This is a genomic window from Paenibacillus lautus (assembly GCF_050482385.1).
In the GTDB taxonomy this organism is placed as follows: Bacteria; Bacillota; Bacilli; order Paenibacillales; family Paenibacillaceae; genus Paenibacillus_AQ; species Paenibacillus_AQ lautus_B.
Genome location: NZ_JBCNHV010000016.1, coordinates 230,687 through 288,357 on the forward strand (window position 1 = coordinate 230,687; position 57,671 = coordinate 288,357).

54 protein-coding genes and 4 riboswitches (1 of these 58 cut by a window edge) are annotated in these 57,671 nt (G+C 47.9%); of the genes, 16 read left to right on the forward strand and 38 right to left on the reverse strand.

What is annotated here, in order from left to right:
* Positions 1–102: 102 nt before the first annotated feature.
* The 8 genes from ABEW73_RS21270 to ABEW73_RS21305 form a co-directional block, all read right to left on the reverse strand.
* Positions 103–549, reverse strand: a complete 447-nt coding sequence (locus ABEW73_RS21270; protein ID WP_430167725.1) for a hypothetical protein — start codon at positions 547–549, stop codon at positions 103–105.
* A complete protein-coding gene (locus ABEW73_RS21275; protein WP_430167721.1) occupies positions 549–1,130 on the reverse strand; it encodes a nitroreductase family protein in 582 nt (193 codons plus the stop codon). The genes ABEW73_RS21270 and ABEW73_RS21275 overlap by 1 nt, the downstream gene beginning before the upstream one ends.
* A gap of 76 nt (positions 1,131–1,206) precedes the next feature.
* Positions 1,207–1,680: a MarR family transcriptional regulator gene (locus ABEW73_RS21280; protein ID WP_430167718.1), complete on the reverse strand. Its 474-nt coding sequence runs from the start codon at positions 1,678–1,680 to the stop codon at positions 1,207–1,209.
* 394 nt (positions 1,681–2,074) lie between these two features.
* On the reverse strand, positions 2,075–3,238 hold the full coding sequence (locus ABEW73_RS21285) for an MFS transporter (RefSeq protein ID WP_430167715.1): 1,164 nt from the start codon (positions 3,236–3,238) through the stop codon (positions 2,075–2,077).
* A 69-nt stretch (positions 3,239–3,307) separates the two neighbouring features.
* Positions 3,308–3,407, reverse strand: a riboswitch (purine riboswitch).
* Between the two features lie 34 nt (positions 3,408–3,441).
* Positions 3,442–3,867, reverse strand: coding sequence for a VOC family protein (locus ABEW73_RS21290; protein WP_430167712.1), 426 nt, complete (start codon positions 3,865–3,867; stop codon positions 3,442–3,444).
* Between the two features lie 114 nt (positions 3,868–3,981).
* Positions 3,982–4,803, reverse strand: coding sequence for a DUF6597 domain-containing transcriptional factor (locus tag ABEW73_RS21295; protein ID WP_430167709.1), 822 nt, complete (start codon positions 4,801–4,803; stop codon positions 3,982–3,984).
* 60 nt (positions 4,804–4,863) lie between these two features.
* Positions 4,864–5,304, reverse strand: coding sequence for a hypothetical protein (locus tag ABEW73_RS21300; RefSeq protein ID WP_430167706.1), 441 nt, complete (start codon positions 5,302–5,304; stop codon positions 4,864–4,866).
* Positions 5,304–6,542 carry an aminotransferase class I/II-fold pyridoxal phosphate-dependent enzyme gene (locus ABEW73_RS21305; protein ID WP_430167703.1) on the reverse strand — a complete coding sequence of 413 codons (1,239 nt, stop codon included), beginning with the start codon at positions 6,540–6,542 and terminating at the stop codon, positions 5,304–5,306. The genes ABEW73_RS21300 and ABEW73_RS21305 overlap by 1 nt, the downstream gene beginning before the upstream one ends.
* A gap of 132 nt (positions 6,543–6,674) precedes the next feature.
* Here ABEW73_RS21305 and ABEW73_RS21310 point away from each other — a divergent pair, with 132 nt between their 5' ends.
* Positions 6,675–7,880, forward strand: a complete 1,206-nt coding sequence (locus ABEW73_RS21310) for an MFS transporter (protein WP_430167700.1) — start codon at positions 6,675–6,677, stop codon at positions 7,878–7,880.
* Positions 7,881–9,549: 1,669 nt separating this feature from the next.
* Here ABEW73_RS21310 and ABEW73_RS21315 read toward each other — a convergent pair.
* The 8 genes from ABEW73_RS21315 to ABEW73_RS21350 all read right to left on the reverse strand — a co-directional run bounded on the left by ABEW73_RS21315 (position 9,550) and on the right by ABEW73_RS21350 (position 16,631).
* Complete coding sequence (locus tag ABEW73_RS21315; protein WP_430167697.1) at positions 9,550–9,879, reverse strand: four-helix bundle copper-binding protein; 330 nt, start codon at positions 9,877–9,879, stop codon at positions 9,550–9,552.
* 233 nt (positions 9,880–10,112) lie between these two features.
* Complete coding sequence (catA, locus tag ABEW73_RS21320) at positions 10,113–10,763, reverse strand: type A chloramphenicol O-acetyltransferase (RefSeq protein ID WP_430167695.1); 651 nt, start codon at positions 10,761–10,763, stop codon at positions 10,113–10,115.
* 230 nt (positions 10,764–10,993) lie between these two features.
* Complete coding sequence (locus ABEW73_RS21325) at positions 10,994–13,210, reverse strand: stalk domain-containing protein (RefSeq protein ID WP_430167692.1); 2,217 nt, start codon at positions 13,208–13,210, stop codon at positions 10,994–10,996.
* Positions 13,211–13,387: 177 nt separating this feature from the next.
* Positions 13,388–14,002: a histidine phosphatase family protein gene (locus ABEW73_RS21330; protein ID WP_430167689.1), complete on the reverse strand. Its 615-nt coding sequence runs from the start codon at positions 14,000–14,002 to the stop codon at positions 13,388–13,390.
* Positions 14,003–14,035: 33 nt separating this feature from the next.
* The gene (locus tag ABEW73_RS21335; protein WP_430167686.1) at positions 14,036–14,410 is read right to left on the reverse strand and encodes a VOC family protein; all 375 of its coding nucleotides are present in this window, start codon (positions 14,408–14,410) and stop codon (positions 14,036–14,038) included.
* A 291-nt stretch (positions 14,411–14,701) separates the two neighbouring features.
* Positions 14,702–15,133, reverse strand: a complete 432-nt coding sequence (locus ABEW73_RS21340) for a hypothetical protein (protein ID WP_430167683.1) — start codon at positions 15,131–15,133, stop codon at positions 14,702–14,704.
* A 58-nt stretch (positions 15,134–15,191) separates the two neighbouring features.
* Entirely contained in the window at positions 15,192–15,704 is a 513-nt protein-coding gene (locus ABEW73_RS21345) for a GNAT family N-acetyltransferase (RefSeq protein ID WP_430167681.1), read from the reverse strand.
* A 54-nt stretch (positions 15,705–15,758) separates the two neighbouring features.
* The gene (locus tag ABEW73_RS21350; RefSeq protein WP_430167679.1) at positions 15,759–16,631 is read right to left on the reverse strand and encodes a phosphotransferase family protein; all 873 of its coding nucleotides are present in this window, start codon (positions 16,629–16,631) and stop codon (positions 15,759–15,761) included.
* Between the two features lie 178 nt (positions 16,632–16,809).
* Here ABEW73_RS21350 and ABEW73_RS21355 point away from each other — a divergent pair, with 178 nt between their 5' ends.
* Positions 16,810–17,778: an S-layer homology domain-containing protein gene (locus ABEW73_RS21355; RefSeq protein WP_430167676.1), complete on the forward strand. Its 969-nt coding sequence runs from the start codon at positions 16,810–16,812 to the stop codon at positions 17,776–17,778.
* 103 nt (positions 17,779–17,881) lie between these two features.
* Here ABEW73_RS21355 and ABEW73_RS21360 read toward each other — a convergent pair whose 3' ends face one another.
* A complete protein-coding gene (locus ABEW73_RS21360; protein WP_430167673.1) occupies positions 17,882–18,157 on the reverse strand; it encodes a CD3324 family protein in 276 nt (91 codons plus the stop codon).
* Positions 18,158–18,376: 219 nt separating this feature from the next.
* Positions 18,377–19,837, reverse strand: coding sequence for a serine hydrolase (locus tag ABEW73_RS21365; RefSeq protein ID WP_430167670.1), 1,461 nt, complete (start codon positions 19,835–19,837; stop codon positions 18,377–18,379).
* Positions 19,838–20,072: 235 nt separating this feature from the next.
* Here ABEW73_RS21365 and ABEW73_RS21370 point away from each other — a divergent pair, with 235 nt between their 5' ends.
* A complete protein-coding gene (locus ABEW73_RS21370; protein ID WP_430167667.1) occupies positions 20,073–21,353 on the forward strand; it encodes an XRE family transcriptional regulator in 1,281 nt (426 codons plus the stop codon).
* A 250-nt stretch (positions 21,354–21,603) separates the two neighbouring features.
* Complete coding sequence (locus ABEW73_RS21375) at positions 21,604–22,017, forward strand: hypothetical protein (protein ID WP_430167665.1); 414 nt, start codon at positions 21,604–21,606, stop codon at positions 22,015–22,017.
* 40 nt (positions 22,018–22,057) lie between these two features.
* Here ABEW73_RS21375 and ABEW73_RS21380 read toward each other — a convergent pair whose 3' ends face one another.
* Positions 22,058–23,161 carry a threonine aldolase family protein gene (locus ABEW73_RS21380; RefSeq protein ID WP_430167663.1) on the reverse strand — a complete coding sequence of 368 codons (1,104 nt, stop codon included), beginning with the start codon at positions 23,159–23,161 and terminating at the stop codon, positions 22,058–22,060.
* A 263-nt stretch (positions 23,162–23,424) separates the two neighbouring features.
* On the opposite strand from ABEW73_RS21380, the gene ABEW73_RS21385 reads away from it, so the two are divergent.
* Both ABEW73_RS21385 and ABEW73_RS21390 read left to right on the forward strand, forming a co-directional pair.
* Positions 23,425–24,348, forward strand: a complete 924-nt coding sequence (locus ABEW73_RS21385) for a cation diffusion facilitator family transporter (RefSeq protein ID WP_430167661.1) — start codon at positions 23,425–23,427, stop codon at positions 24,346–24,348.
* Between the two features lie 155 nt (positions 24,349–24,503).
* Positions 24,504–24,710, forward strand: a complete 207-nt coding sequence (locus tag ABEW73_RS21390) for a hypothetical protein (RefSeq protein WP_430167658.1) — start codon at positions 24,504–24,506, stop codon at positions 24,708–24,710.
* 51 nt (positions 24,711–24,761) lie between these two features.
* On the opposite strand, the gene ABEW73_RS21395 is transcribed toward ABEW73_RS21390, so the two are convergent.
* The 4 genes from ABEW73_RS21395 to ABEW73_RS21410 all read right to left on the reverse strand — a co-directional run bounded on the left by ABEW73_RS21395 (position 24,762) and on the right by ABEW73_RS21410 (position 31,996).
* The gene (locus ABEW73_RS21395; RefSeq protein ID WP_430167655.1) at positions 24,762–26,549 is read right to left on the reverse strand and encodes an ABC transporter substrate-binding protein; all 1,788 of its coding nucleotides are present in this window, start codon (positions 26,547–26,549) and stop codon (positions 24,762–24,764) included.
* A 117-nt stretch (positions 26,550–26,666) separates the two neighbouring features.
* Positions 26,667–27,950, reverse strand: a complete 1,284-nt coding sequence (locus tag ABEW73_RS21400) for a histidine--tRNA ligase (RefSeq protein ID WP_430167653.1) — start codon at positions 27,948–27,950, stop codon at positions 26,667–26,669.
* 259 nt (positions 27,951–28,209) lie between these two features.
* Positions 28,210–30,279: a catalase gene (locus ABEW73_RS21405; protein ID WP_430167651.1), complete on the reverse strand. Its 2,070-nt coding sequence runs from the start codon at positions 30,277–30,279 to the stop codon at positions 28,210–28,212.
* A 271-nt stretch (positions 30,280–30,550) separates the two neighbouring features.
* Positions 30,551–31,996 carry a PLP-dependent aminotransferase family protein gene (locus ABEW73_RS21410; protein ID WP_430167649.1) on the reverse strand — a complete coding sequence of 482 codons (1,446 nt, stop codon included), beginning with the start codon at positions 31,994–31,996 and terminating at the stop codon, positions 30,551–30,553.
* Positions 31,997–32,094: 98 nt separating this feature from the next.
* Here ABEW73_RS21410 and ABEW73_RS21415 point away from each other — a divergent pair, with 98 nt between their 5' ends.
* A complete protein-coding gene (locus ABEW73_RS21415) occupies positions 32,095–33,009 on the forward strand; it encodes a DMT family transporter (RefSeq protein ID WP_098746033.1) in 915 nt (304 codons plus the stop codon).
* A gap of 116 nt (positions 33,010–33,125) precedes the next feature.
* Here ABEW73_RS21415 and gcvH read toward each other — a convergent pair whose 3' ends face one another.
* Positions 33,126–33,515: a glycine cleavage system protein GcvH gene (gcvH, locus tag ABEW73_RS21420; RefSeq protein ID WP_430167646.1), complete on the reverse strand. Its 390-nt coding sequence runs from the start codon at positions 33,513–33,515 to the stop codon at positions 33,126–33,128.
* 176 nt (positions 33,516–33,691) lie between these two features.
* Positions 33,692–33,813, reverse strand: a riboswitch (glycine riboswitch).
* Between the two features lie 186 nt (positions 33,814–33,999).
* A riboswitch (glycine riboswitch) is annotated at positions 34,000–34,101 on the forward strand.
* A 3-nt stretch (positions 34,102–34,104) separates the two neighbouring features.
* A riboswitch (glycine riboswitch) is annotated at positions 34,105–34,210 on the forward strand.
* A gap of 109 nt (positions 34,211–34,319) precedes the next feature.
* Between gcvH and gcvT the strand changes: the two genes are divergently transcribed.
* The 4 genes from gcvT (at position 34,320) to ABEW73_RS21440 (ending at position 39,383) form a co-directional block, all read left to right on the forward strand.
* Positions 34,320–35,432 carry a glycine cleavage system aminomethyltransferase GcvT gene (gcvT, locus tag ABEW73_RS21425; RefSeq protein ID WP_430167644.1) on the forward strand — a complete coding sequence of 371 codons (1,113 nt, stop codon included), beginning with the start codon at positions 34,320–34,322 and terminating at the stop codon, positions 35,430–35,432.
* A complete protein-coding gene (gcvPA, locus tag ABEW73_RS21430; protein WP_430167641.1) occupies positions 35,429–36,778 on the forward strand; it encodes an aminomethyl-transferring glycine dehydrogenase subunit GcvPA in 1,350 nt (449 codons plus the stop codon). The genes gcvT and gcvPA overlap by 4 nt, the downstream gene beginning before the upstream one ends.
* Positions 36,775–38,232 carry an aminomethyl-transferring glycine dehydrogenase subunit GcvPB gene (gene gcvPB, locus ABEW73_RS21435; RefSeq protein WP_430167638.1) on the forward strand — a complete coding sequence of 486 codons (1,458 nt, stop codon included), beginning with the start codon at positions 36,775–36,777 and terminating at the stop codon, positions 38,230–38,232. Before gcvPA ends, gcvPB begins: the two co-directional genes overlap by 4 nt.
* A 368-nt stretch (positions 38,233–38,600) precedes the next feature.
* On the forward strand, positions 38,601–39,383 hold the full coding sequence (locus tag ABEW73_RS21440; RefSeq protein ID WP_430167635.1) for an arylamine N-acetyltransferase family protein: 783 nt from the start codon (positions 38,601–38,603) through the stop codon (positions 39,381–39,383).
* Positions 39,384–39,424: 41 nt separating this feature from the next.
* Here the strand turns inward: ABEW73_RS21440 and ABEW73_RS21445 are convergent, their stop codons facing one another.
* A complete protein-coding gene (locus tag ABEW73_RS21445; protein WP_430206396.1) occupies positions 39,425–39,904 on the reverse strand; it encodes a nucleoside deaminase in 480 nt (159 codons plus the stop codon).
* A gap of 225 nt (positions 39,905–40,129) precedes the next feature.
* Between ABEW73_RS21445 and ABEW73_RS21450 the strand changes: the two genes are divergently transcribed.
* The 3 genes from ABEW73_RS21450 to ABEW73_RS21460 all read left to right on the forward strand — a co-directional run bounded on the left by ABEW73_RS21450 (position 40,130) and on the right by ABEW73_RS21460 (position 42,815).
* A complete protein-coding gene (locus tag ABEW73_RS21450) occupies positions 40,130–40,471 on the forward strand; it encodes a hypothetical protein (protein WP_430167633.1) in 342 nt (113 codons plus the stop codon).
* 63 nt (positions 40,472–40,534) lie between these two features.
* Entirely contained in the window at positions 40,535–42,241 is a 1,707-nt protein-coding gene (locus ABEW73_RS21455; protein ID WP_430167630.1) for an ABC transporter ATP-binding protein, read from the forward strand.
* 226 nt (positions 42,242–42,467) lie between these two features.
* Entirely contained in the window at positions 42,468–42,815 is a 348-nt protein-coding gene (locus tag ABEW73_RS21460) for a hypothetical protein (RefSeq protein ID WP_071218526.1), read from the forward strand.
* Positions 42,816–42,906: 91 nt separating this feature from the next.
* Here ABEW73_RS21460 and ABEW73_RS21465 read toward each other — a convergent pair whose 3' ends face one another.
* The gene (locus ABEW73_RS21465; protein ID WP_430167628.1) at positions 42,907–43,560 is read right to left on the reverse strand and encodes a response regulator; all 654 of its coding nucleotides are present in this window, start codon (positions 43,558–43,560) and stop codon (positions 42,907–42,909) included.
* Positions 43,557–44,384: a sensor histidine kinase gene (locus ABEW73_RS21470; RefSeq protein ID WP_430167626.1), complete on the reverse strand. Its 828-nt coding sequence runs from the start codon at positions 44,382–44,384 to the stop codon at positions 43,557–43,559. Before ABEW73_RS21470 ends, ABEW73_RS21465 begins: the two co-directional genes overlap by 4 nt.
* Before the next feature lie 240 nt (positions 44,385–44,624).
* Between ABEW73_RS21470 and ABEW73_RS21475 the strand changes: the two genes are divergently transcribed.
* Entirely contained in the window at positions 44,625–45,470 is an 846-nt protein-coding gene (locus tag ABEW73_RS21475) for a chemotaxis protein (protein ID WP_430167624.1), read from the forward strand.
* Positions 45,471–45,511: 41 nt separating this feature from the next.
* Here the strand turns inward: ABEW73_RS21475 and ABEW73_RS21480 are convergent, their stop codons facing one another.
* The 9 genes from ABEW73_RS21480 to ABEW73_RS21520 all read right to left on the reverse strand — a co-directional run bounded on the left by ABEW73_RS21480 (position 45,512) and on the right by ABEW73_RS21520 (position 54,908).
* Positions 45,512–45,988 (reverse strand): GNAT family N-acetyltransferase, encoded by a 477-nt coding sequence (locus ABEW73_RS21480; protein ID WP_430167621.1) that lies wholly within the window; start codon positions 45,986–45,988, stop codon positions 45,512–45,514.
* A 74-nt stretch (positions 45,989–46,062) separates the two neighbouring features.
* Complete coding sequence (locus ABEW73_RS21485; RefSeq protein ID WP_430167618.1) at positions 46,063–47,859, reverse strand: ABC transporter ATP-binding protein; 1,797 nt, start codon at positions 47,857–47,859, stop codon at positions 46,063–46,065.
* Positions 47,856–49,643 carry an ABC transporter ATP-binding protein gene (locus tag ABEW73_RS21490; protein WP_430167615.1) on the reverse strand — a complete coding sequence of 596 codons (1,788 nt, stop codon included), beginning with the start codon at positions 49,641–49,643 and terminating at the stop codon, positions 47,856–47,858. The genes ABEW73_RS21485 and ABEW73_RS21490 overlap by 4 nt, the downstream gene beginning before the upstream one ends.
* 237 nt (positions 49,644–49,880) lie before the next feature.
* Entirely contained in the window at positions 49,881–50,126 is a 246-nt protein-coding gene (locus tag ABEW73_RS21495) for a hypothetical protein (RefSeq protein ID WP_430167612.1), read from the reverse strand.
* Between the two features lie 217 nt (positions 50,127–50,343).
* Positions 50,344–50,475, reverse strand: coding sequence for a hypothetical protein (locus tag ABEW73_RS21500; RefSeq protein ID WP_430167609.1), 132 nt, complete (start codon positions 50,473–50,475; stop codon positions 50,344–50,346).
* 131 nt (positions 50,476–50,606) lie between these two features.
* Complete coding sequence (locus tag ABEW73_RS21505; RefSeq protein ID WP_430167606.1) at positions 50,607–51,242, reverse strand: nitroreductase family protein; 636 nt, start codon at positions 51,240–51,242, stop codon at positions 50,607–50,609.
* Positions 51,243–51,366: 124 nt separating this feature from the next.
* Positions 51,367–51,816, reverse strand: a complete 450-nt coding sequence (locus tag ABEW73_RS21510; protein WP_430167603.1) for an RrF2 family transcriptional regulator — start codon at positions 51,814–51,816, stop codon at positions 51,367–51,369.
* A gap of 135 nt (positions 51,817–51,951) precedes the next feature.
* Positions 51,952–53,955 (reverse strand): Na+/H+ antiporter, encoded by a 2,004-nt coding sequence (locus ABEW73_RS21515; protein WP_430167600.1) that lies wholly within the window; start codon positions 53,953–53,955, stop codon positions 51,952–51,954.
* A gap of 194 nt (positions 53,956–54,149) precedes the next feature.
* Complete coding sequence (locus tag ABEW73_RS21520) at positions 54,150–54,908, reverse strand: SDR family oxidoreductase (protein WP_430167597.1); 759 nt, start codon at positions 54,906–54,908, stop codon at positions 54,150–54,152.
* A gap of 224 nt (positions 54,909–55,132) precedes the next feature.
* Here ABEW73_RS21520 and ABEW73_RS21525 point away from each other — a divergent pair, with 224 nt between their 5' ends.
* Positions 55,133–55,741: a TetR/AcrR family transcriptional regulator gene (locus ABEW73_RS21525; RefSeq protein WP_430167594.1), complete on the forward strand. Its 609-nt coding sequence runs from the start codon at positions 55,133–55,135 to the stop codon at positions 55,739–55,741.
* A gap of 362 nt (positions 55,742–56,103) precedes the next feature.
* Here the strand turns inward: ABEW73_RS21525 and ABEW73_RS21530 are convergent, their stop codons facing one another.
* Entirely contained in the window at positions 56,104–56,694 is a 591-nt protein-coding gene (locus tag ABEW73_RS21530; RefSeq protein ID WP_430167591.1) for a TetR/AcrR family transcriptional regulator, read from the reverse strand.
* A gap of 64 nt (positions 56,695–56,758) precedes the next feature.
* A protein-coding gene (locus tag ABEW73_RS21535) for a glycoside hydrolase family 2 protein (protein ID WP_430167588.1) crosses the window boundary here: on the reverse strand, positions 56,759–57,671 show its 3' portion. 779 nt of this gene lie beyond the right edge of the window; only the last 913 of its 1,692 coding nucleotides appear in the window; its start codon lies off the right edge, out of view — the gene reads right to left on this strand; the stop codon is at positions 56,759–56,761.

Below are 57,671 nucleotides of genomic sequence, written 5' to 3' on the forward strand. Positions count from 1 at the left end.
TGACTGCCTCCAGACATTGAGTTTACATCAAAAAAAGTCGCCTATTTGGCGACTCTTGTGAGTATAGCATGTGACATTATCGTATGCTTGCACGGCATGCAACTACAACAACTCAAAGGTAAGATCCGGTGTGCTCTCTGCCTTAACAGGCTCCATGGTTTGTTCATCATATCCCATTTCCAGCACGGCAACAATCCGTTCGTCATCATGAACACCAAAACGACGGGTGCAAGCTCTATCATAAATCCAGTCATTCATTGTCATTCGCACATGGAGCATGCTTTCCTGAGCGAGCAGACGGAAATTCTGCATAAGGCAGCTTGCTGCTCCGTAGTCTTCTTCACGTTTATGAGGATCATGCTCTTCCTTAATGACCAATATCAGATAAGCCGAAGCCTGATCCTGCAATTCAGATAGTATGTCTGTATTGCCGGAGCCGATAAATATAAACCGCCAAGGTTCCCGCATTCCGTCATTAGGAGCCCATACAGCAACATTTAATAATTCCAGTATATGATTTTCGGAAACGGGTCTAGCGCTATCGCTCATCAAATGACCCCTCCTCCACTTGATAAAATCGACCATTTCTTTTCTGCCTGTGTTCGTGCTCTGGCTCTTGGGGCCTTGTCGAAGTATCCGAGATGAAAAATACCAACCAGCCTCTCATTAGGCTGCAGCTTCAACAGCTCGAATAATTCTTTGCTCTGCATCATCGGCTCAGTATCCCACAGCGTACCTAGCCGACGTTGCCAGGCAAGAAGCTGAAAATTTTGCATGATCCCGCAGACCGCCGCATAATTCATATCACTTTTCCTTCTGTCCGCATCCGTAGAGGCAATGATGATGAGATGGCCAGGTATATCGGTGACCCTCTTCCGAACGAAATCCCGAACCTTTTCCGGCAGCCATTTGACCAGTTTGTTCTTCACGAGCGGTTCCAGCATACTGACAGCCAAACGTTCCTTCGAATCCGCCGTCCCCGCATACACGCTTCGGAAGGTTACTTCCTCGCTGGACGGATAAAGCTGCCGCGCAGCGTAGAGTAATTCGATCACCAGTTCCTGGTTCACGGGAATGGAGTTAAACTTGCGGATGCTTCTTCGTTCTCTGATCGTCTTCACAAAATTCATGTATTTCAACCCCCAGCCATTTGATCGCTTGAATAACCCTTCAAGATCTTCAAGTATCGTATCGGCGAACATATTCTTAATGATAAAAGTCAACCAAATCTCCAAATAATCGCTTCATAAGCTCAAGCTCGGATTCGCTATATCTATCCAAAAAATCGTTCATCCTCTGCTGCTCCTTGATATGGAGCTCATCATGAATAGCAAAAAGCCTTTTCCCGGCCGCTGTTAGCCGGAAGTACACTTCTTTTTTGTTATCATTGAGCTGGGCCCTGCGAACCCAACCCGCCTTCAATAATTTATTGGTTATCTTGGAGGTGTTCCCTTTGCTCAGGTTCATCGTCTCGGCAATCGAAGTGACATTAATCGGTTCTTGCTCGCCAATACACGCGATGGTGTGTAGTTCCGTTATGTTTAGGGTGGGTTCTATCTCTATTATTTTCCGGAGCTCTTCGATAAAAGTGCTGCTTAACCGGTTCTCATATTGTTCTTTTTGCTGCAGAAATCGAATGAAATTTTCATGGATCGCGTTTTTTATTTTGCTCGTACTCATGATTATGCAAGCTCCTCAACTCATTGTTTTTTTTCATTATAACCAAAATTAGTTTCGCAAGAAACAATATGAGCATACCATAGAAGTTACACCCCGGAAAGTTATGATGATTTCAGTTGCTCAGCCATATCACGTCCCTCCATATCACTTTATTGTTTCTATTGAATAAATAATTAACCAATAAAACAGGACATGATTTGGTATAACAAAAAAATATTTATTCGTATGAAACAATTTTATTTTAATGTTATTTCGATCCGATGTCAATTCGGTCCATTCTCCATATCAGCCTTTAACGCAGCAGTATCTTCTCCTACAGAACGGGTTTATAGTTGAGAAAAAAGACAGCTGCGTGATCGCAGCTGTCTTTTGATAATTAGTTAGCAATAATGGACTATTTGCTTGTCTTCAATGCAAGCGCAGGTCTCGTTAAGGAATAGACGGCGCAGACTAGCGATACCATGACAATTCCTCCGCCTACCCAAGACGTACTGGATACGGTACCTCCCTGCTCTAACACGAGGCCGCCGATAGCGGATCCCAGTGCAATTCCGATTTGCAGCGCGGAATTGTTAAAACTCTGCTGGATATCGGACGAGCCCGGATCCACTTGAATCAAGTAATTCTGCAGCGGAGGGGCCAGACTCCAACTTAATGCACCCCATATCATCATCACGACCAAAAATACGCCGATTGAGAATGTGGAGAACGGCAATAGGAACAGCACCAACATGAATGACGTAATGATGATTACAATGCTCTTATGCGACCCCAGCCGGTCGGCGAGTGCACCTCCAAAGGCCCCACCGCCGACTGCGGATAGTCCGAACAGAAAGTAACAGATGCTGATCCAGTATGGGCTCAGCCCAAGCTCGGATTCAAGAAACGGCGTGAAGTATGCATAAATCGTGTAATGCCCTGCAAGCATGAATAAGGTAGCGAGATGTGCTCCGGCGATTTTCGATTTGCCGAGCGCCTTGATCTGGACGGATAACGGCGTGACATTTTCAGGCTGGATCCGATCCAGGAACATATAAATCAAGATCATGGAGCCAATCGACAAAATGCCGATACCGAGGAACAGTACCCTCCATCCAAAAGCTTCACTAATCAAAATACCGAGCGGCACGCCAAGCACCAATGACGAGCTGATTCCCATATAAATAACGCCTAATGCTTTAGCCCGATGTTCAGGTTCAACCACCTTGGCGGTAATGGTCAAAGATAACACGATAATCAGCGCTGTGCTCATGGCAGTTAATATTCTAGCAGCCAATAGCATCGTAAAATTCGGGCTTACATAAGCCAGCAAGTTACCAATAAAAAAAACAAATAGGGAAATCATATAAAGCCGTTTCCGCTCCACTCTTGCCGTAAGCGCAAGGAGAACCGGTCCTGCTACTGCATAAACCAGGGCGAACACGGTAATCAGCTGACCAGCCGTGCCAAGTGAGATATGCAAGTCATCCGCGATGAGCGGCAATATTCCGCCAACAATAAGTTCAACCAGCCCGACGGATATCGTCGAAATCGCTAGAATTAATACTTTCAGATTCATCTGAAATAGAATCCCCCTTCTTCGATGTCGTATTTGCCTATAATCAACAAAAAAAATCCTGATTACAAAAAATGAGTAAACATTTTCTGTAGTCAGGATTTTTCGGTTCCTGGTAGAGACCCTCAGACCATATTAATGAGGTTATACATTCAAATATTTTTTATTCTGTTGCGCAACAATTGTTGATTAATTTAACACATCTATTACGAAATATCAAGGTCCCAGGCAGGATTCCAGCAAATCTCCCACAAGTGCCCGTCTGGATCGAGAAAATGGCCGGAGTAGCCCCCCCAGAAAGTGTCTTGCGCTGGCACGGTTACCGTAGCGCCCGCCCTGCTGGCTTGCTCCATCACCTCATCCACTTCTTCCTTACTGCCGACGTTGTGACCGATGGTAAACTCCGAGGAACTCGGAGGGGACAGAGGAACATTCGTCTCAACTGACAGATCTTTGCGATTCCATATCGCCAGTTTCACGCCCGCTTGTAAGTCAAAGAATGCTACAGCCCCATGCTCAAATTCCGTCCCAATGATCCCTTCGGTCGGGAGTCCGAGACCATCGCGGTAAAACTTCAATGACCGCTCCAGGTCATCGACGCCGATTGTGAGTACGGATATACGTGCTCTCATTATGGCATTACCTCCTATGCTTATCGTTACCTCTCTTATTTTCGTCGATGACTCTTTTGAAAGATTGTAAAAAACGGACAACTTGCTTCTACACATCAATAATTCCATCATCGATCACTTCAAAGCCTGTATGGGTGACATGCCATATAAACGCCTGAAATTGTTAATAAAATGAGGCTGATCATAGTATCCGTATTGGGCAGCGATATCAGCAAACCGATTCGGCTTGGCCTGATACAGCTCCTGCAGCAAATTTTGAAAACGAATGATCTCCGACATCTCCTTCGGACTGACGCCGAGTTCCTTCTGAAATGCTCTTCTTATGGTTCTCTCGCTATAATTAAGTTTTTCGGCCAAGGCACGAACCGTTATTCTTCCTTTAGCAGCGTACAAATACTGCATGCCATGCTCCAGCAGCGGCTCGGAACTTACGTTATTCTGGCTTAAGACACCCATTAAAAACCTTTCAACCAAATCCATTCGGTGGGCGGAATCCAGAGCCGTGACCATTCCCTCGTTCAGCTGATTCGCATCCAGCCCCCATGCTTCCTCCAAGAATACAGGACCCTCACGGAAATCGGAAGCTGGATAATGTATGAATAGGCGGACGGTTTCCGCAAAAAAACGAATACCGAACAGTGACTGATCCTGCGTTAGTCTCATGGCTTCGTAAGATGACATCAGACCGGCAATGAAGCCGGAGGTTGAAGCTGCCCGTACCTTCAAATTAAATATTATATCAACGCAACCGTCAGGAAGAATGCGATGAAGCGGTTGCTGAAGTGGCGAAGCTGTATAATCCAAGGTCCAATAACATGCCACATAAGGACTTAATGCCGGGCTAGGCAGATATTCGTGATAGGTGTAAGAAGAGTCCGGAGATGGATTCTCTATCGTTGGAGCTTGTATAGGGACATAGTTCCGCAATGTGCTCACCCTTTATTAACGCTGGATAGCGAATGACTCAAATAACTAACAATTGAATTACAGCATTGATTAATGCTGCCCTGCTTGAACCTGGAGGTTCATCACATGACCGTCACGTGTCGTAATGTAAACCTTCCAATCTCCCGTTACTCCGCTCCCGTCATTCATGGCAAATGTTCGGATGCCCTCCCTGCCGGCTATGACATCCATATATCCGAATTCCTCCGTTCCTCGGTAGACATTCAGAATCACTTTGCCCGAGTTGTTCATATTAAGAACTTTAACGGTTAATTTCTTTCCATTATCTGGTACGGTGGTAAACGTATTCTCGTATGCACTGATACTTTGGTAATTATCTAAGTCTATGAATTGTACCTTATATGGAGCATTGCTTGTATCGCCCTCAACTTCCTCAATGTAAGGCGCATGAAGAATAACGTGTTCGCCCGCTGTCTGGGGGAACAATGCCAACGCTAGGAACATGACAAAGGAAACTCCCAGCCATTTCATTACGACTTAAGCCCCCGAATAAACTTCCCTATACGATGTGCCGCTTCGTGCAAAGCTGGCTCTTCCTGGACTAACGCGATTCGCACATAGCCTTCTCCTTCGGAACCGAAAGCATCTCCAGGAATAACCGCAACGCCGGTTTCCAGAAGTAGATCGCGGGCAAAACGGCGCGAGTTCCATGTATCATCACGAAAGGCCTCAGGAAGCCGGGCCCATAGAAACATCGTAGCCTGTGGCTTAGGAACAACCCAGCCCGCTTCGGCAAGTGATACCACGAGGACATCACGCCGGTGTTCATATAGTGAAGCGACACCCCGTTCCTCATGGGCAGATGCCATGGCTTGACGCAGGGCATGAACAGCCGCAATCTGTACAGGCTTGAACACACCGAAATCGATGTTGCTTTTGTACTCCCGCAGCGCGCTCACAGCTTCCCCATTGCCGGCAAGAAAACCGATGCGACAGCCTGCCATGTTAAAGCTCTTAGAGAAGGAGTGGAACTCTACCGCGATGTCGATGGCGCCGGGAACCTGCAGAATACTCATGGGGCGGTAGCCGTCAAAACCCATTTCGGAATAAGCTAGGTCATGTACGATAAGCACGTCCCATTTTTTCGCCAAACCGACCAACTTTTCAAAAAAAGCAAGATCGGCCGGCACGGCTATCGGATTTCCCGGAAAATTCAGCAGAATGAATGTCGCTTTCGCCCATATTTCCTCCGGAATGCTGTCCAGATCGGGCACGAATCCAAACTCCTCCTTCAGCGGAAGATACCAAGGCGTAACGCCCGCAATCGCAAGCGCTCCGGCATAAATCGGGTAACCCGGATTCGGTACAATGGCCACATCTCCCGGATTACATATGGCCTGAGCCAGATGCGATAATCCATCTTGGGATCCCATCAAGGCGAGTATTTCGGTATCGGGATTGACATTTACGCCAAAGCGATACTCCATCCAAGCCGCTGACTGCTCTCGAAACTCTGCGATCCCTCTAGTACCTGGATATGTATAGTTATCTTCTTTCAGCGCTTCTTGGCTAAGCACCTCACGGATATCCACAGAAGGACCACGGTCAGGGCTGCCGATGCTCAAGTCGATAATATGTCTTCCCGCTTGAAGAGCCTCTTGTTTCCACTCGCTGACCTCGGCAAAAATGGAAGAACCGATCTGCGATAGTTTGTCCGCACGCCATGAGCGTTTTGAAGTTTGATTCGGCAAGATTCCCACCCACTCCACTTTTTTTCCTATATTATAGCATGTAGCTTGAGGAGCATCGCCTTAAAATCTTCATTTCAGGCTTGACTTGAAAAGCCTTTCATAACGTAAGATCGAAACATACAAAAAGAGAAATCAGGAGAAGAGACAACCATGACCAGAACACGTGAGACCATCTTTATTATCGCCTTTACGTTTGCCGCCTTTGTACTGGGTACTACCGAATATGTCATCGTTGGATTATTAAAAGACATTAGCGCAAGTCTCAGCATTTCGCTTGCTGCAGCCGGTGTCCTCGTTTCCAGCTTCGCCATTGCTTATGCCCTCGGAACGCCGTTTGCGGTGACGCTGCTCGGACGCATTCCGCGGCATGTTACCATTCTGACAGCGTATATTGCGGTGTTAGTGTTTAATTATTTGACCATCTTTGCCACCACGTACCCCGTCATGTTATTCATTCGCATCATCACCGCGATTCTGTGCGGATTAACTTTATCACTGGCCATTGCCGCAACAAGCGAGCATATGAGCGCTTCCCGCAGGGCTGGTGCGGTTGCCTGGATCATCGGAGGTTTCTCGATTGCCAATGTTCTGGGCGTTCCTGTCGGAACGCAAATCGGCCAGATGGCCGGATGGCAAACGGCTTTCATTGTTACATCATTGGTCGGGATCATCCCGCTAGCTTTGATGATGGTCGTCATGCCCAAGAGCCATACCATTAGCGTAAGCTCCATGAAACAGCAATTTGCCTTGTTCAAGAACAAGCGGATACGACTTGCTTTCTTCATTCCGGTCCTTGGCGTAGGCTCTGTATTTATCGTATACACGTACATAACGCCGCTTTTAGAGAATGTAATGGGAATTCCGCAGCAATGGATCAGTACCGTTCTGCTGGTTTACGGCGCCTTCACTATTCTTAGCAATTGGCTCGGGGCCAAGGTAGCGCAAGGCAATTCAAGGGTAAAATTGAAAGTGATTTTCATCATCCAAGCGATGATTATGATGACGCTTGCCCTTACCCTATCACTCCCGTGGATGGCCTTAGTATCGTTAATGCTGGTCGCCTGCTTCTCCTTTGCGCTCAGTACCGCCGTTCAATTATACCTGATTGACCTTGCGGATGAATCTTCGGCCGGCTCCAAGGACTTCGCTTCCACGCTCATGCCGGTTGCATCCAATGTGGGTATCGCCGTTGGTTCTCTACTGGGCAGCCTTGTCGTGGATAACGTTGGTCTCGAATACCTGCCTTGGGCTGCCGTTGTTTTCGCGATCGGAGCATTTGCCGTTACCTCCCGCTGCCATCAGCTGGATCAAGAGCATACGGGTTTAACGCCTCTGGCATCGGCAAAGGCTTCGTAGAAAGCCCTTTTTCAATCCTTCTCATTCTTCTCCTCTGATCGACAACTAGACCATCGTATCGGAATGGGGAACATTCCAGATCAGCGTTTATGAATCGTTTAATTCAAAAAGCTTACCCGTTATGCAACGGCGTAAGCTTTTTTTTTACTCTTATTCAGTACATCAGGCATGCTTGGACGGATGTCGACCATCTGCCGATTAGCCGTGTACTGATTCCCACATTATGATCCGCCACCCGGCATCGTTAATGTCCATCGAGTTTCGATATTTGAGGACACTGGTTCCGCTATTTCTATGTTTTTACGCTTTCCGTAGCAATATGCGGACAAGAGATCCGTTATTGCAAGATAATTGGGGAATTAACCCGTGATTATGGTGCAATAGCGGATTCTGTGTCCGCGTGAACTCCAAAATGGACCGATTTCGGCGAAATAGCGGATTCTCTGTCCTCATTATCTCCATAACGGGCGAATTCCAGTATATAGCGGAGATTACTCTGTCTGCATCTGCTCAATATAGTCCGATCCTGCGTATAACAGATACTCTGTCCTCATGATCTCCTAATGGGCGAATTCCAGTATATAGCGGAGATTACTCTGTCTGCATCTGCTCAATATAGTCCGATCCCGCGTATAACAGATACTCTGTCCTCATGATTTCTATAATGGGCGATTTTCAGCGTATAGCGGAGACTACTCTGTCTACATGTGCCCCAAAGTTGGCTGATTTCCGCAATATAACAGATCCTCTGTCCTCACGATTTCCATAATGGGCGATTTTCAGCGTGTAGCGGAGATTACTCTGTCTACATGTGCCCCAAAGTAGGCCGACTTCCGCAATATAACAGATCCTCTGTCTGCATCCTCCCTTATTGGGCGAATTCGAGCATATGACGTGCTCTTCTGTCTACATGTGTCCCAAAGTAGGCTGATTTCGCCGAAATAACGAATCCTCTGTCTGCATCTGCCCAATTTGTCCGATTTCTGAGTATAATTGTTATTCAGTTCAGCAGCGATAGCCGTGTACCGAATCCCACATTATGATCCGCCACCCGGCATCGTTAATGTCCATTGAGTTTCGATATTTGAGGACACTGGTTCCGCTATTTCTTTGTTTTTACGCTTTCCGTAGTAATATGCGGACAAGAGATCTGCTATTGCGAAATAATTGGGGGATTAACCCGTGATTATGGTGCAATAACGGATTCTGTGTCCGCGTGAACTCCAAAATGAACCGATTTCGGCGAAATAGCGGATCCACTGTCCCCATGATCTCCATAACGGGCGATTTTCAGCATATATGCGGAGATTATTCTGTCTACATGTGCCCCATAATAGGCCAATTCCCGCATATAGCGGATCCTCTGTCCCCATGATCTCCATAACGGGCGATTTTCAGCATATAGCGGAGATTACTCTGTCTGCATCTGCTCAATATAGTCCGATCCCGCGTATAACAGATACTCTGTCCCCATGTTCTCCATAACGGGCGATTTTCAGCATATATGTGGAGATTACTCTGTCTACATGTGCCCCATAATAGGCCAATTCCCGCATATAACGGATCCTCTGGCCTCGTGATTTCAGCATATACCTGAGCCTCGTCTGTCCACATGTGCCCAAAAATAGGCCGATTCCCGCATCGTCCTACTGTTCGATGGATGCCTTACTTAAGCAACCATCTCCCGGCATACTTTCGCACATCGGAAGCAGGCATCAGCACATTCCTGGCAGTGCTTCATATCATGCTTCTTGCACTCGTTGCCGCATGCTTCACAGACATCGGCGCAGATCCTGCATATTTCACTGGCATACATACTGTTCGTGGACATCGCTTGAGCCGCAAATCCGCAAATATCCGCACACTGCCGGTCCAAGCGAATGCATTCTTTCATCATCGCCACATCATGTTCGTCCAAACATGCGGTGTAACAATGGTTACAGGCTACCATACAGCGCAAGCATTCCTCGATACATTGTTGAACTTGTTCATGTGACATCATTCATTCTCCTTTCGGTCTTAGCGTTCATAGGATTACCTTTTGTCAAGGTTGTATGTAATTAACCAAAACTTGTGAAGATAATATGAGGATATTTGATAGAGTCGAGACGAGATCATTGGTGTGAATAGAAGAGACGACTGCGCAGCAGTCGTCTCTTCTTTTTCATGATTGCCATGAATGAAACCTTACCCGTTAATATACGGTCGAGTTGAGCATTCATAGGGCATGAATTATGTTAGCCAATCTTCACATGAATCCGCCAAACTCTGCAAATCTTGAAAGAACATGCTGGCATGGTAACCATCACACACAGCATGGTGTACCTGCAATGAGACTGGGAGCAGAATACGGCCACCCTGCTCGATATATTTTCCTCCGGTTATGATAGGAAGAAGATAGTCCGCTTCATTGACAATGTTTAGATTAAATCCGCTAAAGCTTGCCCAGGGTATCATGGATATGGGAAACGTGTTCGGCGGTGGATTCTCTTTAACGAAAATCCCTTTTGCATCCCGATAACGCTCCATGTCCAGCTCGTAATCATCGTGGAATCGATTGAAATCATTCGAAAATGCTGTCCATAAACAGGAAAAGGTATGGTCATCGTTATGGAAGAAGGTATAGCTTGGCGTCATCCGATCCCAGTAACCCAATTCCCCTTCGGGACTATAGGACGTTTTGAATTCGACCCGGTTATTGACAACCCTGGTAACCATATAAATAAAAGCAGGATAAAGCTTGAATCCATTGGCTTTTAACGAATACAGCAATCGAGTAATGTCGATATCCACGGTAATGCTGAAGGTACATTTATTCGATCGATAATGTTCGTAATAAGACTTTCTCGTCCACTGTTCAACATTTATAAGATGAAATTTCATCGTTTATGCCCTCCTAAAATAAAATCGTTCTATTTCAGGAGGGAAGATCCACTGATCTAATCACACGCCATCACTCCAAAGTTTCCGTATTAGCAGATTCCTGTTACATCTTCGAATGGATCGGATTCTGCCGAAGCATCCCTATTATAGATGATACAGCTAGAGGCCTTACTCCTCAAGCAGTTGCTTAAGTCGTAAAGCCTCTATGTCATCAAATCTTTATGAAGAATTTAAGGCATTTGGGTAAACAGCAGGTTTACTGGCAAATTGCTTCCCGGCGCAGCCGTCAGCATGATTTCAACCTTTTGTTCGTAATCACCTGTACGGTAGAGGACCGCTTGCTCGCCAGGAGCTACCTGTCCAAGGGAATAGATCGGTACAATCGTTCCATTTATCATGGCATATCCCGAGTACTTACCGCCCCGTGGATTAAACGAGATCAGGGTATCCGGCGCTACGCGATCCAAAGTAATTTTATACAAGACACCAAAGTTACCCGTGTTGTGCGTAATGTCTCCAACCATAGGGTCCATCCCTTCTAGGTTAGGGTCATCCTGATTGTCTCCAAGTACAAGCCGTTCGGAATCTGCACCTACCAGTTCGGAATAACGGATGACCCGCGTCGAATCCGGATAGGTACCACGGTTGTGAACACCATCGCGATTCAGAATCGGCAGCGTGCTCAAAACCTTCAATGGATCGGATTTCTCATCAATCATCACGACATCGAACTGAATCGGCAGGTCGCTGTACATATCCGAGTATAGGGAGATGACATGTCCTTGCTTCATTCTAACATCGCTCAGTTCCGTCATGACCAGCTTCTGTTCACCTGGTGCAAGCGTTACTGAAGTTCGCTTCGAATCGTCCTGCATGGATTGGAAGTAGTTCAGCACAGACTTCTTGCCTGCTGCCGTTGCGATCGGCGACGGGCCTGCAAATCCCAAGTAATCTTGTCTGAGCGTTACCGGAGTGCTATTCTTGTTTGTTGCAATAACGTACATTTTCACATTTTTATTCAAATTGTTCACATGGTGAATCATAAAGCGCATATCGCCAACCGCCGTCTCTCGGTACACAATGCCTTCGGTGTTGACGGTTTCGGGACTGTTACTACGAATCAAGGTGCTTGGCTCGTCGTAAAAATCATAATTGATCTTCGGACGCGAAGTCACATTACCGAGGAACGTGAATTTCTCTCCTTCCGGGATAAAGAGCATATTGAAATCCTCTTCTTTATATAGCGTTTCGTTTGTCACGTTAATCGTCGCCTCGTAGGTGGAGCTAAGTCCCTTCTTATCGGTGGCCGTTAACTTGATCGTATAAACGCCCGGTGTGAAGAAAGCATACTGTTTATTCTCCCACTTGTACGTCAGATCCTCAGGCTTGTCCTGGTCATCAGTACTTAGGTTCGTATAGGTAATCAACTCACCCATTTTATACTCGGACTTATCGGTCTCGAACATGGCAACGGGAGGTAAATTCGGCTGAATGACCGTAATCTTTTGGCTATAAGGCTCGCTCCACGCTCCTGTAGAATCCTGAACCGAGTAAGTGACTATGTATTCGCCTGGTGCATCGAAAATATCCTGTTTGCCTTCCCAGCGCTCGTCGATGATCTCACCTTGTACATTCTCCAGCTGCGGTGTATAAGTCACTGTTGTTTCTCCTGCAAAAATCTCTTTAGGTCCCACCGTAAACTTGGCTACAGGCTTGGTTTCCAGATTCAAGATGACACGTTTGCCTACATTATCCGCTTTATATTTAATATCCAGCGCTTGGGTTATAGCTGTCAGCGGAACCATGAAGGTGCTATTCGTCTGGTAGGAGGTTCCTTTCATCTCTTTCGTTACGCCATTTACGGTATACTTGCTGCTGTCTGTTTTGAAGCGAAGCTCATTGGTTCCTTTGGTAATGACGGTTTCTTTGGTCTTCTTATCGTAAGTGACCTTGAAGCCTACACGGTCCACAAGGGCACGAATGGGAACATAGGATACTCCCTTTTTGACTTGCATCGGCTGCGGTGCATTGTAGGTAACGCCATCTTGTACCATTTTTGTACTATTAAAATATAGAATAAGTTCTTTGCCCGTTACGGTTTGCTGGTTATTCTGGTTGCTCGGCTCTTCCGTAGTTGTTGCCGGATCTTGCACTTCGTCAGTTTCCTCAACCGGTACTTCGGTTGTTCCTGCTTCATTCGGCACTTGAGACCCTTCTGTCACTGTCTCTGTCTGAGTGGTTGTCTCTGTAGTATCGGTTGTTTCCTGAGCAGCGTCTGTACCCCCGGATTTTAATGCTTTGGTTGCCGCAGCATTTTGCTCGTACACTTCTTGGGTGACTGACTGTTGTGGCTTGTCTGCGGTATTTGCATCCGCGCTCGCCGGATAAGCTGCAGCTAATTGGGCAACAGCCAATACGGTTAGCAATGATCGTTTCTTCAGTTTCATTCCATAACTCCTTCTAATCCTTTTTTGATATTTATTGAGGTCATACTATTAGACGCAAATTTTGGTAAAAAAGTTTCTCTGATCTGTTAATAATATTTACGATGATATAGATCATTGTAAAACCTATGAAAAATCCCGCAATAGCACGATGGCCATAGCGGGATTTAAATATATATTTCACGATAGATGCTCCTGAAAATTCGTAGCCGCAATCATCTTTTTCCCGCTCCGATCATATCTCCATAGATGAACGCCTGTATCGCCTGTCGGGATATGAATGTCCGTATGATAAGGAAGATTCAAGAAGCTTCGGAATAACATCGAGATCATCCCGCCATGGGAGACAATGCATACTCTTTTCAAGCCAGGCTCGCTATGGATTGTCGTAAACAGCTTGGATATGAATTGTTCGGCTCTTGCTCTGAACTGCACTTCAGATTCTCCACCTTCAATCGCATCATGCCGCTTTCTCCCTCCAACAGGCAAGGGGTATTTAAGTAAAGCCTCTTCTCTCAACATACCGGCTATGACTCCATTATTTTGCTCCATTAAATCATCGTCATAGGTAACGGGGACTTTTGTCGTTTCAGCTATGGCTGCCGCGGTCTGCTTGGCCCGGATTAACGTGCTGGAGAAAATGACATCCACAGCGTATTCACAATGAATCCACTCCGCTAGGAGCCGCGCCTGCTGCTGGCCAAGATCCGTTAGTTCATAGTCAGCCCGTCCTTCACACCGATTCAAAATATCCGCTTCCGATTGTCCATGCCTGACGACCAGAATCTCAACCATGTCTTACCCCCCCTTTTTTTCACGCTTACGGCTCTATAGCTTATTACCAACCGCGATCCAGCGCCCGTCCACATCCTCAAACACAAACTCGTGATTGTTATAATCCGTCGTCGATAAGGCTCTGACAATCTTCACGTCCAAATCGATAAGATTTTGCTGGATTTCCCGTTGTCCATAAGTAATAAAATAAGCATCATACCCATATCCGTAACGGATTCGATTCGGAACAACCTCAATCTCCGTCTTCGTTAATACAATCTCAACAGAGTCCTTGTAGAGGCACACATGCGGTTCTGCTGCATCAAAATAGTTCACAGCACGGAACCCGATTCGCTCATAAAACTTGCTGGTTTTCTCGAAGTTAGACGTCGGGAAAATTTGCAAGCAATGGGAAAACCCTTTATTCATCGTTTAATCTCCTGTTCGAGCTTATTTATGATCCTTCTCATTTCCACGCTTAAAATTCCCGGTCACTTTAGCCATAATTAGTTGGGCTCAGTCGATTGTGTTTATCCACATTGCCCATCTTTTCATACTCCTCTAGATCGTAACTCTATGGTTTATTTTTTAATTCACGTAGATCTTTGATCATGAGATCGAGTCTCTCAATGATTCTCTCGTCATTATCCAACTTCTTTTTGAGTCTGATCTCAATCACAATGAGTTCAATAATAAGCACCACGATAAGAACGCCGATGATCATAGCCCGCTCCTTTCTGAACCTGATACACCAGTTCCTAACAGATGAACGATCGCCAGGTAGAATGGGTACAACACCAAAACTGCGATGGCAATGAGTCCTGTTACAGGATTTGGTTTGTCTGCCGGATTCATAATCGGAAACCATGCAGCCACAATATAGGTCAAGATAATGAAATAGGGGATCCACAAAACAAGCGAAAAGAAAGACGCTTTACGGCCGCCCAACCAATGCCTGATCAGCTTGGGAAATCCGAAACCCGATAGAAGCAGGCATACAAAGAAGAAAACCAAGATCATAACATTCACGTGATCCAACCCCCACCCTGTCACTCGACTGAGTCGGTAAACGTTAGACATGAGTTCAATCACCGCAAAAGGGAACCATGCATACAAAAAACTCGATATATTTAATCGAATGAAGAAGCTCATGTTCACTCTCCTGAAACTTATATACTGAAGCCGATTGTTGGCATGGTGCTTTAATGTTTTATTTAACCAGCTCTTTAATCAGATACAGATTCAGATCGTCATCCGCACATACCATGTCACCGGGCACCACAGGTTCATTGCTGTACATAATCCCGTTGCCATCAGGAATATAACCGCGACGGACATAGATTCTTTGAGCCGCACCATAGTCTCTGTACAATCCCACCCCGATACCGATACGCGGCATTTTTTGGCGGACGATGTTCTCGAATTCTTCTAGGATTCTGTTAGCTATGCCGTTTCTCTGGTACGCTGGAAACACATTCAGATCATTGATTTCCGGAATGTCCTGATCTCGAAAATATGGATAACTCGATTCGTATTTCAAGTGGGAAACTCCCGCCAGCTCCTCATCAACAAAAGCCAACAAGGTGACACGCTTGCCGATTTGGTTCTCATGTTCGCAATAATCATAATACTCATCCGGGCGCTTTATATTTTGCTGTTGAAACGCTTCTTTCCAGATGCTTTTCAGCTCCGTGTTATCTAACACCTTTAATGTAACGTTCATTGGTTTACCTCGCTGTTATGTATTTTAATGGTAGATTCCAACTCTGATATTGTCTCATCTAAAATCTCGTATGCCAGCCTCAAACGCCTCAGCGTCTTGATGAATAACTCCATGCAGCGCCTCTTGCAAGGCAAATGTGCTTCTATAAAAATGTACACGCTCCGCGATTTGGTCTCCATTCGGATACATGGCGATACACTTTTCGAAGAACTCATGACCGTACCCCGACAGAATTCCCGCTAGATCATAAGCCGGATCTCCAATCCCTGAGCCTCCAAAATCGATAATACCCGTAATTCGACCTTTCTCCGGACTCCAGAGGATGTTGGACGTGCCAAAATCACCATGAATGCAGGTTGGACGAATGTCATGATTCGCAGGGTTGTTCAGAAACCTGGTGAAGTTGCTTGAGATTTCCTCTTGTGCATCAGGCCTGATATAACGAAACAATTGGTCTTGAATTTGAGTGAACAATCCGGACATCTCTTCGTGGACATTTACGATATCCGTATCGTCAGTGATCCATTCATTGATCTCCACAGCATGAAGTTGAACAAGAAATTCGACCATCTGTTCCGCTACCCTATCCTCGATGCTCGAATTCCGGTGTGGAAGCAGATCTTCTGTCCATAACGGTTGACCCTCGATTAACGGATAGCCCATGAACATTTTGCCCACCTGCATATCGTCAAATGAAACATACATCGGATTCGGTATAGGCAGCGTTACCTTGGTCTTGATCCCATTCAATAATTGTGTTTCTCTGATCATGGCTTTGAGACTTGCTGCGTACTTAGGAAATCTGAAGACTAGCGCTTGATTCACAATCAACACATCGTTGTTCTGACCGATGCTGTCAATCTCAACGTCTTGAATATGTAAATGTGGATAAACTTCTTGTATGCGCTGGGTATAGGATGGATTCATGTATAACTCCTTCTACTTGCGAATGTCATTAACCTCTATTTTAATGCTTTTCCTTAACTTGGTAAATCATTACAGAGCAATTTTGGCAATTTCGTTGGAATTATGCTTGCATGACAAGCCCAAAGATGACATTATATTCCACATAATGAATCTGCCGCGATGAGGAGAGAATCCGGATATGAAAAGTTTAGGGAAAGCGCTGGCTGTAACTCTGCTTACGACTTGTTACATAGGGTCGAATAGTGTGTTTGCACTAGCAGAAGAGATTCCATTCAAGGATGTACCATTGAATCATTGGGGTTACTCCCACATTCAATGGGCTGCGGCGCAAGACGTGGTTGATGGGTATCCGGATGGAACCTTCAAGCCGAAACGGACCGTGACACAAAGCGAATTTTTGACGATGCTCATTCGAGCTGCCAACCCGAAGGTTATCCCTGACGACTCCTCAACGATGCCTTGGGAAGAACCCTATATCACGTACGCCCAGAAGTTAGGCTGGAAGGCTACGTCACCGAAAAAGAAGCTTACGCGCGGATTGGCAGCTCAGTTGTTAGCGAACGCCACCGGCAAAAATTACGATCTAAAGGACTCCATCCAATACATGCTTGACCTGGGCCTTGCACAAGGGATATCAGGAAATAACATAGAGGGCTATCAAGCAAATCAAGAAATCACACGTGCAGAGGCCGTGACCCTAATCGAGCGGTTCTCCATGAAATACAATGAGCTGCATAACGTATCATCAAGCTTGGAGATCTACTCTCATGCTGATTTATTCTACAAGTATACAAACAACACCTATCGCTTTCGACTCGAGATTCCCAAGAGCTGGGACACGCGCTATGAAGTCCGTGATCAATTCGTCGGGAACAGCCATCATCTGAATTTCGTCAATACAATGACCCAGGGCACGCTGTTCACCATCTCCGTCTGGTCCAAGAATGACTGGACTGAGCAGGAGGAAGAAATCAAGGGGCAAATACCGGCAGTACAGGTCGGGGAACGAGGCGATCAGGTGTATGTATTCCACACGCCTACCGATGTCCAATACGATCCATCGGATGATATCGCCAAGAAAGACTATCAAGGCATGTTTTTAGACGTACAAAATATCAAAAGTTCGTTCCAAATTTCCGACAAGTAATTTCCCCTTAATTGAAAGCGGCCAGGACAAGTGTCCTAGCCGCTTTTTCCTTCTGATAACAAATGCTATATAACGGTCTTACTAAAATGATCTATGATCTCGCCTATTCTTTCATTCGTTCTGCCCGAATAATTCTACGGATCGATTGCTCCGTTAAATAATATCGTTCGGACAATGTACGGATGGAGTCGCCATGCATATAACATTTGAAAATGTTCTGATTCCGAATATCCAGATCCTTCTTTACCCCGGTTTGCTCTCCCCAGGACTTCCGATTCTCCAACTTTCTCGGAATGTAAATATAACTTCCATCAATATATTGTTGAATGGTTTTGATTACATGTTCAGGCAAAATATCTAGTGCTTTCTCGTATTTCATTCTCCTTACTCCTATCTACATAAAATCGTGTAAATAGTGAGCAAAGCCGACACATGAAATATTGCAGCTCTAATTAATGTTGAAGTAGGCTCCGAACAAAATCTCTGCCCGATATTTCCGTGCTGCTTTGCCCGGAGCCTGATTTAACGACTTGAACGGTTGTGCTTCTAACGTGAGCCATCATGATTTTCACCTCGCCAAATTTGGATGATTCAAAGTTCACTCGCTTCTACTCTCTATTCTAACAAATTCAATTTCCTTTGCACCAGGCTCGAATAACAAAATAACGGATAAGCGATCCACAATCCCGTTCGAGTCCGTATGAAAAGTCGCTTTGGTTTTAATATCAAACTCCGTAACATGGAGTTCAAACTGATTCGCATTTTGATGTGTGAGGGGGAACAGCATTGAATTGAATCCTGCCCGAAGCTCTCCATCTGTAAGTTCAACCATCATTTCTCCATACCCTGCATGAACATACGTCCCCGTTAAACCCTTCAAGGATGCGGACAATGGGACAACGGTTTCTTTCGCGTTTGAAGTTGCCTCACGGTTTGTGGCCGGCTCGCTGGCAACGGTTGCTTCCTTCTTTTGTCCCAACGCTTGCCCACTCCAGTCCTTGACCTCACCACCAAGCATTGAATCGAATATGTAATTGGCTATATATACAGGAAGCGGAGTACCATTGAGATTCGACAAGACCACGACGCCAATCTTCTCGGCAGGAATAAAGGCGACATGTGCGGAGAATCCGTCAATATTGCCTCCGTGACTCACCATCCGTAGGCCTCGATAAGGTTCGATCAGCCAACCGAGACCGTAGCTGCCCATATTCATATTATTTTCATTGACCTCGGTCATCTGGCAAACCATATGGGGCGTATGCAGCGTATCCAGCACTTCGCTAGAAACGAGACGCTGCCCGTTGTGCATTCCATGGTTCATTTGAAACCTTACCCAATTCGCCATATCTTTGATATTGGAATTGATCGATCCCGCCGGGCCAATGGTATCTATATTTCGAAACGGAATGGTATGAGCCTGATCTGCAATTTGCATATAGGGCTTCGCATAATCATGTTGGAGCTGTGTCTTGTCTACAGAGAATTGACTGGATGCCATGTTCAGCGGCTCGAATATTCGCTTCTGAACAACCTCTTCCCAAGATGAACGACTCACATGCCCGATAACATAGCCCGATACCATATACATGATATTTTGATACTGCCATTTCGTCCTGAAATCTACATTTGGTTCCAAGTATTGTAGTCGTTCTATGATTTCTTCTCTAGTCTTTGACGCGTTATACCACATGAGCTCATGCCGCGGTAAGCCTGAACGGTGGCATAACATATCCCTCAGGGTAATCCGCTCCGTTGCAAAAGCATCAAACATTTTGAAATCAGGAAGATACCCCTTCACAGGTGTATCCAAATCCAAGATTTTTTCATCCGCCAGAATTCCGGCTGCCAGTGCAGTAAAAGCTTTGGTGGAGGAACCGATCGCGAACAGCGTCTCACTCGTCACAGGCAGGCTTTGGGCGATATTTCGATACCCGTAACCCTCCATCAAGACGATCTCCTGATCCTTGACCACCGCAATAGACAACCCCGGAACCTTCCATGCCTTCATCTGCTCCTCGATATAGGTATGGATGCCCTTCAACGATTCCATTATCATTAAAATCTCTCCCATATGATCCCCTTTCCTTCAACTATGCAATTTTATGAAACAAACTATATAGATCGAGAACCTATATATCATTTCGACTATCCAAGACAGATTTCCTTGCTAACCGACACTCACTGCTCTCAAGTGACTAGGACCTTGTTCCCCTTTTAATGATCTGTCCGGATTGGACTCGCCCGGCATGGTATACTTTTCCCAAAATCCAGTCATGAAGGAGCATGCTTTCGTGTTAAAAGAACGCATTGATTTCTTGTGCAAGAAAAAAGGGATAGCTCGCAAAGAGCTGGTAGAGGGTTTAGTGACAACCACCCATTTTGCGAACATCCTTGCCGATCGTTATCCCCTAGCCGAAGACCTTGCCGAGCATCTGGCACAGCGTTTGCAAGTGACCCCCTCCTACTTAGTCAATGCAGCTAATTCCGATAAGGATACACTCGAGACCGCGGAACGCATCTTTGAAGAATTATCCCAATCGGTATCTCACGTTACAGAGGATCGCATACACGATCTTCCGGATCGACATGACAGTCTTACGGTAGAACTCACAACGGCCTTAATGAAGGCGGTCTATTATCAACAAGTGAACGATGCGGTGTCCCATGAATATCTGCACCAGAATTACCTCAATTTCTATCTGGAAAAATACGGCCGACCCGATGACGCTGAACTCCCGCTGCCCGCGAAAAAAGCGATGCTGTTCTATAAAATCCAGTTCTATCGATCCAAGAACCGCTACCATGAGGCTTTAAGCCAAGTGAACCGGTTAAGCGAACATGTTCAGATCGGCACCGATTTATGGCTGACCACTCAAAACTTCAAGATGGAGGCCTGTATATTTTTGAAGCAATATGACCAGGCCAAGCAGGTGTTTGAAGGAACGATGAGACGGGTTTATGAAGACCGCTTGTTTCACCGCTTATCCGATCTGTACATCGCGTACAGCGGCTACTGTTATTCCATGGGACTGTATCAGGAGGCGCTGGTTACCCTCTCCATGGCCGAAGCCCATTTGGTCTATGCGGTAAACCAGGGGAACATGGTGTCAACCATCTTGAACAACCGGATCATCATGCTGACGATGCAAGGAGATCATGAAAAAGCGGAAGAAGAAATCAACCGTTTTGAAGAACTTCTCGTGCGGGAAGCGGCGGAAGTACGGCAGCAATTCCGTCCAGTCCTATTGATTTACCGGTGTGAATTGGGATTAGCACAAAAGCAGTGGGGGCTTTTAACCCAGTATATTCAGGAGCTGAAAGCGATAGAGCTAACAACGGATCAAGAGATGTCGGTTGCCTACTACCAATGTCAGCTAGCCTTGGCACATGGTCATCATGATGAATTTATGGGGTATGCCCTGTCTTGTCTACCATACTACGAGTCCAATCAGCTTACATTGCGACTTGAATCCTTATATGAAGCATTGGCTGCGGTATCGGAGGAAATAAGGAGATACAAAGAGTCAGCGTCTTACTACAAAAAGCTGGTCTATCTGCTTCGAAGTAAATAATTCATTAGCTTTAAAATGGTACAAAAGCTTGCTCCACCCGCAAAACTTTTGTCGTTCCCTTCATTTTAATCGCTGTACGACAGGATAAAGAGTGCACAAACCTTTTAATACGGCAAAAGTTTTTGAAGAAGTATCGTGTTGATTTACTCCTAACGCCGGAAGTTTTGTATCCTTGCCAAACCATTGTCTCCTCAGGCCCCCACGGGTAACATGGAATTATAAATAATTCTACTAGTGAGGTGCTGAGCTTATGGGATGGTTTGGAAAAAAGAAAAGTCCGCAGGATGCGCTAGAAAAAGCAGATAAAATGATGAACAAAGGTTTAACCGGCATGATGATGAAAGGTTTTGTTCCGAAGGAGCATCGCAACGCCATCAATCAAAGTTTGGAGCAGGCAAAGCAAGCGCAGATGGCAGCAACCGGGACTCTGGCATTAACGGCCACCGCTAAAGTACGAACCGTTCGGGATACCGGAAAGCTGATCAATTTCGACCCGGTTGTCATCCTGGAATTGGATGTAACCGAGAATGATGGAAGCCAATATACCAAAACACTGGAGACCCTTGTATCGAAACTGCAAATTCCTAGAGCGGGTGATATCATAGGTCTTGCCCAGCATCCGGCCAATTCGTCCGAACTTGTCTATATGGGACCGATTGGATGAATATAGGCAAATTAAAAAGGACCTCATTCAGGTCCTTTTGTCATGTGCTCACAGCTTCCTGCAATTTCTCATTCAACAATTGGAAAGCCTCTTGAATGCTTTCTCTCGGTGTTTTACCGTACCGTTCCCCAATGTGAACTTCCGTATAACATTGAGTTTCCCCCGCTTCATTTAAATAACTGAGCAATCCGACGCCCGTCGTGCGGAAAACCTCGATAAGAATCGGTTCAATCTGTTCTTTATTCAATTCAAAATGTACATGAAACATATTCGATACGGGCACAACAGGTTTCGTATTCACGCCCTCGCATTGATTAAACAGCGCTGCGAGCTCTTTTGCTTCCTCGTAATACCGGCCCATGTTACCTATTCTTTCCGTGTAATAATAATTCGAGCTGATGATATACGGATATAGACTGACCAGATCACCGCCATGACGCCTTTTCCATACTTTAGACTTTGCCACGAAATCGGTGCCGCCAGCCAGAATGGCGCCGGCAATCCCACCAATCCCTTTATAGAAGGACACATATACACTGTCAAATAGAGCACAGATTTCTGCCGCCGTTTTTTGATAATAAGGGGTGATCTCGAACAATCTTGCCCCGTCCAGATGCAGCTTGATGCCTTGCGAACGGCAATACGCCGATATCGCTTCCAACTCTTCGTATTCGGGCAGCTGCCCTCCGATTTCACGCTGCGGCAATTCCAGCAGCAAACATGCAATTTCGCGATCCAGGCTCTTCACGTCTTCAAGCGTAATCAAACGCTCCTTATCGGCAAGAAGAATCGGCTCAATATGATGCAGCTCCTTAAGCCCGTCCTCTTCGTGAATCTCCAGATGGCAAAGGGGATGATAGGCCACTCGTTTCAGCTCCGCATCATCACACCAGATCCGCAAAGCAATCTGCTGCGCCATGGTTCCGCTTGGAAAAAAGACAGCGGATTCCTTGCCCAGAATTTCTGCCATGCGTGCCTGAAACTCCTCAATGATGGCGCCTTTGCCGTATGTATCCCCCATCTGCGACCCATCCACATCCCGAAATGCCTCCAGCAACACCCGGACATTCCTGCGGCTATGTCCAATCAATGGATAGGCTGTTTCGCCATAAGCTTCACTAATCGATTTACGTTGTTCTCCCATGTCGCATATCACTCCTTCTCTTCAACCGAAATTAAGAACCAAAATTATCACATGGAGATCTAATTTCCTTGCTTATCAAGCATACTAGATAAATGAATAAGTGAGAAATCATTTTCACTTCCACAAAACCTTCGGAAAAACTTGACAAAAACAAACGGAGGGATTACATTGTATATGAGCATATGCTCATATTATATATAACACAAAATGTTTTATGAGCTTTGATTACAATCAACAGATGGATCTGAAGGGAGTTTTCGATTATGCATCATCATAACCACCATCATGGACATGACCACAGCCACCATGATCACGCCCGCTCAGGAAACAAAAAAGGACTTGCCATTGCCCTCATCATCACAATTGGCATCATGATTCTAGAGTTTATAGGGGGCTTGCTAACCAACAGTTTAGCTCTGTTATCCGATTCCGGACATATGTTAAGTGATGCCAGCGCATTACTGCTCAGTCTGGTCGCATTATGGTTTGCTACGAGGCCAGCATCGCCGAATAAAACCTACGGCTTTTACCGTTTTGAAATATTGGCAGCACTACTAAATGGCGTCGCCTTGTTTGTCATCGCCGGCTTTATTGTATGGGAAGCGATTCAGCGCTTTGATAACCCGCCGACTGTCGCCAGCGGAAGCATGATGCTCATCGCGGCCATCGGGCTGTTGGCCAACCTTCTCAGTGCCTGGTTCTTGATGCGGACGGGGGATGTGAAGAACAATGTGAATCTCCGCAGCGCATACCTCCATGTAATCGGTGATGCACTCGGCTCTGTTGGCGCCATCATCGCCGGGATCGTGATGATGGCCTTCGGATGGTACATTGCGGACCCGATCATATCCATCCTGGTGTCGATCTTGATTCTGAAGAGCGCCTGGAGAATCATACAGAATACCGTTCATATTCTGATGGAGGGCGCACCGGAAACGATTAACTCTGAAGAGGTAACGAAGTCCCTCCTGTCTATTCCTGGGGTCACCGGCATCCATGATCTTCATATTTGGACGATTACGTCCAATTTCGACTCCTTGAGCTGCCATCTCGTCGTCCAAGATGACGCGAACAGTTATGAGATCCTGCAACAAGCGATTGATCTTCTGGACAGTCGATTCCACATCGAGCATTCAACGATCCAGATTGAGAATTCCACCATCACGCATCGTGATCATAAAATCTAATCTCTTCTCTGCGGTAGTCCTTTAGTTCATGAAAAGGGGAAAAAGGGCTGCCGAGGTTTACACTTTTTACAAATTCGGTTGACCTCCATAATGAGAGTATCAAAACATTCTACTGGCGTTACAGCGAAATCCGAATGTCTGATAGGGAGGTTAACATGAACAACGATGTATATACACTGGAGAAACTGAACGAATACCAGCAAGCAAAATGGGACGAACTTGATCGTCAAGGAAGATTCATTATTCATGACGAGATCGCATGTGAATCGCAGCATACCTCAATCCATATTCGAATTCTCGATAAACTTCATGGCTTCTTTCGAAAGCGGAGATCCCGAAGAAGCCGCACGAAATCCTTATAAGTAAAAAGAGCAAGCGCGGTTATTCGCGCTTGCTCTTTTTATGGGAAGAAATCATTCTCGCCAAATCTGCTTGAAGTCTAGCCATCCCAGATTATTGATGACAACCCCTTTATAAGAAGGATCCAAGCTTGCGTAAAATCTCGTATGAGTTAAGAACGATACATGCGCTTCCTCCCGAAGCCTCTCTTCAATATGGGATAAAATACTCAAACGCTCCTCATACCATTCGCTGGCAAGCGCATCATCTATGCATTCTTTCACCCAATGATGCAGCGAAGGATCCATGAACTCTTTAACTACGCTTCCCTTCTGCACGTAATTCTCGATTAAACATACTTCTTCTCCCGGAAGAACAAGGCCGTGCAAGATACAATCCATGCTGTGCATCACATCCAGCTGGTGCATAGTATCCATCCGCTCCTCTCGGATGATCAATGGAATCCCGATGGAAGCACATTCATTCTGAACCCATTCGGCGTCTTTAATATGCTTAGCGAGCGTAGCCATCGTAATGGGAGAGCCGTCATAGCCCGACTGTTTCAGCAGTGACTTTGCGAGCTCGCGATCATATCGATCTTTACGGTAAGGCGCTTGCTCATCCATGATGAAGCCTTTGGCTGGGTAAAGCCGATTGTCGCCAAGTTCGCGTATCATCTCCATTCGGTTCAGAATCAGGCTGAATGCCCGACGAAATTCGATGGACTGATAGGGCCCGGGCTTTTTCATATTCCATGTAATCAACGTCGTGCAGCCTTCGGAGGATTCGATGACATCAACAGCATGCTTCTCACCGTTATGATCGATATGTTCCGGATTCCGCAGCAGCCGCTCCCAGCTAACCTCGCAATGTTCCGCATCTTCCGGCATCAAGATAATGTGGATGTTGTCCAAATGCGGCCGCCCATGATAATAATGGGGGTTGGCATGAATGGTCAGCCGATCATCGGTCCATTCCTCTACCCGAAAGGGTCCCGTTCCGACAGGCTGCTTCCAGAACTGTTCTTCATGGACGCTTACCAAATGTTTAGGCACGATGGACATGCAGGTGGAGCTAAGAAAACGGATAAAAATTCGATTCGGCTTGTTTAGAATAAAACGAACCTCACGAGGGGACACCACCTCTACCCGTTGCAGTTCACGCACAATCCAAGCATTACGTTTGTCCCGTCCCAGGCGTTCCACCGTGAATCCCACGTCCTCCGCCGATAATTCTTTACCGTCATGGAACCGTATTCCTTTTCGCAGATGAAAAGTCCAAATCGTTCCATCCTCATTGCTCTTCCAATAATGCGCGATAACGGGGAGGTATTGATCGTTGGCATTATCGTATATCACCAGCCGGTCAAATATCTGCTGAATCATGTGAGCTTGAAAACTGTAGTAGCATTCGGCAGGATCCAAGGTTTCAATCAGGCGGTAAACGGGTAGGCGCAGCGAATCCCTTGCTTCTTCTTCCCCTTCGTTCATCTCCTTGCTAAAGCCAAAATGCCCGTTCATCCATTCCACATAAGAATCATTGGTGTGCATACCCTGACCATAGGTACGCAGCAGTTCGAAGGCTTGCTTATATTCCCCTCTTATCGCGAGCTGCTGCGCTGCCTCCTGTAGCAGATTTGCTTGGTCGGCCAGAAAGGTAAGCTTGGAACGGATTCCTCGCCCACGTCCCGCCTTCCATATAATCCAACCCTTCTCTTCCAGCTTGCGTATAACGAGCTTGGCATTCCGCGTTGTGCAATACAGCGCATCGGCAATCTGCTCAAGCGTCACTTCCGTAGCCGTATTCACTGGAGCGTGAACCGCAAGCTTTTGATGCAGCATGAAGAATTGTTCGTACAGCATTGCAATCCGCTCCCCCCTGGTAAAATCTATACGCTTTATTCTACTTGGAGATCGTTTCGAGCGCGAGTACCTTTTCGGTAAAAATCCATTATATTCGAAAAATAACAAAGGCATTCATCATTCACAGGTTTGAATGATAAGCTCAACCGCTTCCTGCAGAGTCAGTGTAAGCTCCGTGCCCTCGGTCATTTTCTTCAATCGGAGTACGCCTGCCGCCGCTTCATCTTCACCAATCAGAATGGCATAAGGGATGCTTTCAGCTGAAGCGGAAGCTAATGTTTTTTTCAATTTGCGGCGGTTGTCCGCCAATCGAGTATGAATCCCGCGATTCCGGAGTGCTGCTGCAGCGTTCAATCCTTCCGGAACGGTTTCTCCTATCGGGATAACCACAACGAGCAGCTTGTTCGTTTCAATCGGCCGGTTCCGGATCATCTCCATAATGGATTCCATGCCAAACGAAAGCCCCACCGTAGGATAGGCAATATCCTCGCGTCCAACGAGCTGCCCGATAATCGCATCATACCTGCCGCCACCGCCCAAGCTTGAACGGAAATCGTGCAATGCGTCAAAAATTTCGTATACGGTTCCCGTGTAAAATGACAAACCTCTTGATAGAAACGGATCAAATACGCAGATGTCTTGCAGCCCGACGCGCTGCAGCATATTTTGCAGGATCTGTACTTCTTGTGCGCCGCGCTCGTTGTCCACGTTGTATTTGCTCGTTATCTGCTCCAGTGTCGGCTCCTTGAGATCAACAAAATCCAGAATTTGACGACAAATCTCCGGAGCGAGTACCTTGCCCGCAAGCTCTTGCCGAACGCCCTCTTTGCCAATCTTATCGAGCTTATCCAGCGTCAGCATGACGGATGGTTTCATCTCTTCCGGTACGCCCATAGCGCCAAGAACTTCACCCAGAAAGCTTCGATTGTTCCACCTGAGAATGATCGGAATGTCAAGTCTCCGAAACACTTCGACTGCTAGCTGCATTAGCTCAACTTCCGCTTCGGGTCCCGAGATTCCCACCACATCAACGTCGCATTGCAGGAACTCCCGCAATCTGCCCCGTTTCACGGGACCATCCCGGAATACCTTCCCCATCTCATAACGCTTGAATGGCTGGCTGATGGCAGGATTCAGCGCGATCACCTTGGCGAATGGAATCGTCAGGTCGTATCGGAGCCCCAGACGTCGCGTGCCTTGATCTGTCAGCTGGTACATCTCCTTCAGAATCTCTTCCCCTCCTGCGTATTTGGAAGACAATAGCTCCGCTTCATTCAGAATGGTTGTCTCCATCTCAGCATAGTCATAACATTCAAACACTTCACGCAGCGTCGATTGCACCTTTCTTCGGATCGCCTGTTCTTGGCCAAAATAATCATACGTTCCTTTTACATTCTGCATCGCTTACTCATCCTTTCGTTCTCATGAAAATAAAAAACGCGCCGGACCTCATGGTCCCGCGCGCTTGATATGCGGCAGGGAGGCCAACGCGAACAGCGTTAGCCCACCCTGTAGAATGACAGGCGTGCTAACGCTGCTTGTGATGATGAAGTTGATTGAATTTAATGTTTATCATATTAGTATCCCCTTCACCTTTTTTAGCCAGTGATTAAGGGGGATTATAGCGCAATCCATTTATTAATTCAAGGGCAATCCATTCTTAGATCGTGCGCGACCAATGGCGATGCGCCCCGATCGCCTCAATGAAGGCTTCGCCAAACGGCTTCAGATCCTCATTCTCCTGAGCAACCACGATTCCTTCGCCGCTGGACGAAGGAAGCAAATTAGCCCCTTCGGCGATGGCTGCGATCGGTTTGAAATGCTGATACGCTTCCTTGACGAAATCCAGCACTTTCTGCTCTGCCAAGAGCTCGGATACACTTAACGCGCCGCCTGCGACAAGCACCGCATCGAACAAGACTGAATCCGCCCCCAGCAGCGAATGGTTCACTTCCAATTCCCCGCCGGCTTTACCTTGAATTACGCCGAGCTTCGCGCTAACCACTTCGGTGATGATGCCCGCTTGTTGGAGCTGCGCAAGCACAAACGGTAGTTCATCCGTGAATCCGTTGCCTGCCAGTACCGCCACTTTACGGGTTAACGGGAGCTTCACGGTATTCATCATGCTCAGTGCCGGAGAAGACTCGCTGGAAGCGGAGCCTCTGGTTTGCGGAGGCATGGTTCCAATGCCCTCCGATATCCGGGTGGCAAGTTCGCTATCAACGTTCGCAAACAGGTCGACGACTTGCTGACGAATTTCCTTTCGCTGCACTTTACCAAGCTCGAACTGGAATGCGGCTACGATATGCTGCTTCTCGACCTCAGACATACTGTTCCAGAACAGGGCTGCTTGGCTGAAATGATCCTTAAAGCTGTCACTTCGTGCCTGCACCTTACGCCCTTCCACCTTCTCGGTGTAATGCTCGTAACCGCCGCGCTCCACCGGAACCGGCTTCGGCGTGTTACCGGCAATACCGTTCTTATGATAGCTGACTGGTCCCTTATTGATGGTCATGCGGTGCATCCCGTCACGCTGGTTGTTATGAACCGGTGCGATCGGTCGATTGATCGGAATTTCGTGGAAATTGGGTCCGCCGAGCCGTGAAAGCTGGGTGTCAGTATACGAGAACAAGCGGCCTTGCAGAAGCGGATCGTTGGTAAAATCGATTCCCGGTACAACATGTCCCGGATGGAATGCAATCTGTTCCGTCTCCGCAAAGAAATTATCCGTATTGCGATTGAGTGTCATCTTACCGATGATTTTGACGGGAATGCGTTCTTCGGGCCAAATCTTGGTCGGATCAAGGATATCAAAACCAAAATTGAATTCCTCATCCTCCCGAATCATTTGAACGCCAAACTCAAATTCCGGATAATTCCCTGATTCGATCGCATCCCACAGATCGCGGCGGTTAAAGTCGGGATCCTTGCCTGCCAGCTTCTGCGTTTCATCCCATACGAGGGAATGCGTGCCGAGCACGGGCTTCCAGTGAAACTTCACGAAATGCGCCTTTCCTTCTTCGTTCACGAAACGGAAGGTATGGACGCCGAAGCCCTCCATCATTCGGAAGCTTCGCGGAAGCGAGCGGTCGGACATCGCCCACATGATCATGTGCGCGCTTTCCGAATTGTTAGCGACAAAATCCCAGAACGTATCATGGGCGGATTGCGCCTGCGGAATCTCGTTATGTGGCTCAGGCTTGACAGCATGAATGAAATCGGGAAACTTCATGGCATCCTGTATGAAAAAGACCGGCATGTTGTTGCCAACCAGATCATAGTTCCCTTCTTCCGTATAAAACTTGGTTGCGAAACCGCGTACGTCCCTGACGGTGTCGGCAGATCCCCTGGAGCCCGCAACCGTGGAAAACCGGACAAACACCGGGGTGACGACGGAAGGGTCCTGCAGAAATTTGGCTTTTGTATAATCTTTCATGGATTCATATAACTGAAAATAACCGTGAGCCCCAAAACCGCGGGCATGCACGATCCGTTCCGGAATCCGCTCATGGTCGAAATGCGTCATCTTCTCTCTGAAATGGAAGTCCTCCATCAAGGTCGGACCGCGCTCGCCTGCTTTAAGCGAATGTTCATCCTCAGAGACCTTAAGTCCCTGATTGGTTGTCAATTCCTTAGCGTCATTGTCTACCGTGAATTGTTCCAGCTGTTGGTCCTTGCTCGTCTTGTTGTAGCTGCTGTTAGCATTCGAATTGGCGTTTGAATTGTCCATTTGTCGGAACCTCCTAGTATGTAGGTAGTAGATGAGTGTCTGACGAAGTTACATTGGGTAATAGATCCGCTTGCGAACCCGAAATGTAATTACCCTGCAAAATGGAATACGAATCCAGCTTCAAACTTCCTTCATGAAAAGCTCATCTATCCGTTCGATTGGATTTCGCGCCTGCATCTCCTATCTCCAGCAAAAAAACAGCCCCTCCCTAGAGGTGGGCTGCTCTGATTGTACTTCAACGAATTTCCAAACATAGGCTGCGATTGTACATTTAACACACCCGCTCCGATATCTCGATGAGACGACGTATCCCTTCTTCCAGCTGAATCTCGCTGATATACGAATAACTCAGCCTGATCCACGATTCCATCTGATCCAGCGGGTCGCAGATACGCCCCGGCACAAACGCTACTGATTCCGCCAGGCATTGCTGTAATAACACATCCACGTTGACGTTTTCCGGCAGCTGTATCCACAAATTCAAGCCGCCGCCGGGGCTGTTCCATCGCCATTCTGTAGGCTCAAGCAGCTTCTCCATCCTCGCTTTACGGAGCTCCAGCGCAATCCGCAGCTTGGCCACATGCTCCTGAAGTCTGCTCGAGAAGAAATAATGCTGGAAAATCTTTTGCGTCAGCAGCGGCGTCCCGTTGTCCGACAGCGCCTTGATCGGAAGGATGACCTTCATCAGCTCCGGACGGGCAGCCAGCACCGATATCCGCAAACCGGGGGCCACATATTTGCTGAAGCTGCGAATGTGAATAACATAGCCTTCGGTATCGTAATAAAAAAAGGGCAGCGGCGGCGGATCTCCAAAATAAATGTCGTGATACACCTCATCCTCCACCAGAATGCACTGATATCGCTCCGCCAGTTCAACCAGCGCCTTGCGCTGTGCGATCGGAACCGTGTATCCCGTCGGATTCTGAAACGTTGGGTTCATATAGAACAGCTTCGGTTTCTCCACTCGCATAAAACCTTCAATTCGTTCAAGGTCATACCCTTCCGGCGTAATCTCAATGGGAAGCAGCTTGACATTTTGCTGCACAAAAACATCGATCGCCGGACTATACGTCGGCCGTTCGATCAATACAGAGTCTCCGCTTTTGACGAGCGAACGCGAGATCAGGTCGATCGCTTGCTGGGATCCCGTCGTAATGAGCAGCTCTTCCGGATGGACCGTAATGCCTTGTTTGTCCATAAAATACCGGGCCATTTCCTCACGCAGCTCCAAATCTCCGGACACGGAAGAATACGTGCTTAATACCTTCGGATACATGTCAAACACTTGTTTCACGTGATTGGACAAGAATGCATTCGGCAGCAGCGCGGGATCGATTAATGCTTCCGACATCTGGTAATCGACCTGATGCCTGTGAATGTCGGACAAGCGGCTGCGATTGACGTACAGCGATCTGGCCTGATACTCCCAAGGCGGGCTAGATGCAAGGGATTCCGCCAATGCGTCTTCTGCCTTACCCGCTACGAAGTATCCTGATTTATATTTCACTTCCACAATCCCGTCCTCAAGAAGCTGCTGATAAGCCTTCAGAACCGTTAATCGATGAATGTTCAAACGCTCGGCCATCGCCCTCACGGACGGGATTTTGTCAGTCTCCTTCCACTCTCCCTGAGCGATTCCTTCCAGAATGGTGTCATAGACTGACTGCTGCAATGTTCGCTTCCCTTGATGTTTGTCGTCCCGCGTTGATAATTCCATCTGTTCTTCCCCCGATCCCATTAAAACATATCTGTTCTACCTATCGCCAATCTGTTCTATTAACTACCTATTATAGTATAGAAAAAGGAGGATGCTACATGATTATTTTTAACTACTTGCTGATGTGCGCCATTTTCAGTACAACGTTTCTCGCCATCAAGATTGGCGTTGAAGCAGGACTGCCGCCGTTTCTCTCAGCGGGGCTTCGATTTCTTCTGGCGGGCGCCTTCATCTTCCTATGGATGATATTGCAGCGGAAGGCAAAACCGAGCCTTCTCCTGCGAAAGGAATTCCTTCTAATCGGGATGACCAGCACATTCTTGACGTTTGCAACGCTGTATTGGGCCGAGCAGCATGTGTCCTCAGGGATCGCCGCCATCCTATCGGCAACAGGCCCCATGATGATTCTGATGATCCAATCGGTCGTGATGCGGAAAAATGCCCGGCGCAGTGATTATTGGGGGTGCGCGGTCGGTTTTGCGGGGGTATGTTTGCTCATTATGCCCGAGCTAGCGATGGGGAGCGATCTCATCTGGATTCTGAGCTGTATCGCAATTCTTATAGGCGAAATCGGTTATAGTGTGGGCTCCCTGGCTACCCGGAAATTGTCCTTTGACATGCCGAATGTCTCACCGATTACGATCAATGCGGTGCAGATGATGTACGGTGGCGCAGCCCTATTGCTGTTATCCCTGTTCAGTGAACAGGTACAATGGAATGGTATTCTAACGTTGCCAGCCATCGGATCTGTCTTGTATTTGACGATGGTTGGCTCGATGCTGGGCCATAGTCTATATGCCTGGCTGCTAAAAGCAACGAATGCCTTTTTCCCGTCCACCTGGCTCTTTGTTTCTCCAATCATCGCGTTGGGACTGGGCGCATTTCTGTACGACGAAGCAATTTCTTCCTATTCCATCATTGGCAGCATGCTCATCATCGGCGGGATTCTGATCGTGAATCTGCCTGAGCTTCGAGCACGCCGGATCGCGCGCCGTGTGGCTTCGAGCACTTGATATCGAACCTGCAAGGTTCCAAGAATTAATGCCAAAAATTAAAACGGCTGCTACTCGTAAACCTTATTACGAGTAGCAGCCGTTATGTTTCATTATTCAATGTTATGATTCAATACTTAATCCACTTTAGCCCGATAAGCATCCGCAGTCAGAAGTTTTCCGAGTGCTTCCTCCAGCTCGCCTTCCACCTCTACCTCAATGATCCATCCACCTTCGTACGGCTCTCCGTTCACAAGCTCCGGCTGATCTTCCAGGGAAGTATTCACTTTCGTGATGGTACCGGATACAGGGGAATACAGTTCCGATACGGTTTTGACCGACTCAATGGTACCGATGCTGTCACCTGCGGCAACGACAGCGCCCGCCTCGGGTAGTTCTACGAATACGATATCGCCCAGCTGGCATTGCGCATGATCAGAAATACCGACGCGCACCACATTTCCATCTACCTTCAACGCCCATTCATGATCGTCGCTGTACACCAAATTCTCTCTGATTTCACTCATTTACGGATACTCCTCTTTTCTTAAAGAAATGAAATTAAGGTGAATAAATGAAAAAAAGGACGCGAAAAAAGGCATTCGCCTTCTCTCTGTCCTCGGTACCTGAGAGTTTATGATCGACCCACATTATTTTCGGTTCGACCTTTCCCCTTGGGTGGCTTGCGCACTCTCCAGAGCTGCGTCAGATGGCGGTTCGTTTACCTGAGAGATTACTCGTCAGCCTGGCAGGCATAACGGTTTGCTCCTTCGGTGCCGCCAAGGTTTGAACCTTTGCGTGGCGGTCTCTCCCATCCATCATCATCCGCATATTCGGTTGGCTTATTCTCCCACAGAATAAAACAGGGATGCAGTGATGTTAAGATATCTGACAAAAATTTTAAGAATGAAAATATTTTGGTGAAATAAAGGTTGACACTTTATGGAGGGGCACGTTTATAATAATCAGAAGAACGTAGAAAGATCTGACAACTCAATAATTTTCACGCGGATGATGGTAGCGGGAGAGATTACCGACAGGATTGACAGGTAGCGCCGAAGGAGTAAGCCGTAACACGGTGAATCTCTCAGGCAAAAGGACCTTTACCGGACGCACCTCTGGAGAGAATTCTGAATGTAGAATCACCCACGGGGAAACTCACACACGCTTGACATTATACTTACATGACATGTGGGGTAACTCTCAGGTACAAAGGACAGAGCAGAAGGATTACGCAACGAGCGGGCTTTTTCAGCACAGCTTGTTATCCTTCTGTCTGTCCTTTTTTGGTGTTTCCCCGATTGATCATGCCAATTAGAAGAGGTGAAGAGATGAGTTCATTACAACGTACACCGCTTTACCCGCTTTATTCCGAATTTCCTTCTGCCCGCTGCATCGACTTCGGCGGCTGGGAACTGCCCGTGCAATTTTCCGGCATTGTGCAAGAGCATGAAGCCGTACGAAAGCACGCCGGCCTGTTCGACGTCTCCCATATGGGTGAATTTATCGTCACCGGACAAGACGCTGAAGCTTTTATCCAGAAGATGACCACCAATGATGTAACCCGCATATCGATTGGCCAGGCCCAATACACGTTAATGTGTTACGACAATGGCGGTACGGTAGATGACCTGCTTGTGTATAAACTGTCGGCAGATCGATTCATGCTGGTTGTAAACGCATCCAACATCGACAAAGACCTCCAGTGGCTTCAAGATCATCTTGCAGGTGATGTCGCCATCCGTAATGTGTCCGCTGAGACGGCTCTAATTGCACTTCAGGGACCTGCCGCTGTGAACATCATGTCACAGGCAACCAATGAGGCGCTAAGCGAACTCCCTTCCTTCCATTTTATTCAGAACGCACAGGTATGCGGCTGTACCGCCCTACTCTCCCGCACCGGTTATACCGGAGAAGACGGCTTTGAAATCTATTGCTCCGTTGGGGATGCCCCCGCAATTTGGAGAGAACTATTAGCTGCCGGAGAACCACATGGTCTTGTTCCAACCGGACTCGGCGCACGGGATACACTCCGTTTCGAAGCGAAACTGCCATTGTACGGGCAAGAGCTTTCGAGCACGATTTCTCCGCTTGAAGCCAGTCTCGGTTTCTTCGTGAAGCTGGACAGCGGCGATTTCATCGGTCGGGAAGCGCTTCAACAGCAGAAGCAAGACGGCGTACCACGTAAGCTCGTCGGCATTGAACTCATCGAGCGCGGAATTCCGCGCTCCCACTATCCCGTATACAACCATGAAGGAGAACCAATCGGTGAAGTGACCAGCGGCACCCAATCCCCTTCACTCAAGCGAAATCTCGGATTGGCCCTGATCGAAACCCCATATACGGGCCTCGATTCCGAGGTATGGGTCGAGATCCGCGGTAAGAAGTTACAAGCCAAAGTGGTAAAGACACCATTCTACAAAAGAGGAGCTGCCTTAACATGAAGCATCGTTACTTGCCTATGACGGAACAGGATCAAGCCGATATGCTTGCTGCGGTCGGCGCGGAAACGATCGAAGATCTGTTTGCCGATATTCCCCAAGCGGTCCGTTACAACGGCGTCCTTCCCATGTCAAAACGGCTGGGTGAGCCTGAACTTTTGAAGCATATGCGCCGCCTATCGGACCGTAATGCCGATTTCGACCGTTATACAAGCTTTCTGGGGGCTGGTTTGTACGACCACCATATTCCGGTCGTGCTCAATCATGTGATTTCCCGCTCTGAATTCTACACGGCCTATACGCCATACCAACCCGAGATCAGCCAAGGTGAGCTGCAAGCGATTTTTGAATTTCAATCCTATATCTGTGAACTGACCGGCATGAAAGTGGCCAATGCCAGCATGTATGACGGTTCCACGGCACTTGCCGAGGCTGCGGCGCTCGCCAGCGGCGCAACCAAACGGAAGAAAATCGTCATTTCGCGTGCTGTCCATCCCGAAGCCCGTGAAATCGTTCTGACTTCGGCTCGCGGACTCGATCTGGACGTCGTGGAAGTCGGCATCGTCAATGGCGTTACCGACCAGGATGCACTCGCTGCTGCTATAACGGATGATACCGCCGCCGTTCTGCTGCAATCACCGAATTTCTTCGGCTGCATCGAAGACGTGAAATCAATCGAGCCGCTGGTTCATGAGAAAAAAGCACTGCTTGTACTGAGCGTTAACCCGCTGTCCCTCGGTTTATTGGAATCCCCTGGCGTGCTCGGAGCTGACATCGTTGTTGGCGATGCCCAGCCGCTTGGCATTCCAGCTTCTCTCGGTGGACCAACCTGCGGATTCTTCGCCGTATCCGAGCCGCTGATGCGCCGCATTCCCGGTCGTATCGTGGGCCAAACCGTCGATCAGGACGGCAAACGCGGATTTGTACTGACGCTGCAGGCACGGGAACAACATATTCGCCGCGAAAAAGCAACGTCGAACATCTGCTCTAACCAGGCGCTGCTCGCGTTGTGCGCGTCCGTATATATGTCCACGCTAGGTAAAGCAGGCATGCAGGAAGTAGCGCTTCTGAATGCGCGCACATCCCATTACGCTGCCGACCTTGTCGCCAAAGGCTCCCTCTCCCTCCCGTTCAGCTCGCCGTTCTTTAATGAATTTGTGGTAAAGCTGCCTGAAGGAACGAACGTGAAGGAGGTCAACTCGAAGCTTCTGGGTGCAGGTTATATCGGAGGTTACGATCTTGGTGCAGCTTATCCAGAGCTTCAAGGATGCATGCTGATCGCCGTGACCGAACGGCGGACGAAGGAAGAAATCGACCAATTTATTGGTGAATTGGAGGCGATCGTATGAAACCGGAAAAAGCATTGATATTTGAACTCAGTAAGCCCGGCCGTATCGCCTATTCCCTGCCTGAATGCGACGTTCCGGAGACCGACGCCGCTTCATTGATTCCGGAAAGCCTGCTTCGCAGCAAACCGGCCGAACTGCCGGAAGTATATGAAGTGGATGTCATCCGTCACTATACGGAGCTGTCGCGGCGTAATTTCGGCATCGATAACGGCTTCTATCCGCTCGGCTCATGCACGATGAAATACAACCCGAAGATCAACGAGGATGTTGCCCGTTTTGCCGGCTTTGCCAAGATCCATCCGTACCAGCCCGAAGAAAGCATTCAAGGCGCTCTGGAGCTGCTCTATACCCTGCAGAATGATCTCGCAGCACTGACCGGCATGGATCAAGTAACGCTGCAGCCGGCTGCGGGAGCGCATGGGGAATGGACAGGACTGATGCTGATCCGTGCTTACCATGAAAGCCGTGGCGAGAAGCGCACCAAGGTGATTGTTCCCGACTCCTCGCACGGCACCAACCCTGCCAGCGCAACGGTAGCCGGTTACGACACGATCACAATTAAGTCCAATGAGCGCGGCATGGTGGATCTGGATGCCCTTCGCGCAGTCGTGGGTGACGATACGGCGGCTTTAATGCTGACGAACCCTAGCACATTGGGTCTGTTCGAAGAGCAGATCGTGGAAATTGCGGAAATCGTGCACGAAGCCGGCGGCCTGCTGTACTATGATGGAGCCAATTCCAACGCTATCATGGGCATCACCCGTCCAGGCGACATGGGCTTCGACGTGGTCCATCTCAACCTGCACAAAACGATGAGTACGCCGCATGGCGGCGGTGGTCCCGGTGCAGGCCCTGTCGGCGTGAAGAGCCTGTTGATCCCGTTCCTGCCCAAACCGATCGTGTCCAAACGCGAGGACGGCACCTTCTATTGGGATTACGACCGTCCACAGTCAATCGGCCGCGTGAAGGCGTTCTATGGCAACTTTGGCATCCTGGTCCGCGCCTACACGTATATTCGCACCTATGGACCGGAAGGACTGCGCCGCGTCTCGGAGCTCGCCGTGCTGAATGCCAACTACATGATGCATCGTCTGGCTCCATACTACGAAGTAGCCTACCCGGGGCTGTGCAAGCACGAATTCGTGCTGTCCGGCAAAAAACTGAAGGAGTACGGCGTGCGCACCCTCGATGTTGCCAAGCGGCTGCTTGATTTTGGTTATCATCCGCCAACCATCTACTTCCCGCTCAACGTGGAGGAATGCATCATGATTGAGCCGACCGAGACGGAGAGCAAAGAAACGCTAGACGGTTTCATCGACACGATGATTCAAATCGCCAAGGAAGCCGAAACCACACCGGAGGTTGTCATAGGTGCACCTTATACCACGGTCGTGAAGCGACTCGACGAAACCACAGCGGCACGTAAACCGGTTCTGAACTGCACCTGCGGTTAATATTGAGTTGATCTATACTCCTTAAGAAAGGGTGTCCCTCGCCAATAGGATCGGCGGTAGGGACACCCTTTTTTTGTGCTGGACAACATAGGGATTTAGTCACCTGTTTAATGACTGTTTCAACAGCAGCCAATTTACCCTCATACGATGGGACTAACTCCCCGGATAAAATTGAGTGGTCATTCCCATTCCAGCCCAATAAACCTACGGTCATTCCACAAACTATCCATGCTATCCATTGGCATCATCCCTCTTCCGCCTCCTTCTTGTTCTCTATTAGAAAGCCCAAATATATGATATAAAGTATATAATTATATACACGGCTTACTTCTACCAAGCTGATCAAAGACGAAAGATGCGGTGATCGAATGAGTAACCCGATACATGGCCTGGACGTAAACCAATATCTTGAGCGTATTGGATACACGGGCCCGATTGTAAACAGCGCTTATATGCTCGCCAGATTGCAGGAACAGCATGTGCATACTGTACCCTATGAAAATCTCGATATCCTTGATCGAATTCCACTTTCCCTGGATATCCCCGATCTTTACGATAAAATCGTAACCCGGCATCGCGGCGGCTACTGCTTCGAGCTCAATGCGCTATTTGGCTGGCTGCTGCAGGAGCTGGGATTTAAGGTCACTCATTATTTCGGACGCTTCTGGCGGGATGAAACCGATACGCCTGCCAAGCGTCGGCATCATATTCTGCAGGTGGATATCGAAGAACAGCGATATATTGCCGATGTCGGCGTCGGAGGAGCCGGGCCGCGCCACCCTCTGGAATTGGTTGATGGCCTTGTGCAGACCCAGGGGAACGAGACCTACCGGCTCGTTCAAACCGAAGCGTATGGCTGGATGCTGGAAGAGTGGAAAAAAGAAGCCTGGGATCCTGTCTTCTCCTTTACGGAGGAACCTAACTTACCGAGAGATTTCATCACCACTTCATTCTGGTGCGAGTATGCCACCGATTCGCCCTTTAATAAAACGGCTCGAGTATCCATACGTACGGCAGAAGGCAGAAACACCGTGGATGATGACGAATTCAGAATTTACAAAGCCGGCGGCGTCCACACCTTTAAACCGGGCAATGCCCAGGAATATGCCGAAGCGCTCTATACATATTTCGGCATCCCCATCCATAAATAAGAATAAACCGGGTTTCCCATGTTGGGAGCCCGGTTTTATTATTAGTATTCGATTTTACGCTCCGCGGAGCTCCACGCTTGAAATGGCAGCAAATAATCCGCTGTTTGAACCTGCTTCATAGGGATGGAGCGCTGGTCCATCGGCATCGCGATTTCATCGTATATGAAATGATCATCGAATCCGATCTCAGCCGCGTCCTTCTTCGTGCTTGCATAATAAACGGCATCGGGCCTGGACCAGTAGATGGCCCCCAGACACATCGGACAAGGCTCGCAGCTGGTATAAATCGTACAGCCTTTTAATTGGAAATCCTCCAGATGCAGACATGCTTCCCTTATAGCTTGCACCTCCGCATGAGCCGTCGGGTCGTTCAGCGCGGTAACCAGATTCCGGCCCCTGCCAATCACTTGACCATCCTTCACCACAATCGCTCCAAAAGGCCCCCCCTCCACATGTTGAACGTTTCGATGGGCCTCTGCAATCGCTTGACGCATCCAGTACTCATGATGATGTTCACTCACTGTGTACAGCTCCCTTCCCATGTTCATTCTGATCCCGGTGTGCGTATTCATCCATGACAATATCCTGGGACAGCTAATTATCATCATAGCATATCTTCCATTGATCTCCTCAATTTTTCCAATCTAATGAAGAAAAATAGATTGACGAACTGTATACAAATGTATACAATCACTTTAAGTGGTATACAAACGTATACGTTAGTTATCGTTGAGGAGGTTGATATTATGCGCCAAGAGGAACAGGATACATCGAGTCAAGAACGGTCGGAGCCTCGCGACCGGGATAACCACCGGCACGGCGGGAGACACGGAAGACGGCGTGATGAAGGCCACGCCGGCAGGGAAGGCGGCAAGATGGCGCAGACGTTCCGCCGGGGACGCGCGCTTTCTTTTCTGGACAATTTGGTTGTGAAACGAGAGACCTTGAAGAAGCAAGTCAATGACCCGGACTTTGAAGCCATCAGAGAAGTGGTCAGCGGAGAATTAAAAGCAGTGGACCAGATCATTCAGGAGTACATTCAGGCTTTTGAGCTGTATGATACGAAACCATCGCAAGACAGCCCCTAATGGCTGTCAGCTAATCTTAAACCAATAACCCTGACAGAGGTAGAACCTGGAGTGTGATAATTCTTGATCAGAAAGTTTTTTTCGTACTATCGGCCGTACAAGGGATTGTTTATTTTAGATTTTACATGTGCCGTTATTGCTGGACTGCTGGAGCTTGCTTTCCCGCTTGCCGTCAGCAAATTCATTGACGATCTGCTGCCAAGCCAGGATTGGCCGCTTATCCTGATTGCCTGCATCGTCCTTCTCTCCATCTATGCGCTGAATACCGCGCTGCAATACATCGTGACTTACTGGGGGCATATGCTCGGCATTAATATCGAGACGGATATGCGGGAAAAAATGTTCTCCCACATTCAGAAGTTATCCTTCCGTTTCTTTGATAACAACAAAACTGGACATCTTATGGGGCGCATCACGAATGATCTTAATGATGTCGGAGAAGTAGCCCACCATGGACCGGAAGATGTGTTCATCGCCGTTATGACACTGCTCGGTTCCTTCTCCTTAATGGCTTACATCAACCTGGAGCTAGCGCTGCTCACCTTTATCATCGTGCCGCTGATGGCATGGCTGATCATTAAGTTCGGCAGCAGAATGACCACGACCTATCGTCAACTGTTCCGGAATGTTGGGAATTTCAATGCCCGCATCGAAGACAATGTTGGCGGTATCCGTGTGGTCCAATCGTTTGCGAACGAAGAGCATGAGAATAAACTGTTTCAGGAAGAGAACAAGCAATTCCGGGCCACCAAACTGCTGGCTTATAAAACGATGGCAAAGAGCTCGTCCATCAGCTACATGCTGATGCGTTTGATCACGGTATTCGTCATGATCTGCGGCGCGTGGTTCTTCATTCAAGGCAAAATTGAAATGGGTGAATTCATGGCCTTCCTGCTGCTCTCCAACATCTTCTTCCGGCCGATCGAGAAGATCAATGCCGTCATTGAGAGCTATCCCAAAGGCATTGCTGGCTTTAAACGCTACCTGGAGATTATGGATACCGATCCGGAGATCGCCGATGTGTCTGACGCCGTATCCCTGTCCTCCGTGCGGGGAGATATCCGCTTTGAAGGCGTTACCTTCGGATACGAACCATCCCGGACGATACTGAATAACATACATCTCACGATCCGTGCTGGAGAAACGGTCGCGTTTGTCGGACCGTCCGGTGCGGGAAAGACAACCATCTGCAGCCTTCTCCCACGCTTCTATGATGTGGATCAGGGCAAGATCACGGTGGATGGAATCGATATCCGGAATATCAAATTGCAAAACCTCCGCAAGCATATCGGGATCGTGCAGCAGGATGTGTTCCTGTTCTCCGGTACGATCCGCGACAACATCGCTTATGGCGACTTACATGCAACGGACCAGCAAATCTGGGAAGCTGCACGGCGTGCTTCGCTGGATGAACTGATCCGAAGCCTGCCGGACGGTATGGAAACGGTCATCGGGGAACGCGGGGTTAAGCTGTCTGGCGGTCAGAAGCAGCGCTTGTCCATCGCGAGAATGTTCCTTAAGAATCCACCGATCCTGATCCTGGACGAGGCCACGTCGGCACTCGACACAGAGACGGAAGCGCAAATCCAGAAGTCCCTGGCTGAGCTGTCCGTCGGTAGAACAACGCTGGTGATTGCTCACCGACTGACCACCATTCAGAGCGCGGACCGAATTATCGTCGTCAATTCCGATGGTATTGCCGAGCAGGGAACGCACCAGGAATTGATACATTCCGGCGGTGTGTACAGCAGACTTCATCAAGCTAACTAACGAAGCCAACGATCCAATGTTGAAATTCCGCAACAATTATTTAAAGGATGACTCCGCACGGAAGGGAGTCATCCTTTTTTCAATAATACTTTTAAATGTAATCGTCCATGCCAGGCTGTCCTGATATAACACGAGAGAAATTCTGTCGCATTGTCCTTGGATAAAAAAGTTTCCGTGCGGAAACATTAATGGCGTACTACAACGACATCGTTACAGGAGGCGCATTATGTTTTATATCTACAGTGTCGGTCTACTCTTCGGCGGGCTGTCGATCATCAACCTTGTCTTCTCGTACCAAACCAAGCATATCCAGCATTTGTTCTGGCCGACGCTGCAGTTTCAGTTATTCATGCTTCCTCTGTTTCTCATAGCCAACATGTGCATCGGATACGGAATCCGTTATGGATATAAAGCCACCGACCAGTTAGGTTATACGCTGATCTTCTCCAAATGCCTCGAAATCCTGATTTCGTTAGGAGTGGCTTACTTGTTCCTGAAGGAAGTTCCAACATGGAAAAATTGGGCCGGCATCGGGATCATTGCGCTGGGCATATTCCTTGTTAAACAAAAATGAACACGTGCGTACACTCCCCGGACGTCTCTCTCGCTCGCTTAAAGTCATGCTTTGATATGACCTTATCGGTTAATTGACACAGGCCTGACCGTTATCTCTTCCCCATCCACCCTTGTTCAAAAGCATAACGGGTCAGTTGTACCCGATTTTCCAAATGGAGCTTTTGTAAAATGTTCTTCAGATGGTTCTTGACCGTATTCTCGGATATACACAAGGCAACCGAAATATCGCGGTTGGACAATCCCTCGGCTACGAGTCCCAAAATTTCTTTTTCCCGCACTGTTAATGGACTATTGCTTGGATTCGGCTTCTCATGCTGCGAAAACTCCTTCAGGATACGGAAAGCAAGCTCCCTGCTCATCGGTGCTTCGTCCACGGCAATGGCTTTGAGGTACTCGTGCCATGATTCGGGATTCAGATTCTTCAGCAGATAGCCTTGCGCTCCACGTTTCAGGGCGTCAAACAAATGAGCGATATCGTCGGATACCGTAACCATGACAATTTTAACGTAAGGAAACTTGTCCTTCACTCGCTTGGTCGCTTCCAATCCATCCATCCCAGGCATCTGAATATCCATCAGGATAATATCAGGCATCCATATTTCGGTCAGCTCCAGCGCTTCCTCGCCGCTTTGTCCTTCGGCCACGACCTCAAAGGTCGGGTCGCTGCTTAGAATGGTGCGAATTCCTTCTCTCGCAAGATCGCTGTCATCAATGATTAACACGCGAAAAGGCTGCTCGTTCATGCGATATTCTCCTTCCGAATGCTGATGATCGTTTTGTTGTTATGTCTTTCCACCATGAACTTCCAGCCCATGGCCTCGGCCCGGTCCTTCATGATTTTGATCCCATACCGGTTGCTGCCGAGCGGCTTGTCCAAATCAAAACCTTTGCCATCATCGCTGACGGAGCAGTGCCAGCTTGAATCCGCTGCTGTCGCGGTTATCTTCACATGGTTCGCTTCGGCATGCTTATGAATATTCAACAAGGATTCCCTGATTGAAGCCAACAGTTCCACCTTTTCTTTGGCGGACAGCATGGCATCCGGGATTTCCCATTGAACGTCGAAATGCAGATTGGTCTCCTGCTTGATTTCCTCAATTAAGCTGTTCATGCTATGCATCCACGGAATGGCCTGCGGATCTGCCGGATATCGGAGATTAGCAATGGCTTCTCTAACGTAGGCATTGGTCCGGTGGACACTTTCCTTAATTTCCTGGTATGGAATTTCTCCAGTTACTCCCGATTTCTCAATCCGATCAATTTGCGCGTTCAGCAAAAACAAGGATTGGGCGATTCCGTCATGAAGCTCCCGGCCAATCTTCTCCCGTTCATGCATCGCGGCTTGCAATGCCCTGGATTGGTTCAGTTCCTCCTGGTTTCGTTCAATCAATGCAAACAACTGGGTAAGAAACAGTATGGAAACCAAGAACACGATAACAGGCGCCAGCAGATTGCCAAGATCCATCGATATATAAGGCAGCAGGAACTCATGCCGAACATATTCCCAAATGCCAATCGTCAAAGTAGGAATGATCAGAATCAACCATTTCATTTGTTTATAGGACATACCTTTCCTCCTATTTCAATCTAGAACATGAATGTACCCGCCTCTTTATCTATCATGTTACCACTAGATATCCCTTCATTGTAATCAAATTTGGCCATGAACGGAATGACTCTAAAGAGCTACTGACCTTACCGGTGTCATCCGTACTGTAATAACCTATTTACAATTCGAGTATAAATCGCGTATAAAGAGTAAAAGATATCCATTCATTCCATTTCCGATGAAGGGAGCTGCAGTTGGATGAAGCAAAAAATTGCAGTGATCATTGTACACGGATTGGGAACACAAAAGAAAGACTATGCGGATAAATTCATGAAAAAATTAAGAGAGACTTTCTCTCAAACCTCCGGTATTCCGCATGAGCAACTGGCCATGGAGGCTGTGCATTGGGCCGATGTATTCGCGGCACGCGAGTCTGAGTTAATCAGCAGCAGCATTAAACCTTACCGTTTACGTTATCAGCACCTTCGGCAGTACGTGATCCACAATCTGGCGGATGCCGTGGCTTATCAGCCCGTGGAAACCGAAGATCAGAACTATGAGGCCGTTCATCGGACGATCAGTGAGGCGCTGCACCGACTTGCCCTCTCTGCCGGTCCCGAGGCTCCATTATGCGTGATCTCTCATAGCCTGGGATCTGTAATCGCCAGCAATTTCTTCTATGATCTGCAATTCTCCTCCCGTGGGCATCGTCTGGTCGTTGACCCTCAAGCACCGCTGGAGCGCGGAGAACTCCTGACCTTATTCTATACGCTGGGAACCACTTTACCTTTGTGGAGCATGCGGTACCGCGATTTTGACAAACCGATCGACGTCCCTTCCGGGCAGCTGAAGCACTATCATGATCAGCTGCTGGGGGAATGGGTCAATTTCTATGATAAAGACGATATCCTTGCCTATCCCCTTAAAAGTATAAATGAAGTGTATGACCGCACGGTGCGTAACGATATATCCGTTAATGTGGGAAACTGGTTAACCAGCTGGAATCCCTTGTCCCACAGCGGTTATTTCTACAGCAAACCGATCCTGGAGTATATTGCTTCAGGTTTGGAAGCTGCCTGGCGGAGCGTCAACCAAGTTAAATAAAGCAATGCCGCAAAGACCAGGCGTCTTTGCGGCATTGTTAATTATATGGTTATATTCATAACCCATTGTTCTCCGGTAGGCCCGATCCTTCTCCTGCCCGTATCTTCGAAACCAACCCGTTCATACAGCTGCTGAGCTGGAACATTCTTATGGTTCACGACCAACACCACTTCATCGCAGGAAGGAAACTTACTTCGAATGAACGATGGCAGCGCAAGCATCCCTCTTCTGGCATACCCTTTACGCTGCTGACGATGGTCAATGGATAAGGCAGTAAGCAGCATGGCATGAGAATTGCTCGTATACTCCTTGACGCGCTCCGTGGCGTGCAGAATAAAGAAGCCGACAGGATGATCATCAGCTAAAATGACGATGGGAAACTGACCTTCCACTAGGTTTAATGCTTCTTTCGGATGAGCGGTAAATTGGACTTGATCATCCGGAAGCTCGAATTCATTCAAGATAGGCAGGTGTCCTGTCGAACGGAATTCCAGCTGAATTTGTTCCGCTTTTTGCATGGGGGATATCTCCTCTGTCTATGGTGAGATGGATACATCTTTTACTCTATCGATTGCAATCATGATCTTACTTATTATCCTGTTTCTTCGCCATACCACAGCTGCCGGAAGCTTTCGCTTGAAGCCAGCAGCTGTTCCGCCGTGCCTTCCGCCTCAATCTCTCCGCCATTTAACACGATGATATGGTCCGCATGGTTAAGTGCTGCTTTTCGATGAGATACCACAAGGCAAGTCGCCCCGCCGCGCTCGCTGAATAGCCGCTCCCATAACTTACGCTCGGTCTCAACATCCAACGCGCTGGATAAATCGTCAAATACATACAACTCCGCGTCCCTTACCAGCATCCGTGCGGCCGCAGTCCGCTGAGCTTGACCACCGGACAGCTTGACTCCGCGTGGACCTACCATCGTCTCCAGGCCATGCTGCAGATGCTTGATATCTTCTTCCATTACGGCCGCATGTAGTGCACGGTCCAGACTGCCAGGCTCCTCCGTTATGCCTAGCAGGATGTTGTTTCGCAGTTTATCGCTGTACAGCCTAGGGATCTGCGCAGTATACGCACTCTGAGGAGGTATAAAGAAATCAGCAGGATCTGTCACCCTCTCGCCGTTCCACCGGATTTCGCCCTTTTCGGCAGGCAGCAAGCCCAGCAATGTGCGAACCAGCGTTGTTTTACCGCTCCCAATCATCCCTGTAACGACAGTAAAGGTACCGCGTGAAAGCGTCAGATTAATATTCGAGATGCCGCGTCCGGTTTCGGGATATTGATACGACAGTCCTTGCGCTTCCAGCAGCGAGAGCGGAGGTGCCTCAATATAAGCCGTTTCTACGCCGTCTTCGGCGGCGGAAATGGTAGAAGGAGTCTGTTTGTTCTTAACCTTACCGATACCGATATAATTGGCTGCTGTAAGCAGCGAAGCCGGTGCCCCTTGCAGCATGGATTTGATGCGCTGAAAGCTGACGCCCATCTGCTTGTAGTAGGTCATGAAGTTGCCTACGTTCGATATAAGCTGTGTGACAAAAGTTAAATAATACACAAAGAGCGACAAGTCCCCAACCGTAAAATCGCCATTTCGCATCTTAAGACTCGCAAGCACGAGGATCAATCCTGTGCCGAGGTTGACGGAGTTGGTGAATACGGAAGATAAAGTTTCCGTTAACAGCTTATCCTTCACCATGGATTGGCGCCGTTTCTCACTAAGACTTACAAACCGTTCCACTACGCGTTTCTCAGCCCCTGCGACTTGAATGGCTTGCACGTTGGCAAACATTTCGCTAATCGCACCCGTTACCTTTGCCGTCGATTCCCGACTCGCCGCCCTGTATTTCTGGATGCGTGTGGTTGCGATCTGGGCTGCAGTAACCACCAGTATCAAAGGAACGAACACAAGAATTGTCAGCTGCAGATCAATGGATATAAGAATCCAGCTGGCAACGATAACGAATCCGACCAGTCCTAAAGTATCCACGGACCAGCTTGTCGCTTCTTCCGCCTGATCGACGTCATCCCGGAAATTGCTGATGGCTTCTCCCGGCGAGCAGGGTATTGCCCGTGCTCCAGGCTCTTTCATGACATGGGACAGCATATTGCGGCGAAGCAAGGTGCTGATGCGGAAGCGGAAATGCACGTCTGTCATGAAACCGCCGAAGATCAGCGCAATCCGGGCTAATGCAGCTCCAATGAGCAGCACGGCAATCGCCCAAACGCCGTAGGGAAAAGCATATGTACCTTCCAAATGGTCAAAAAAAGCCTTGGTTAACAGTCCGGGGATCAGTGGAGCCATATGGATAAGGGACCATGCCAACAGGTTGATCAGATATAAACCCGGCCGGTACAGAATCAACCGCCAGAAAAAATGTCTTGTTTTCATGCCAGCACCTCCTCCATTCCAACAGCCAGCATGCGGCTAAACCGTGATTGCGGGTCTGAGGCAAGCTCTTCCCGGCGACCGCTTTCGAGCATTCGGCCATTCTCCAGAATAAGAATCCGGTCGGCACGCTGAACCGTAGCCAAGCGGTGGGCAATAATAATACATGTCTTCTCCTGCAGCAGACGCGTAATGGCTGCTTCAATCCGGTATTCCGTTAACGGATCGAGGCGGGACGATGCCTCGTCAAGGATGACGAGACCCGGATCCGTCAGAAAGACACGGGCAAATGCCAGCAGCTGGGCCTCACCAGCCGACAGGCTCCCCCCGCCTGAGGCCAGGCTCGTATCGAGTCCTTCGGGAAGCGAAGCATACCAGTCCCCAAGCCCAAGCTCCTCAAGCACCGATATGATTCGGCTATCCGCGATGCCTTCATCAAACAAGGTCAGATTATCACGAACAGTCCCCTCCAAAATCTCAATATTCTGCGTAACCATGGCGACCTTGCGCCTCAGTTCATGAAGCTTGAAGGCCCGGATATCCTTTCCTGCCAGCTCGACGCTTCCCTCTTGAGGATCATAGAAACGCAGCAGCAAGCGGGCGATCGTCGTTTTGCCGCTGCCTGTACGCCCAAGCAGCCCTAGAGTCTGGCCTGGCTCGAGCCGCAGCTGCAGATTATTAAGCGTAGCCTGCCCGCCTTCTTCATAGGAGAAGTTCAGGTTACGGAATTCCACCGACAACGGACCTGACGGAAGCGGGGCTCCAGGTCCATCTTTGATCTGGGGCTCGGTTGCCAGCAATTCCCGGACCCGCAGCAAGCTGGCATCTGCCTTTTGTAAGTCCTCCAATTGGGTACGGATCTTCTCAATCGGCTTGGCTAACAGCTCGGTATAATAAAATACCAAATAGATGGAGCCGATCGTCAAACCACCCTGTCCGTTCTTCCACAGTATAGCGCAGACGATAAATGCGGCCGCATTGCCCAGCGCAAACACCAATATGGTTGTGCTCCACATAAGGAAAAATCCGATGAATGCACGAACTCGAACCGGCAGCATGCGTCTGGCCATCTCGTAGAATCGATTCATGACATATCCAGCCGCCCCGTTGGCACGCGTATCTTCAGTGCCTTCAAGGTGTTCGCCAATGAATCCGTAGAAATCCGCATTCAGCTCGCGCCATCGCTTCCATACCGGTATCGCAAATCGCCGGATATGCTGAATGACATAGATGCTCCCGACAACAAACACCGTCATAACAAGACCAATCCAGAAGTTCTCTCGATACAGAAGAGCCAGGATCCCGATCATAAGGAGCAGATTGCCGAACAGATGGATTATAAAGCTGGAGAAGAAATTGGCAAGCGCATTCACATCCCCATCGACCCGTTCGATTAAAGAGCCGGACGTGTGGGTTTTGTGGAAGCTCATATCCAGCGACAGGCAGTGCTCCGCCAATTCAGTACGAAGCTTGTTGGTTGTCGTCCAGCCCAGATTCTCGCTATAGTAAGCAGCCGCAATGGAAACGCCTTGTTGGAGCAATGAAAATACGATAAAAAAACCTGCCGCATAATAGAGGGATGTCAAACTCCCCTCTCCTTGAGCCGTATCGATAAAATACCGAATGATCTGCGGATTAATCAGTTGCAGCCCGATTGAAAATAACAGCAGCACCGTTAGGGCTGCCAGCAGTTTCTTATGCGGGAATACGTATCGGAATAGCATCTCCCGGTACATGCCAATCCCCGTGGTCCTTCGCTTGCTGTTTAATGTGTGATCGCTTTGCATTCGTCTGTAATCCCCCCGCTTCAGGTTAACCCTCTTGATAATAATAAGCTTCCTGGGAAGATATGACAAGAACATGGGTTCCTGTTTTTAAAATAATTTACAGCCGATTGATTAGCGACACATCTGTCAGTAAAATTGCTCTGAGTAAGAACTCTTTAGAGCCCACGCTAAAAAGACCAGCCCCAGAGTATGGGACTGGTCTTCAAAACCGTTTACGTATAGAGAATCAACGTTAACTTATGTCTCTGCTACTAATTTTAAGAATTGATTAATCATTTCGGGGGTAATTTCCTGGTTCTCGGGCATTTTGACTGCCGAGTTCTTATTAACGGATTGAATAGCCACATTGGATCTAGCTGCACTTGAAGCGATACCGGATCGGGCTTGTCCATCATGCACATTGTCATGGTTAGCTAACATCATCATCAGAAAAGCACTTCCAAGTCCTATCGACCACATACTCATTTTGTTTTTCTTGTTCATCTGCGTTGCTCCTTCCATCACTTGTAGTGACATACTTAGTATAAGGTCCAAACCTTAACGAGAGATGAAGGCAACCTAAAATCCAGTTAAGTAAAGTGAGGATATGATTATATCCATGATATTCCATCACCTTTGTAAAACAACCCATATTTTTTTATTATTAGTAGACGCCAATTATCGGTTAACATAATATAAATTATGAAATATTCAATGCAGATTACTTCCAAATTTGATCGAGCTTATCCGAATAAAAAACAATCGCCTTCTGATAGCTTTTGATTCCCTCGTCATTACTGGTTTCGCCTACTTCTTTCAGCAGAAGCGCCATCGCTTTATCGTATTGTCCCAAATCCCCTATTCCTTATATTACCAGACTCCGTTCAAGCTCGTCAAAATCGGCAACAACCACCCTCATCTCTTACATAGCCTCAAGATGAGGCGGTTGTCACAAGAATTCCTTTTTTAGCTACGATTTAGGTTTTAGATTTCGTTCCAGAAAGCAACGTCTTCAAGCGGCAATCTTACCGTTGGCCGACCTGGAGCGGCTGCTTTGCCGATGGCAATCAACATGACGCTGCGGTAATGGGAAGGAATATTGAACTCTTCCACGAACTGAACTTTGTTATATCCGCCCATCGGTACGGTATCATACCCTCTGGCACGTGCACTCAGCATCAGCTGCATGGACATCAATCCGGCATCCACATCCACGATGCTTTCTTTTACGGATTGATCCATATTCGCATAAAGATTTTCGGCCGTATAGATAAAGCGCTGCTTGATCTCTTCGGTCATATACCCCGCTTCTTCAGACATGGTATAAATCTTCTCGCCCTTCTCATACCACTTCATATCTCCCAGAACAGCAATGACGGCCGAGGCTTGAAGTACCTGCTCCTGGTTATTGGCAATGGGATGCAGCTTCTTCAAGAGCTCAGCATCATCGATGACAAGAAAGCGCCATGGCTGCAGGTTGCTTGAGGAAGGTGCCAGTGTAGCGTCCATCAGGATCGCTTCCATCTCTTCTCTTGGAATCTTTACCGACGGATCGTATTGACGAACCGAGTGGCGTTCCTGAATCACGGTTTGAAAATCGGGTTTTGTTATTGTAGACATGGTTTTTTTCCTCCAAGATTATATTGTGCATTTTTTTGCACAGTTTAGATCGCAAGTTAACTGTGTTATTTAATGCACAGTATATAGCAGACTGAAATTCATTGTCAACAACATTTTGAAAGGTTCACTGAGCGATCTCCGCAATCGTGCGTGACTCCAGTATTTTCAAGGTGCTGTCCTCAATCTCGGATAAAATGCCAACAAAGGATTCCTTGATTTCCTCAGCAAAACAATGACCGGAAGCTGCGTCCAGCATACTGTCGCTAATTGAGCTGTGGACCTGAAGAATCGAGTACACTTCAGCCAATGTAATATCGCAGGCGTTCTTCTTCAGCCGGTATCCACCATCTCTTCCTTCACGCGATTCAATCATATCGGCTTGCGCGAGTGTTTTCAGCACGCGTCGAATCAATGTCGATTCCGAATGCAGATACGAGGCGATATCACCGCTTGAGCATTTGCCGGAGTGACGTTCAAGCGTCACAAGCGCCTGCACGGCGAGACTGAAGGTTTTATAGGTGGACGGGCAGGCCATTGCCGATTTCTTTGAGGATATTTCTTTATTTACGCTCATGTTCCTACCCCCTCTTTAAGCATGAGATTGCCTTTAATAGGTGTTCTGCAGATGAAGCAGATGTATGTTCACCCTTAGCTTTTCATTATTGTAACGTAAACCTGACACTCCATCAAGCACAACAAGGACCATCATCTAATGGCCCTCGTCTTCAACCAGTGCTTGAGACTCATACAAATTCGCCTCTCGGTAATTCACATCCATTCTCAGATGGCTCGCAAGTGCCCGGTCAATATCGCCATGTTCGAACATGCTTTGAATCTCGTTACGCTCTGACTGAATGGCTTTAAGTTCCAGTTCCCTGCGTTCACTGCTAAGCTTCTGCTTTCTTCGGCTCCATACACGATCATTCTGAAGAAAATGCTCCATTGCACGATAGTCTGCAATAACCGCTTGCAGAATTTCCTGCCTCTGTGCCGGCTTCACCGTTTGGATCTCATGGATTGCTGCACGAATAGCCTCAAGCTTCAATGCCTTATACATCTCCCAATCCGGGTGATCCGGAGACATGGGCATTTCTTTGGACTCGTTTTTTTTCAGCAAGCCCTTTAAATTCCGCCATAAATTTTTCGTGAGCAGCTTGAACTTATATCGGCTGGTAAGCAGCATCTCAACCTTGTTCAGCGAGGACAGCAACTGCTCCGCGACCCTTGCAGAAGCTTTATGTTCCTTAAGCCATGTTTCCGTAACGTTCCGTTCCGCAGTAAGTCCGATTTTTCTAACAGTGATCGTGGCTTCCCAGAACTCTCGCATGTCGCTCTTATCCGTTATTTGAGATTGCTGAAGCCGCTTGGTATACGCATAAATAAGCTGAACCGCCTCCTCCCTGTTTTCATCCGTCATTTCTTCCCGCACGGTACGTATTCCCGCTTGCAGCATATGAAGTCGTGCTTCTTTCTCACGATCAATCACCGCTGCCGTATTCACATGTTTCTCACGTGTCAGCAGCGGAAGCAGCGCACTTGCGATGACCAGAGTCAACAGGATGACACCCGCGCAGATGAATAACATTAAGCTTCGCTCTGGAAATGGACGATGGTCCGCAAGGGTGAGCGGGATGGAGAAAGCCGCAGCCAGCGTCAACGCCCCCCGTACGCCCGACAGTGCAGTCAGCAGGGAAGATTTGAACTGGCGGTTCGTTGAAGCCCATACCCATACGAAACGCAGTAAGATCAGAACAGCCGTTATCAGGAATATATAACCGAGCACTTGACCATTGTTATAGGCAGGGTCACTCCATATTTGAGTGACGACCCCCGGGATTTCATGCCCGAGCAGAATGAATACCAGCCCGTTTAACGTGAACAGAATGACAGACCAGGTGCTGTCCGATACAACTCTAAGTTTAATGGATGCGGATCGCATACGATCCCTCTCCACGGCGTGGGTGACACCCGCCGCAACGACAGCCAGAATCCCGGATAGATGAAATTCCTCGGCTATGAGGTAGATGATGAATGGCGTCAGAATGATGATCAGCATATGAAGCGTGACGTCCTCCATACCGAGCCGGCGCAGCAGCATTCTGAACCAGATCACAAGAAATCCTAGAAGCGCCCCGACAACGATGCCTCCAATGGCAATGACAAAAAAACTGCCGATGGCATTCGTTAAAGAAAAATAACCCGTCACTGTTGCCGCAATCGCAAAATTAAAAGCTACGAGACCAGACGCATCATTCATAAGCGCCTCGCCTTCAAGTAAATGCATGATTTTTCCCGGCAGCTTCACCCTGCCTGACAAAGAGCCCACCGCAACCGCATCGGTAGGCGACAGTATCGCCGCCAACGCAAAGGCAGCTGATAACGGTATGGCCGGAATAAGCCAATGAATGAAAGGTCCCGCAATCAGAACAGTTGCAAATACGAGACCTAGCGCCAGCAGCAGAATATTGGACCTGAGCTTCCATAACTCGCTCCGTGGGGTCAGCTTCCCATCATTAAACAAAAGCGGTGCGATAAACAGGACCATGAACAATTCCGGATTCAGTGGCACGTGATGGAACCCGCGGATATAGGCGGCCCCGATCCCTAGCGCAATCTGGATCAACGGAACCGGAATGAATGGCAGAAATCGATTGATGATGTTGGAAATACCGACAAGAACCAGAAAAATAAGTACCATAAGAAATATTTCCACAGTGCATCTGCTCCTTCCTCGAGAAGAGTAACTTATGTAACATGGGCATGTCTGTCAATAGACTGATTTAGGTTGTGTAGAATAGCAAAGGTTTATTTATAAGCTGGGAAAGTTTCAACCTTCATGCCGCCCCAAAAAACAAGGCTTCCTAAAGGAGGTGTCCTTTAGAAAGCCCTAGCGCTTGCAAATGCTTATTAATAGGCAGTCCAGCCTGCATCGGCTGTAACAACAGTACCGTTTACAAAGCTGGCTTCATCTGAAGCCAGGAACAATACTACTTTTGCGATCTCTTCCGGTTCCCCTGCCCGTGGGTTCAGGTTTATACCAGCCATAGCTCTTTCCATGCCAAACGAATTCGGCGCGTTAAGGGTGGTGCCGATATTCGTGCTGACGCCACCTGGAGCAACCGCATTACAACGGATTCCCTGCGTTGCATATTGGAAACCGACATTTTTGGTTAATCCGACAACGGCATGCTTAGCAGCCGTATACGCTGCACCTGCTCTGGACCCCATAAGCCCTCCAGCAGAGGCAATGTTGACAATGACCCCGCTCTTTTTCTCCAGGAAGATGGGCAATGATTTACGAATGGTTCTCATCGGTCCCGTTGTATTGATGGCAAATACGCGATCCCACAACTCATCCGTTAGATCAGCAGCCGGTACAAAGTTGTCCATAATGCCAGCATTGTTGATCAAAATATCCAGCGTTCCATATTCATTGACAGTAGCATCTACCAGCTGCTGCACATCTTCTTCCTTGGCCACATTCGCTACCAAGGCGAGGGCTGTGCCGCCTTTTGCCGTAATTTCGTCAACAACGGCTTGCGCCGCCTCAAGACGCAGGTCAGACACGACAACTTTTGCGCCTTCGGCAGCAAACAGTTCCGCTGTCGCTTTTCCCATACCGGAAGCAGCACCTGTAACAATCGCAACTTTACCAGATAATCTCATGTTCCATACCCCCATAATTGGTTGTGATATCATTTTGGAAATCAGGGACAACCATCAACAACTGTACAATACACGACATGTGTCAATTCTAGTATAATCGTAGTATGATTTAGGTCACAATCATTAAAAAGCGTGGAATTGTACGATACCGAACAAAAAGCGTAATTTTGTTTAGATTTTAACTATTAAATTCGTTATATTTTTAACCGAAAGGACACGACTCTATGCAATCGAGCAATAAAATGACCGATCGTCGCATCGTCCGCAGCAAAGAAGCTTTAAAGCAAGCGCTTCTATCACTCCTCTCACAGAAGAGCTTCTCCAACATATCCATTACGGAAATCGTAGAGTTAGCCAATTACAATCGAGGAACCTTCTATACCCACTACGACAACAAAGAGGCTCTTCTGGATGATATCCTGACTCCTTTAATGGAGGAACTGATCGCATCCTTCAGGGCTCCTTACGGGGAAGTCGACGTGTTTCATATCGATGAGTTGCCTGCCAATGCCGTAAAAATATTTGATCAAATTCATCAAAATGCAGACGTATATACGGCCTTATTCAAAAGCGATGTTCTACCGCTGGTCCGGGATAAAATGTTCTCAGCCTTAAAGCAAATCGCCATGGAAGATTTAGACTATCCTAGGGGAGAACTCAACCATGAACTTCTGATCATCTACAACATGCACGCCTTGATCGGCCTGGTATTCCACTGGATCGAGAACAATTTCCATTATTCCGTCCCTTATATGAGAGATCAGCTGGTTCTCATGATCAACTGGAGGCCGAGAAGCGTAAAAACACAGATCAAGCGCACGGACCATACTTGAAATCGTTGAGCAATAAACGTAAAACAACCCGTTCAAATAACAAATTGAACGGGTGATGGTTTTTGGACGTCGATCCTATATTGATCACCTAAGGAGCTTTTTTTCTTCAGATGCGAGGAACAGGATGAATCGAGTAAGTGGTTCATCGCCCTTCCCCATTTGTTAGGTGTAAGAACCGCACGATACCTCGTAATATGCAAATTTCGGTGAAAAAAGTTCCTAGCTTAATGGCCTAATGCCTCCGTCGCAAGTGACATATTCGTTTACTTCCACACTTCAATAGAAAAGCCGTATCCAAAGGTAGGTTTGAACCACCCTTGGATACGGCCTTTTCTTTAATACCCCTCAATTTCATCTATAATCTAGAAAATAGCATCGAGTGTACTTTCGACGATTCGATCGGCCAACTCACGATTCATCGTGGCGGAGTTCATCACTCGCAGTCCATAGTAGCTGCTTAAGAATAAGCTGGCCAGCTGCTTCGCAGAGCGTTCAGCCAGAATCTCCCCCGATTGAATCGCCTCTTCCATCACGCTGTTCAAGTCTTCCTCAAGATCATAAATATATTGCCCGAATATCCGTTCAACCATCGGGTCCCGCCCAGCTCGTTCCATACTGATATTAACCGCCATGCAGCCGCGGTGATTCGGGTCCGAAAAATCCATGCCGATCGCCCATTCAAACAAGGCGCGCAGCCTTTCCTTAACCGGGATGGAACGGCCCAGAATCTCTCTGGATATCTCCAGGCCTTCATCATTGTAGCGTTGAAGCACCTGCTCGAATAACTCATTCTTGCTGCCGAACGCATTGTATAAGCTCCCTTTACCCAGCCCTGTCTTCTCGCACAGCTCTTGTGTGGAACTCGCTTCATAACCCTTGGACCAGAATACGTCCGTGGCAGCATCAATGACAGCTTCCTTCTTGAACTCTCGCGGTCTTCCGTTCGTGGTCATTTCCCTCATCCCTTTTGAACATGATCTTTGTTACCTAAAAGTATAGGGTTTATGTACCACTCAGTCAAATATTATCGGGTTCTCCCGAAAAGATTCGTCGAACGGTTTCATACGCCAGCTTCGGACGACGATATTCATCCACAATGCCTTTGCTGTTCCGCGTGCATGAACGATTCAGGAGCCAGCCAAGCCCTTCCGTCACTCGGCAATCGCTAAATTGCCATATAAACATCCCGGAAATGTATTCGCGCTCCATGTATGCTTTTAGATTACTCGCAATAATATCGGCCTGACGCTCCTCGGAGCCTTTCTCCCGATTCGGACTGCGGAATCCGTAGAACCCGTCCCCTCCGAATTCACTCATGATCATGGGTTTTCCTTCTCCGCCAAGCTCATCTGCCCAACCCCTAGCCAGATCCGCCAGTTCCCCCGGATTTTCGTCGGTATACCAGCCTGGATAGAGATTGAACGACACGATCTCCGCCAAGTCAAAACATTTCTCCTGATCCCGGTGATGGGAAGCGAAGGACCGGGGCCTGCTTGGATCAAGCTGCCGAATGATGGTTAGCTGCTTCTCGTAGTGAGCTCTCCCCTCCTCGGTGTGACTGGCGCATTCATTCAGAATGGCCCATATAAGGATGGACGGATGGTTATAATGCTGAAGCACCATTTCACGAGTCACCTGTTCGCTCTGCCAACCGAAATTCGGGTGCTGCATCTGCTCCAAACTCAAGCCGCGAGCGTGATTTTCTTCCCATACCGCAATACCACGTTCATCGCATAGATCGAGAAATCGCTCATCGTTCGGATAATGGCTTGTGCGAACGGAGTTACATCCAAGCTCTGTAATCAGGTCCAAATCTTTTACCATGAGGGGCAGCGGAAGCGCGGAACCAGCCATGGGATGGTCCTCATGCCGGTTAACGCCTTTGAATAACAGCTCCTGACCGTTCAATTGGATTTTTCCGTTATGCGTT

Coding starts and splice junctions, on each gene's coding strand:
- ABEW73_RS21270 (WP_430167725.1), bottom strand. CDS start 549: ATGAGCGATAGCGCTAGACCCGTTTCCGAAAATCATATACTGGAATTA.
- ABEW73_RS21275 (WP_430167721.1), bottom strand. CDS start 1,130: ATGAATTTTGTGAAGACGATCAGAGAACGAAGAAGCATCCGCAAGTTT.
- ABEW73_RS21280 (WP_430167718.1), bottom strand. CDS start 1,680: ATGAGTACGAGCAAAATAAAAAACGCGATCCATGAAAATTTCATTCGA.
- ABEW73_RS21285 (WP_430167715.1), bottom strand. CDS start 3,238: ATGAATCTGAAAGTATTAATTCTAGCGATTTCGACGATATCCGTCGGG.
- ABEW73_RS21290 (WP_430167712.1), bottom strand. CDS start 3,867: ATGAGAGCACGTATATCCGTACTCACAATCGGCGTCGATGACCTGGAG.
- ABEW73_RS21300 (WP_430167706.1), bottom strand. CDS start 5,304: ATGAAATGGCTGGGAGTTTCCTTTGTCATGTTCCTAGCGTTGGCATTG.
- ABEW73_RS21310 (WP_430167700.1), top strand. CDS start 6,675: ATGACCAGAACACGTGAGACCATCTTTATTATCGCCTTTACGTTTGCC.
- ABEW73_RS21315 (WP_430167697.1), bottom strand. CDS start 9,879: ATGTCACATGAACAAGTTCAACAATGTATCGAGGAATGCTTGCGCTGT.
- catA (WP_430167695.1), bottom strand. CDS start 10,763: ATGAAATTTCATCTTATAAATGTTGAACAGTGGACGAGAAAGTCTTAT.
- ABEW73_RS21325 (WP_430167692.1), bottom strand. CDS start 13,210: ATGAAACTGAAGAAACGATCATTGCTAACCGTATTGGCTGTTGCCCAA.
- ABEW73_RS21330 (WP_430167689.1), bottom strand. CDS start 14,002: ATGGTTGAGATTCTGGTCGTCAGGCATGGACAATCGGAAGCGGATATT.
- ABEW73_RS21335 (WP_430167686.1), bottom strand. CDS start 14,410: ATGAATAAAGGGTTTTCCCATTGCTTGCAAATTTTCCCGACGTCTAAC.
- ABEW73_RS21340 (WP_430167683.1), bottom strand. CDS start 15,133: ATGAGCTTCTTCATTCGATTAAATATATCGAGTTTTTTGTATGCATGG.
- ABEW73_RS21345 (WP_430167681.1), bottom strand. CDS start 15,704: ATGAACGTTACATTAAAGGTGTTAGATAACACGGAGCTGAAAAGCATC.
- ABEW73_RS21350 (WP_430167679.1), bottom strand. CDS start 16,631: ATGAATCCATCCTATACCCAGCGCATACAAGAAGTTTATCCACATTTA.
- ABEW73_RS21355 (WP_430167676.1), top strand. CDS start 16,810: ATGAAAAGTTTAGGGAAAGCGCTGGCTGTAACTCTGCTTACGACTTGT.
- ABEW73_RS21360 (WP_430167673.1), bottom strand. CDS start 18,157: ATGAAATACGAGAAAGCACTAGATATTTTGCCTGAACATGTAATCAAA.
- ABEW73_RS21365 (WP_430167670.1), bottom strand. CDS start 19,837: ATGATAATGGAATCGTTGAAGGGCATCCATACCTATATCGAGGAGCAG.
- ABEW73_RS21375 (WP_430167665.1), top strand. CDS start 21,604: ATGGGATGGTTTGGAAAAAAGAAAAGTCCGCAGGATGCGCTAGAAAAA.
- ABEW73_RS21380 (WP_430167663.1), bottom strand. CDS start 23,161: ATGGGAGAACAACGTAAATCGATTAGTGAAGCTTATGGCGAAACAGCC.
- ABEW73_RS21385 (WP_430167661.1), top strand. CDS start 23,425: ATGCATCATCATAACCACCATCATGGACATGACCACAGCCACCATGAT.
- ABEW73_RS21390 (WP_430167658.1), top strand. CDS start 24,504: ATGAACAACGATGTATATACACTGGAGAAACTGAACGAATACCAGCAA.
- ABEW73_RS21395 (WP_430167655.1), bottom strand. CDS start 26,549: ATGCTGTACGAACAATTCTTCATGCTGCATCAAAAGCTTGCGGTTCAC.
- ABEW73_RS21400 (WP_430167653.1), bottom strand. CDS start 27,950: ATGCAGAATGTAAAAGGAACGTATGATTATTTTGGCCAAGAACAGGCG.
- ABEW73_RS21405 (WP_430167651.1), bottom strand. CDS start 30,279: ATGGACAATTCAAACGCCAATTCGAATGCTAACAGCAGCTACAACAAG.
- ABEW73_RS21410 (WP_430167649.1), bottom strand. CDS start 31,996: ATGGAATTATCAACGCGGGACGACAAACATCAAGGGAAGCGAACATTG.
- ABEW73_RS21415 (WP_098746033.1), top strand. CDS start 32,095: ATGATTATTTTTAACTACTTGCTGATGTGCGCCATTTTCAGTACAACG.
- gcvH (WP_430167646.1), bottom strand. CDS start 33,515: ATGAGTGAAATCAGAGAGAATTTGGTGTACAGCGACGATCATGAATGG.
- gcvT (WP_430167644.1), top strand. CDS start 34,320: ATGAGTTCATTACAACGTACACCGCTTTACCCGCTTTATTCCGAATTT.
- gcvPA (WP_430167641.1), top strand. CDS start 35,429: ATGAAGCATCGTTACTTGCCTATGACGGAACAGGATCAAGCCGATATG.
- gcvPB (WP_430167638.1), top strand. CDS start 36,775: ATGAAACCGGAAAAAGCATTGATATTTGAACTCAGTAAGCCCGGCCGT.
- ABEW73_RS21440 (WP_430167635.1), top strand. CDS start 38,601: ATGAGTAACCCGATACATGGCCTGGACGTAAACCAATATCTTGAGCGT.
- ABEW73_RS21450 (WP_430167633.1), top strand. CDS start 40,130: ATGCGCCAAGAGGAACAGGATACATCGAGTCAAGAACGGTCGGAGCCT.
- ABEW73_RS21460 (WP_071218526.1), top strand. CDS start 42,468: ATGTTTTATATCTACAGTGTCGGTCTACTCTTCGGCGGGCTGTCGATC.
- ABEW73_RS21465 (WP_430167628.1), bottom strand. CDS start 43,560: ATGAACGAGCAGCCTTTTCGCGTGTTAATCATTGATGACAGCGATCTT.
- ABEW73_RS21470 (WP_430167626.1), bottom strand. CDS start 44,384: ATGTCCTATAAACAAATGAAATGGTTGATTCTGATCATTCCTACTTTG.
- ABEW73_RS21475 (WP_430167624.1), top strand. CDS start 44,625: ATGAAGCAAAAAATTGCAGTGATCATTGTACACGGATTGGGAACACAA.
- ABEW73_RS21480 (WP_430167621.1), bottom strand. CDS start 45,988: ATGCAAAAAGCGGAACAAATTCAGCTGGAATTCCGTTCGACAGGACAC.
- ABEW73_RS21485 (WP_430167618.1), bottom strand. CDS start 47,859: ATGAAAACAAGACATTTTTTCTGGCGGTTGATTCTGTACCGGCCGGGT.
- ABEW73_RS21490 (WP_430167615.1), bottom strand. CDS start 49,643: ATGCAAAGCGATCACACATTAAACAGCAAGCGAAGGACCACGGGGATT.
- ABEW73_RS21495 (WP_430167612.1), bottom strand. CDS start 50,126: ATGAACAAGAAAAACAAAATGAGTATGTGGTCGATAGGACTTGGAAGT.
- ABEW73_RS21505 (WP_430167606.1), bottom strand. CDS start 51,242: ATGTCTACAATAACAAAACCCGATTTTCAAACCGTGATTCAGGAACGC.
- ABEW73_RS21510 (WP_430167603.1), bottom strand. CDS start 51,816: ATGAGCGTAAATAAAGAAATATCCTCAAAGAAATCGGCAATGGCCTGC.
- ABEW73_RS21520 (WP_430167597.1), bottom strand. CDS start 54,908: ATGAGATTATCTGGTAAAGTTGCGATTGTTACAGGTGCTGCTTCCGGT.
- ABEW73_RS21525 (WP_430167594.1), top strand. CDS start 55,133: ATGCAATCGAGCAATAAAATGACCGATCGTCGCATCGTCCGCAGCAAA.
- ABEW73_RS21530 (WP_430167591.1), bottom strand. CDS start 56,694: ATGACCACGAACGGAAGACCGCGAGAGTTCAAGAAGGAAGCTGTCATT.